42 protein-coding genes and 1 pseudogene are annotated in these 47,378 nt (G+C 69.2%); 13 read left to right on the top strand and 30 right to left on the bottom strand.

From position 1 onward, the window contains the following. From C5E07_RS19575 to C5E07_RS17145, 8 genes and pseudogenes are all read right to left on the bottom strand, one after another. A pseudogene (locus tag C5E07_RS19575) lies at nucleotides 1-408 on the bottom strand (hypothetical protein); the annotation flags it as partial. An 18-nt stretch (nucleotides 409-426) separates the two neighbouring features. Then, nucleotides 427-1,320, bottom strand: coding sequence for a dihydrodipicolinate synthase family protein (locus tag C5E07_RS17175; protein WP_258063565.1), 894 nt, complete (start codon nucleotides 1,318-1,320; stop codon nucleotides 427-429). Beyond that, nucleotides 1,313-2,032, bottom strand: coding sequence for an NUDIX domain-containing protein (locus C5E07_RS17170; protein ID WP_104301021.1), 720 nt, complete (start codon nucleotides 2,030-2,032; stop codon nucleotides 1,313-1,315). Before C5E07_RS17170 ends, C5E07_RS17175 begins: the two co-directional genes overlap by 8 nt. A 55-nt stretch (nucleotides 2,033-2,087) precedes the next feature. Next, nucleotides 2,088-2,732: an HAD-IA family hydrolase gene (locus tag C5E07_RS17165; RefSeq protein ID WP_104301019.1), complete on the bottom strand. Its 645-nt coding sequence runs from the start codon at nucleotides 2,730-2,732 to the stop codon at nucleotides 2,088-2,090. Between the two features lie 104 nt (nucleotides 2,733-2,836). Next, nucleotides 2,837-4,297, bottom strand: a complete 1,461-nt coding sequence (locus C5E07_RS17160) for a PTS ascorbate transporter subunit IIC (RefSeq protein ID WP_104301017.1) — start codon at nucleotides 4,295-4,297, stop codon at nucleotides 2,837-2,839. 73 nt (nucleotides 4,298-4,370) lie between these two features. Further along, nucleotides 4,371-4,661: a PTS sugar transporter subunit IIB gene (locus tag C5E07_RS17155; RefSeq protein WP_104244953.1), complete on the bottom strand. Its 291-nt coding sequence runs from the start codon at nucleotides 4,659-4,661 to the stop codon at nucleotides 4,371-4,373. Then, the gene (locus tag C5E07_RS17150) at nucleotides 4,658-5,107 is read right to left on the bottom strand and encodes a PTS sugar transporter subunit IIA (protein WP_104301015.1); all 450 of its coding nucleotides are present in this window, start codon (nucleotides 5,105-5,107) and stop codon (nucleotides 4,658-4,660) included. The genes C5E07_RS17155 and C5E07_RS17150 overlap by 4 nt, the downstream gene beginning before the upstream one ends. Before the next feature lie 6 nt (nucleotides 5,108-5,113). Continuing rightward, on the bottom strand, nucleotides 5,114-5,869 hold the full coding sequence (locus C5E07_RS17145) for a GntR family transcriptional regulator (RefSeq protein ID WP_160070625.1): 756 nt from the start codon (nucleotides 5,867-5,869) through the stop codon (nucleotides 5,114-5,116). 153 nt (nucleotides 5,870-6,022) lie between these two features. Between C5E07_RS17145 and tkt the strand changes: the two genes are divergently transcribed. From tkt to C5E07_RS17130, 3 genes are all read left to right on the top strand, one after another. Further along, nucleotides 6,023-8,089 (top strand): transketolase, encoded by a 2,067-nt coding sequence (tkt, locus tag C5E07_RS17140; protein WP_104301011.1) that lies wholly within the window; start codon nucleotides 6,023-6,025, stop codon nucleotides 8,087-8,089. A 165-nt stretch (nucleotides 8,090-8,254) separates the two neighbouring features. Beyond that, nucleotides 8,255-8,836, top strand: coding sequence for a nitroreductase family protein (locus tag C5E07_RS17135; protein ID WP_104301009.1), 582 nt, complete (start codon nucleotides 8,255-8,257; stop codon nucleotides 8,834-8,836). Between the two features lie 156 nt (nucleotides 8,837-8,992). Further along, nucleotides 8,993-9,772 (top strand): isocitrate lyase/phosphoenolpyruvate mutase family protein, encoded by a 780-nt coding sequence (locus tag C5E07_RS17130; protein WP_104301027.1) that lies wholly within the window; start codon nucleotides 8,993-8,995, stop codon nucleotides 9,770-9,772. Between the two features lie 113 nt (nucleotides 9,773-9,885). On the opposite strand, the gene C5E07_RS17125 is transcribed toward C5E07_RS17130, so the two are convergent. From C5E07_RS17125 to C5E07_RS17085, 9 genes are all read right to left on the bottom strand, one after another. Further along, nucleotides 9,886-10,590 (bottom strand): GntR family transcriptional regulator, encoded by a 705-nt coding sequence (locus C5E07_RS17125; protein ID WP_104239755.1) that lies wholly within the window; start codon nucleotides 10,588-10,590, stop codon nucleotides 9,886-9,888. 9 nt (nucleotides 10,591-10,599) lie between these two features. Then, nucleotides 10,600-11,973: an MmgE/PrpD family protein gene (locus tag C5E07_RS17120; RefSeq protein ID WP_104301007.1), complete on the bottom strand. Its 1,374-nt coding sequence runs from the start codon at nucleotides 11,971-11,973 to the stop codon at nucleotides 10,600-10,602. A 1-nt stretch (nucleotide 11,974) separates the two neighbouring features. Beyond that, nucleotides 11,975-13,126 carry a CaiB/BaiF CoA-transferase family protein gene (locus C5E07_RS17115; protein ID WP_104301005.1) on the bottom strand — a complete coding sequence of 384 codons (1,152 nt, stop codon included), beginning with the start codon at nucleotides 13,124-13,126 and terminating at the stop codon, nucleotides 11,975-11,977. Continuing rightward, on the bottom strand, nucleotides 13,123-13,962 hold the full coding sequence (locus C5E07_RS17110; RefSeq protein WP_104301003.1) for a CoA ester lyase: 840 nt from the start codon (nucleotides 13,960-13,962) through the stop codon (nucleotides 13,123-13,125). The genes C5E07_RS17115 and C5E07_RS17110 overlap by 4 nt, the downstream gene beginning before the upstream one ends. Further along, a complete protein-coding gene (locus C5E07_RS17105) occupies nucleotides 13,959-14,489 on the bottom strand; it encodes a MaoC family dehydratase (RefSeq protein ID WP_104301001.1) in 531 nt (176 codons plus the stop codon). The genes C5E07_RS17110 and C5E07_RS17105 overlap by 4 nt, the downstream gene beginning before the upstream one ends. Before the next feature lie 8 nt (nucleotides 14,490-14,497). Further along, nucleotides 14,498-15,943, bottom strand: a complete 1,446-nt coding sequence (locus C5E07_RS17100) for an aldehyde dehydrogenase family protein (RefSeq protein ID WP_104300999.1) — start codon at nucleotides 15,941-15,943, stop codon at nucleotides 14,498-14,500. Nucleotides 15,944-16,034: 91 nt separating this feature from the next. Further along, nucleotides 16,035-17,165 carry a zinc-binding dehydrogenase gene (locus tag C5E07_RS17095; RefSeq protein ID WP_104300997.1) on the bottom strand — a complete coding sequence of 377 codons (1,131 nt, stop codon included), beginning with the start codon at nucleotides 17,163-17,165 and terminating at the stop codon, nucleotides 16,035-16,037. Continuing rightward, a complete protein-coding gene (locus tag C5E07_RS17090; RefSeq protein WP_181058139.1) occupies nucleotides 17,162-17,611 on the bottom strand; it encodes a zinc ribbon domain-containing protein in 450 nt (149 codons plus the stop codon). The genes C5E07_RS17095 and C5E07_RS17090 overlap by 4 nt, the downstream gene beginning before the upstream one ends. Next, complete coding sequence (locus C5E07_RS17085) at nucleotides 17,608-18,426, bottom strand: N-acyl homoserine lactonase family protein (RefSeq protein WP_104300995.1); 819 nt, start codon at nucleotides 18,424-18,426, stop codon at nucleotides 17,608-17,610. The genes C5E07_RS17090 and C5E07_RS17085 overlap by 4 nt, the downstream gene beginning before the upstream one ends. Nucleotides 18,427-18,640: 214 nt before the next feature. Here C5E07_RS17085 and C5E07_RS17080 point away from each other — a divergent pair, with 214 nt between their 5' ends. Together C5E07_RS17080 and C5E07_RS17075 are read left to right on the top strand one after the other, a co-directional pair. Further along, the gene (locus C5E07_RS17080; protein ID WP_104239746.1) at nucleotides 18,641-19,807 is read left to right on the top strand and encodes an acyl-CoA dehydrogenase family protein; all 1,167 of its coding nucleotides are present in this window, start codon (nucleotides 18,641-18,643) and stop codon (nucleotides 19,805-19,807) included. Between the two features lie 55 nt (nucleotides 19,808-19,862). After that, nucleotides 19,863-20,972 (top strand): alcohol dehydrogenase catalytic domain-containing protein, encoded by a 1,110-nt coding sequence (locus tag C5E07_RS17075; protein ID WP_104300993.1) that lies wholly within the window; start codon nucleotides 19,863-19,865, stop codon nucleotides 20,970-20,972. Nucleotides 20,973-21,894: 922 nt separating this feature from the next. Here C5E07_RS17075 and C5E07_RS17070 read toward each other — a convergent pair. The 3 genes from C5E07_RS17070 to C5E07_RS17060 all read right to left on the bottom strand — a co-directional run bounded on the left by C5E07_RS17070 (nucleotide 21,895) and on the right by C5E07_RS17060 (nucleotide 26,123). Continuing rightward, nucleotides 21,895-23,085, bottom strand: coding sequence for a hypothetical protein (locus C5E07_RS17070; RefSeq protein WP_104300991.1), 1,191 nt, complete (start codon nucleotides 23,083-23,085; stop codon nucleotides 21,895-21,897). A gap of 103 nt (nucleotides 23,086-23,188) precedes the next feature. After that, nucleotides 23,189-23,716: a hypothetical protein gene (locus tag C5E07_RS17065; protein ID WP_104300989.1), complete on the bottom strand. Its 528-nt coding sequence runs from the start codon at nucleotides 23,714-23,716 to the stop codon at nucleotides 23,189-23,191. A gap of 235 nt (nucleotides 23,717-23,951) precedes the next feature. Further along, nucleotides 23,952-26,123, bottom strand: a complete 2,172-nt coding sequence (locus tag C5E07_RS17060) for an ATP-dependent Clp protease ATP-binding subunit (RefSeq protein WP_104239742.1) — start codon at nucleotides 26,121-26,123, stop codon at nucleotides 23,952-23,954. Nucleotides 26,124-26,311: 188 nt separating this feature from the next. Between C5E07_RS17060 and C5E07_RS17055 the strand changes: the two genes are divergently transcribed. Continuing rightward, nucleotides 26,312-26,863, top strand: a complete 552-nt coding sequence (locus C5E07_RS17055; protein ID WP_104300987.1) for a methylated-DNA--[protein]-cysteine S-methyltransferase — start codon at nucleotides 26,312-26,314, stop codon at nucleotides 26,861-26,863. Nucleotides 26,864-26,866: 3 nt separating this feature from the next. Here the strand turns inward: C5E07_RS17055 and C5E07_RS17050 are convergent, their stop codons facing one another. Next, entirely contained in the window at nucleotides 26,867-27,955 is a 1,089-nt protein-coding gene (locus C5E07_RS17050) for a substrate-binding domain-containing protein (protein ID WP_104301025.1), read from the bottom strand. Between the two features lie 240 nt (nucleotides 27,956-28,195). Here C5E07_RS17050 and C5E07_RS19260 point away from each other — a divergent pair, with 240 nt between their 5' ends. Next, the gene (locus C5E07_RS19260) at nucleotides 28,196-33,598 is read left to right on the top strand and encodes a fibronectin type III domain-containing protein (RefSeq protein ID WP_181058137.1); all 5,403 of its coding nucleotides are present in this window, start codon (nucleotides 28,196-28,198) and stop codon (nucleotides 33,596-33,598) included. A 198-nt stretch (nucleotides 33,599-33,796) separates the two neighbouring features. Next, entirely contained in the window at nucleotides 33,797-34,651 is an 855-nt protein-coding gene (locus tag C5E07_RS17035; RefSeq protein ID WP_104300985.1) for a hypothetical protein, read from the top strand. Nucleotides 34,652-34,661: 10 nt separating this feature from the next. Here C5E07_RS17035 and C5E07_RS17030 read toward each other — a convergent pair whose 3' ends face one another. Next, nucleotides 34,662-35,249, bottom strand: coding sequence for a TetR/AcrR family transcriptional regulator (locus C5E07_RS17030; RefSeq protein ID WP_104300983.1), 588 nt, complete (start codon nucleotides 35,247-35,249; stop codon nucleotides 34,662-34,664). A gap of 23 nt (nucleotides 35,250-35,272) precedes the next feature. Between C5E07_RS17030 and C5E07_RS17025 the strand changes: the two genes are divergently transcribed. Beyond that, nucleotides 35,273-36,547: a sugar MFS transporter gene (locus tag C5E07_RS17025; RefSeq protein WP_104300981.1), complete on the top strand. Its 1,275-nt coding sequence runs from the start codon at nucleotides 35,273-35,275 to the stop codon at nucleotides 36,545-36,547. Here C5E07_RS17025 and C5E07_RS17020 read toward each other — a convergent pair. Further along, a complete protein-coding gene (locus C5E07_RS17020) occupies nucleotides 36,483-37,433 on the bottom strand; it encodes a hypothetical protein (protein WP_104300979.1) in 951 nt (316 codons plus the stop codon). The two genes, C5E07_RS17025 and C5E07_RS17020, sit on opposite strands and share 65 nt — an antisense overlap. A gap of 145 nt (nucleotides 37,434-37,578) precedes the next feature. Between C5E07_RS17020 and C5E07_RS17015 the strand changes: the two genes are divergently transcribed. Continuing rightward, nucleotides 37,579-38,358 carry an L-threonylcarbamoyladenylate synthase gene (locus C5E07_RS17015; RefSeq protein ID WP_104239735.1) on the top strand — a complete coding sequence of 260 codons (780 nt, stop codon included), beginning with the start codon at nucleotides 37,579-37,581 and terminating at the stop codon, nucleotides 38,356-38,358. A gap of 88 nt (nucleotides 38,359-38,446) precedes the next feature. After that, complete coding sequence (locus tag C5E07_RS17010) at nucleotides 38,447-39,784, top strand: hypothetical protein (RefSeq protein ID WP_104300977.1); 1,338 nt, start codon at nucleotides 38,447-38,449, stop codon at nucleotides 39,782-39,784. A gap of 19 nt (nucleotides 39,785-39,803) precedes the next feature. Here C5E07_RS17010 and C5E07_RS17005 read toward each other — a convergent pair whose 3' ends face one another. The 6 genes from C5E07_RS17005 to C5E07_RS16980 form a co-directional block, all read right to left on the bottom strand. Beyond that, a complete protein-coding gene (locus C5E07_RS17005) occupies nucleotides 39,804-40,958 on the bottom strand; it encodes a zeta toxin family protein (protein WP_104300975.1) in 1,155 nt (384 codons plus the stop codon). Then, nucleotides 40,955-41,215 carry a hypothetical protein gene (locus C5E07_RS17000; RefSeq protein WP_104300974.1) on the bottom strand — a complete coding sequence of 87 codons (261 nt, stop codon included), beginning with the start codon at nucleotides 41,213-41,215 and terminating at the stop codon, nucleotides 40,955-40,957. The genes C5E07_RS17005 and C5E07_RS17000 overlap by 4 nt, the downstream gene beginning before the upstream one ends. 49 nt (nucleotides 41,216-41,264) lie before the next feature. Beyond that, nucleotides 41,265-41,603 carry a hypothetical protein gene (locus C5E07_RS16995; RefSeq protein ID WP_146080637.1) on the bottom strand — a complete coding sequence of 113 codons (339 nt, stop codon included), beginning with the start codon at nucleotides 41,601-41,603 and terminating at the stop codon, nucleotides 41,265-41,267. Nucleotides 41,604-41,733: 130 nt separating this feature from the next. Next, nucleotides 41,734-43,284, bottom strand: a complete 1,551-nt coding sequence (locus tag C5E07_RS16990) for an aminoglycoside phosphotransferase (RefSeq protein ID WP_104300971.1) — start codon at nucleotides 43,282-43,284, stop codon at nucleotides 41,734-41,736. A gap of 25 nt (nucleotides 43,285-43,309) precedes the next feature. Further along, nucleotides 43,310-44,473 (bottom strand): class I SAM-dependent methyltransferase, encoded by a 1,164-nt coding sequence (locus C5E07_RS16985; RefSeq protein ID WP_104300969.1) that lies wholly within the window; start codon nucleotides 44,471-44,473, stop codon nucleotides 43,310-43,312. A 2-nt stretch (nucleotides 44,474-44,475) separates the two neighbouring features. Beyond that, nucleotides 44,476-44,916, bottom strand: coding sequence for a pyridoxamine 5'-phosphate oxidase family protein (locus C5E07_RS16980; protein WP_104239728.1), 441 nt, complete (start codon nucleotides 44,914-44,916; stop codon nucleotides 44,476-44,478). Nucleotides 44,917-45,070: 154 nt separating this feature from the next. Between C5E07_RS16980 and C5E07_RS16975 the strand changes: the two genes are divergently transcribed. Then, nucleotides 45,071-45,319, top strand: a complete 249-nt coding sequence (locus tag C5E07_RS16975) for a DUF6458 family protein (protein ID WP_104239727.1) — start codon at nucleotides 45,071-45,073, stop codon at nucleotides 45,317-45,319. Nucleotides 45,320-45,356: 37 nt separating this feature from the next. Here the strand turns inward: C5E07_RS16975 and C5E07_RS16970 are convergent, their stop codons facing one another. Then, entirely contained in the window at nucleotides 45,357-46,733 is a 1,377-nt protein-coding gene (locus C5E07_RS16970; protein WP_104300967.1) for an NAD-dependent succinate-semialdehyde dehydrogenase, read from the bottom strand. 128 nt (nucleotides 46,734-46,861) lie between these two features. Here C5E07_RS16970 and C5E07_RS16965 point away from each other — a divergent pair. Then, nucleotides 46,862-47,378: aldehyde dehydrogenase family protein (locus C5E07_RS16965; RefSeq protein ID WP_146080636.1), on the top strand; the 517-nt coding region annotated here is incomplete at its 3' end.

Here is a 47,378-nt window from a genome sequence, read left to right as displayed (position 1 = left end):
CGCGTCGCCCGCACGCGCGTGCAGCTCGGCGTGGAACTCGAGCAGGCCGGCGGATGGCACGACGCTTCGGGCCAGGACGGCGCGCGTTCCGGACGTGAACAGCTGCGGCCCGCCGAGCGTGAGGGCGATCGGCAGCCTGGCTGCTACATCCCGGACGGCATCGACGTCGAGCAGGGGCGGCCCGCCAGGACCACCCTGACCGGAAGCCGCCTCGGTACCCTCCCCTTCGCCCCACGCCTCATCTGGCGACGGACTGCGCACGAGCAACGACAGGTGCGGACGGTTACTCGCCCCGGTGTGCGCGCCCATGCTGGACACGCCCAGCTCCTGCAGCACCCGCCATTCCTCCCGGATCTGCGTCTCGGTGGCGGTGTCGAAAAGCAGCTCGAGGCTGACGATGTCACTCACGGCCCACGCTCCAGCACCTCAGAGAGCGCGGAGTGCGCCGGCGACGGCTCGTTGCCCCGCGGCGTCGAGCTCGTGGACTGGCCGCGGGAGGTTCACGGTCGGCACGAGACCGAGCTGGGCGGCGATGGCGGATGCGACCCGGTAGCTGCCGTGCGCGCGGAACAGCTCCCACAGCGGGTCGAGCCGCGCGGAGAGGCTCATCGCGAGTTCCGCTTCCCCGCCGAGGGCGGCTCGCGTGATGGCGAGGCAGGGCTCGGGCAGGACTCCCGCGAGCACCGAGTACCAGACGTCGCAGCCGCCGAGCAGCCCGGCGGCCGCGTACGGGTCTCCGCTGATGCCGACGGAGATGGGCGAGCCGACCTCGTCGCGGAGGGCGGTGACGCGTGCGCTCACCTGGGCGACGTCGAGGGAGGCCGGCGGGATCTTGATGGATCGCACGAGGTCGAGGCCAGCGATGCGCGCGTGCAGGGCGTCGCTCACGACGATCCCGGTGGTGGTCGGGTTGTCGTAGACGATGATCGGGATGCCCGAGGTGGCCGCAACGTCCTCGTACAGCCCGTACACCTCGTCTTCGGTGAGGGGTTGGTAGGAGACGGGGGCGAGCAGGACCGCCGAGGCCCCTGCGTCCTCCGCGGAGCGCAGGTTCTCGAGCACGTCGCGGGTGCGGAGGGCGCCGATGCCGACGATGACGGGCACGGCGCCAGCGTGCTGGACGGTGAGCTTCGCGACGGCTGCCCGTTCGGCGAGGTCGAGGTAGGCGTAGCTGCCGGTCGAGCCGAGGGCGCTGATGGAGTCGACGCCGGCCGACTGGAGCCGTTCGACGAGCGCCGCATAGCTGCCTGCATCGATGCCCGTCGATGTGACGGGTGTGAGGGGGAAGGCGCTGACGCCCTCGAACAGCGAATCAGACATGAACTGCCCCTTGGGCGTCGGCGTTCGCGGCGGGCCAAGGCAGGTTCAAGGCGGCCCAGTGCAGGAGGAGCACGGTCTTGGCGTCCTGGATCTCACCGCTGGCGACCATGCGAAGCGCCTCATCGAAGTCGAGCGCGACGGATTCGATCTCCTCGCCCTCCTCCTCGACGCCGCCGCCGCCGGTGACCGGGGCACCCGCCGACCAGGGGGCCGCGAAGAAGTGGATGCTCTCGGTCACGGAACCCGGGCTCATGAACAGCTCGAAGACGGGCGTCACCTCGCCGACGACGACGCCGAGCTCCTCCTCGGCTTCACGGCGGATGGCGTCTTCCGGCGAGTCTCCGTCGAGGAGGCCGGCCGCGGTCTCGAGCAGCATGCCGTCGGGGTGCCCGTTGACGTAGACGGGGTAGCGGAACTGCCGGCCGAGCAGCACTTTCCGGCTCTCGAGGTCGTACAGGAGGATCGTGGCGCCGTTGCCGCGGTCGTAGGTCTCGCGCTGCTGCGTCGCCCACTCGCCGTCGCGTCCGCGGTAGCGGAACGTGGTGCGCCGCAGCACGTGCCACCCGTCGGAGGTGACCTCGACGTTCTCGATCTCGACGTTCGGGTTGCGGGTCAGCTCGCGACCGGCCCGGTCGAGGCCGGTGCGGCCACGACTGTCGGGCACGTCGACGCCGAGGTGACCGTGGGTGAGTGCGTGCTCGTGAGACGACATGGCCTAACGATGCTTCATGCGCCCAGCGAGAGCAAGACGGGCGGCGTGGGAACTTCTAGAGCGCGTCCACGATCGTCAGGCGGCCATCCTCGTAGCTCAGCGCGCGGAGGTCGAGAACGTGAGCGTCGACGACAGCATCTTCGAGGTGGTCGCCGACGCCGATGATGAACCCGACTCCCGCGGCTCGAGCCGCTTCCACGCCCGCTGGGGCATCCTCGAGCGCGACGCAGTCGGCCGGGTCGAGCCCGAGCAGCTCGGCTCCTCGCCGGTAGGGTTCGGCGTCCGGCTTGCCCTTCGTGACGCTCTCGGCGGTCACGAGCGCGGCCGGGACGCGGTGGCCGGCTGCGAGCAGTCTCGCCTCCGCGAGGGCTCGGGTACCGGAGGTGACGACGGCGAAGCTGGCGTCGGGGATGCTCGTCGTGAGGTCGATGGAGCCGGGGATGGCGAGCGTCGCATCCGCTCCCGCGATCTCCGCGGCTTCGAGGGCGGCGAGGGCCCCGGCGAAGGAGTCCGGCGACACCAGCTGCGCAACGGTGTCCGCGGCGCGCACGCCGTGCTCGACCTGCGTGCGGAAGTCGTAGCCGGGCGCGTGGGTCTCAGCCCACGCGTCCCAGGCGACCGCGGCGGCTTCGAGCGAGTCGACGAGGACGCCGTCGCAGTCGAACAGGAACCCGGCGACGGGGTGGACGGTGGAGGTCATCTGTGCCCTTTCGAGAGCTGGAGGAAGCATGGTGCGGTGCAGGCGGCGACGCGAACAGGGCGGGAACGTGTGTTCCCGCCCTGCTCGGCGTGTGTTCCGCTGCCTTAGCGGCGGGAGCCTGAACCCGTCGAGGTGGACGCTCCGGCCGAGGCTGTGCTCGAACCGAGCTGCGCCGACTCGTCGATGTCTGCGACCTCGGCGCGCAGCTTCGCGCGGTCGCGGCGACCGAGCACGAGGGTGAGCGTGTAGAGGATGGCGAGTGCGACGAAGAGACCCACGACGATGGCGATCTGGCCGCCGGCGATGGAGAGGCCGCCGAGCAGCAGACCGAAGACCCCGTAGTCGGCGTCCGAGAACGTCGAGTTCGCGAGGCCGACCTCGCCGAGCACCGGCAGCAGGAGCAGCGGCAGGAATGAGATCGCGATACCGTTCGCGAAAGCGCCGAGCACTGCGCCACGGCGTCCGCCAGCAGCGTTGCCGATGACACCGGATGCCGCGCCGGTCATGAAGTGCGCGACGACGCCCGGGACGATGATCGTCGTTCCCATGCCGACCATGGCGAGCATCGCGACGATGCCGCCGACGAAGCTCGAGAGGAAGCCGATGAGCACGGCGTTCGGTGCGAAGGTGAAGACGATCGGCACGTCGAGCGCCGGCTTCGCGTTCTTGACGAGCTTCTCGGAGATGCCCTTGAAGGCGGGGACGATCTCGGCCAGCACGACGCGGACACCGGCGAGGATGATGAACACGCCCGCCGAGAACGTCGCGGCCTGCAGGAGCAGGAAGACGATGAAGTTCTGGCCGTCGGACAGCTCGGTCTCGATGTAGTCGGCGCCCGCGAAGAGGCCGACGATGACGTAGATGATCGCCATCGAGATGGCGACGATGACCGTGGTGTCGCGGAGGAAGCCGAGGCCCTTCGGGAAGTTCAGGTCCTCCGTGGACTTGGAGGTTCCCTTGCCGCGGGTCGCGAGGGCCACGAGGCCGCTCAGCGCGATGCCGGTGCCTCCCGTGTGGCCGAGGGCGACGTCGTCGGTGCCGGTGACCTTGCGCATGAACGGCTGCACGAGCGCCGGCGACACGACCATGTAGATGCCCTGGGCGATCGAGCCCCAGAGGATGACGGCCCACGGCTCGAATCCGGCCGCGCCGAAGATGACGGCGAACATCGCCGCGATGTAGAACGCCACGTGACCCGAGAGGTAGACGTACTTGAAGCGTGTCGTCGCGGCGAGGAAGATGTTGACGACCATGCCGAAGAAGAAGATGAGCGCGGCCGCGGCACCGTAGTCGAGCAGCACCTGCGCGACGATGGCCTCGTTGTTGGGCACGACGCCCTGCACGTCGAAAGCGGCCTGGAACATCACGCCGAACGGGTCGAGGGACCCGACGACGACGCCGGCGCCGGCCGCGAGCACGAGGAAGCCGACGAGCGTGCGGACCGTGCCCTTCAGCACGTCGCTGAAGCCCTTGCCCTGGACCGCGAGCCCGATCAGGGCGATGAGCGCGACGATGACGGCCGGCTGGGTGAAGATGTCCAAGAAGACATCGAGTACTGCATCCATCGGATGCTGTCCTTTCGATGGAGCCGAAGACGCGGGACCGCGCTCCGGAAAGTGGGGAGAAGGAGGGGACCGGCTACGCGGTCGCGATGCCGTTGCGGCTGAGTGCTTCGCCGACCTTGGCGCGCAGCTCGTTCAGGTCGATGATGCTGTCGAGGGCGACGACGTCGCCGAGGTCCTGGGCTGCTTCCGCGATGTCGCGTCCGACGAAGATGGTGTCGGCGTCACCGCGGCTCACGGAGCCGAGGTCGGCGTGGTCGACGGTCACGTCGGTGACGCCGAGCTCCTTGAGGACCTTCTCGATGTTGAGGTGGACCATGAAGCTGCTGCCGAGGCCCGAGCTGCAGACTGCGAGGAATTTCGTCATTGATGTTCTCCTGCGTTCAGGACCGCCATGACTTCGGCGGTCGTTGTCGCAGCGAGCAGGGAGTTGCGGGCTGCGTCGTCGGTGAGGAGCTCTCCGAGCTTGGCCATGGTGGCGAGGTGACTCGATGAGTCGGTCGCCGCGAGGCAGAAGAAGAGCGTTATGGGATGCGCGGGTTCGTCGTTGAGCAGCACGGCGGGGCGAACCCAGAGGGCCGAGAGGCCCGTGTCGAGTACGCCGTGCTCGGGGCGCGAGTGCGCCAGGGCGATGCCGTAGCCGAGGTCGATGTAGGTGCCGCCTGCCGCGATGGACGCGAGCATCGCATCCACGTACTGCCGTGTGATCGCGCCCGACTCGAGGAGGGGTTCGCTGACGAGTTCGATCGCGTCGCGCCACCCTTCGACGTGGTCGGCGAAGCGGATGTTCTCGGGGCTCAGATGGTCGATCATGTTCGGTCAGTCCTCCTGTGAAGGTGCGCCGCTCGAGCGCAGGCTCAGTGAGATCTCGCTGTTCTCCGGCGTATGCCAGGCTGTGCCTTCTGCAACGGCCCTGCCGTCGGCGTCGAACACGGTCGAGGAGATCCCGAGGAGCCGCATCCCGACGGGGATGTCGAGGTTGAGGGCGATCTCGGGAGTCGCCTCCTCGACGGTGACGACGAGGTCGTTGCGGTGCAGGGTCACGCCGTAGCGCTCGTTCAGGTACGCGTAGAGGGACGCCTCGGAGAAGTCGGCGGTCTGCGCGTCGGGGAAGCGCTCGTAGGGCAGGTATGTGACGACGTACTGGTGCAGCTGGTCGTTCACGTAGCGCAGGCGGACGAGTTCGACGACGGTTGCGGCGAAGTCGATGCCGAGGAGCTTCGCGATGCTCTCGGAGGCCGGCGCGAGGCCTTGCCGGAGCACACGCGTCTTGACGGTGTGACCTGCGGAGGTCTGCTGACGGTGGAAGCCGGTGACCTCGTCGGCGAATCGCTCGGGATAGTGGACGCCGGCCTGCGGTTCGGAGACGAAGGTCCCTCGTCCGTGCTCTCGCGTGAGCCTGCCGTCCTGGACGAGCCCGTCGACGGCGTGCCGGAGCGTGATGCGGCTCACCTCGAACTCGGCGCACAGTGTCGGCTCGGCCGGGAGCCGTTCGCCGATCTCCATCGTCGATACCCGCTCGAGCAGGCTCTTGCGCACCGCCAGGTACTTGCTGGTGCCGGCGTTTGCCTCCATGATCGCCTCCTCGCGCTCATCCGTGCCAACTGCATTCGTTATGTCGTCATGATGACACGAAGCTCGACCGAGCGCAACGCCGAACAGCGACCCCTGATTTTCCGGGTATCTCATGGCTTGCTTCCCAAGTCATTATGACGACATAATCACTCCATGACACTCATCACGGAGCCCTCCCCCGACGCGACCCTCGACAACGACCTCGACGCCGATGTCGTCATCGCCGCGCGACTGCTCTCGCTCGACGCCGTCGAGCAGGCGAAATCCGGCCACCCGGGCGCAGCGATCGCGCTCGCACCGCTTGCGACGCTGCTCTTCCAGAAGCACATCCGCCACGATCCCCGCGACCCCGAGTGGGCCGGGCGCGACCGCTTCGTCCTCTCCTGCGGACACGCCAGCATCCTCCTCTACACGCAGCTGCACCTGACCGGCTACGACGTCACGCTCGACGACATCCGCGCGTTCCGCACCCTCGACTCCCGCACCCCGGGACACCCCGAATACGGGCACACGGCAGGCGTCGAGACGACCACGGGACCGCTCGGCCAGGGCCTCGGCACGGCCGTCGGCATGGCCATGGGGTTCGCGCACGAGCGCGCGCTCTTCGACGCCGATGCGGACGCTGGCGAGTCGATCTTCGACCGCCGCGTCTGGGTACTGGCCTCCGATGGCGACCTGCAGGAGGGCATCTCGTACGAGGCCGGCGCACTCGCCGGCCGCCTCGGCCTCGACAACCTCACCGTGGTCTACGACGACAACGACATCCAGATCGAGGGCGACACCCGCCTGACGAGCAGCGAACGAACCGCCGATCGCTTCCGCGCCCAGGGGTGGCACGTCGAGGAGGTCGAGCTCCGGGCCGACGGCGAGGTCGACACCGCCGCAGTGGATGCGCGCCTCAGCACCCCCGGCCCCACCGGGAAGCCGCGCCTCGTGATCGTGAAGTCGCAGATCGCGTTCCCCTCCCCCGGTGCCGTCGGCACCGCGGCCTCGCACGGCGCACCGCTGGGTGCCGTCGAGGCATCCGCTCTCCGGGAGGTGCTCGGTGTCACGACGGGGCCGTTCGAGATCGCCGACGATGTCCTGCGCACCGCGAGGAAGGCCGTCGACCGCGGCGCCGAGCTGCACGCGCGCTGGGATGACGACGCCGCAGCGTGGCGGGCAGGCAGGCCGGAGCTTGCCGCCGCGCACGCAGCCTTCGCCTCCCGCGACCTGCCCACCGAGCTGGACAGCCTGCTGCCCTCGTTCGAGGCCGGCACGAGCGTGTCCACTCGAGACGCGTCCGGAGCCGCCATCCAGGCCCTCGCCGCTGCGACTCCTTCGCTCTGGGGCGGCTCGGCGGACCTCGCGGAGCCGAACCGCACGGCCATCCACGACGGTGGCTCGTTCCTTCCGGCGTCCACCGAGCTCGGCTCCTACGCCGGCCGCAACATCCACTGGGGAGTCAGGGAGCACGCGATGGCCGCCGCCATGAACGGCATCGCCCTCTCCGGAGGCTGGCGCGTCTTCGCCGGCACGTTCCTCGTCTTCAGCGACTACCAGCGCCCCTCCATCCGCCTGGCCTCGCTCATGGGGGTGCCGGTGACCTACGTGTGGTCCCACGACTCGGTCGCACTCGGCCAGGACGGGCCGACGCATCAGCCCATCGAGCACCTCGCGAGCCTGCGCGCCATCCCCGGCTTCACGGTCGTGCGTCCCGCGGACGCGAACGAGACCGTGGCCGCCTGGAGCGCAATTGTTCACAGCGAACGGCCGAGCGGGCTCGTGCTCGGTCGCCAGGGGGTGCCGGTCCTCGACCTGCCGGCCGACGCGGTCCGCGCGGGTGTCCCCCGCGGCGGGTACGTCGTCTCGGATGTCGAGTCGCCCGCAGCAATCGTCATCGCGACGGGCAGCGAGGTGGCACTCGCGCTCGAGGCCGCGGAGCGTCTCGCCGCCGATGGCGTGCTCGTCAGGGTCGTCTCCATGCCGAGCCGCGAGTGGTTCGCGGCCCAGGACGCCGACTACTGCGAGGCCGTCATCCCGAGCGAGCTCACGGCCCGCGTGGTCGTCGAGGCTGCGACCTCGTTCGGCTGGCACGACCTCGCCGGCGTGCACGGCGAGATCGTCGGCATCGACGAGTTCGGCCTCTCGGCGCCCGCTGACCAGGCGCTTGCAGCCCGAGGCATGACCACCGAGCGAGTCGTCGAGGCGGTGCGGGCGACGATCAGCCGCTCTGCGTGAGGCTCCCCGCGTTGCACCGACGAGCCCCGTCGGTGCAACGCGGCGTCATGTAACCCGGCGGTCCCAGGTCGCAGGAATAGCTTGCAGGTACAAGCGGTTGTTGACCTTCGGGTGGCAACGACCACGCCCCAGAGACCCCGCGCATCGCGCATCGAACGGAGACCCATGACCGAGCAGCTGACCGTCCGCAACGAGACCTCCGTCCCCATCCTCGATGCCCTCTCCGACCGCTGGAGCCCCCGCGGCTTCGACGCGAACCACGCCATCGCGGACGAGGACCTCACGGCCATCTTCGAGGCGGGACGCTGGGCTCCGTCGGCGAGCAACACGCAGCCCACGACGCTCGTCGCCGGAGTCCGCGGCACGGCGACGTTCGACAAGATCTACGGCACGCTCATGGAGTTCAACCTCGCCTGGGCCGACCGGGCCTCCGTGCTCATCGCGGTCACCGTCGAGCACGAACGCGACGGCAAGCCCCTGCGCTGGGCCGAATACGACGCCGGCCAGGTCGCCGCACACCTCTCGATCGAGGCGCAGTCGCGCGGCCTCCACACGCACCAGCTGGGTGGCATCCACGTGGATGCCCTCGCCGAGGCCCTCGAGCTGCCTGCGGGCCGCACCCCGATCACGGTCATCGCCGTCGGCCAGCACGACGACTCCGACGCCGTGAGCGAGGAGATCCGTGCCCGCGACAGCTCGCCCCGCTCGCGCCGCGAGCTCAGCGACTTCGCCCAGATCGAGCGCTGAGCGCGACGGATCGCAGCGGGCGCCGCCGCATCCCGGCTCGCCCCAGCCGCGTGGCGTATACACGTTGACGGCGGAAGTCCCCACCGCCGGTTCCGGGCACCGAGCCCCGACACCGCAGGACCCCACTTCATGACAGCAGGAGCAGAGGACAGCACGATGACACATGTCAGCACCGCCGACCGCGCCAACCGTTTGGCCGAACTTCACCAGGCCCCGGAGATCCTCCGAGTCGTGAACGTGTGGGACGCGATCAGCGCCCAGACGGTCGCGGCCCTCCCAGAGACCCAGGCCATCGCGACCGCGGGCCACTCGATCGCGGCCTCCTACGGCTACCCGGACGGCGGCATGTCGCTCGACGTCGCCCTCGCTGGGGCGAAGGTCATCGTGGATGCGGTGGACCTGCCCGTCACGGCAGACCTCGACGACGGCTACGACGACCCGGCGGAGACCATCCGTCGCGCGATCGGCCTCGGCATCGTCGGCGCGAACGTCGAGGACCGCCTGCGGCCGTTCGACGAGTCCGTCGCCCGCGTCGCCGCGATCATCCGCGCCGCTGAAACCGAGGGCGTCAACTTCCAGCTCAACGCCCGCACCGACGCCATCGCGCGCGGCGGCGAGCGCCCCATCTCGGAGAGCATCGACGACGCCATCGCGCGCGGTCGCGCGTTCCTCGACGCGGGTGCGTCCCTCGTCTTCGTCCCCGGCGCGGTCACGCGCGAGACGGTGGAGCCGCTCGTGGAGGGCCTCGGCGCCGGCAAGCTGTCCGTCATCGGACTCCCCGGCGCGCTCACCGCCGCCGAGTTCCAGGAGCTGGGCGTCGCCCGCGTCTCCTACGGACCGCTCACGCAGCGGGTCGCCCTGCGCGCGCTGCGCGACCTCGCCATCGACCTGTACGGCAACGGGGTCATCCCGACCGACACCCCGGCACTCAACTAGGCACGAGCATCCACGCCCCCGAGCGGGGCGAGATGCAGAGCGGACTTGTGGTCGTCAACCCTCACGGTTGACGACCACAAGTCCGCTTTCGGCGTCTGGGGGCGGGGGGGGGATCAGGTTTCGGGGAGAGAAGCCGAGGCCGTCGCCGACCTGAAGTGCGCGGCCAGCAGCTCCCCGGAGTGGATGATGTGCTCGCTCGCGGCATGCCTCGCCGCCTCCGCGTCCCTGGCCTTGATGGCGTCGATGATCTGCGTGTGGTCCGCACGGGTCGCCTCGGGCCACCCCTCGATCTGCGCGTAGAAGTTGCGGGGCACGTACTTCGAGAAGAGGGCGACGAGCCAGCGGAGCCTCGGAGCATCCACGATGTGGTTGAGCAGGTGGTGGAACTCGTTGTTGCGGGCCTCGAGCGCTTCGACGTCCCCGCGCACGGCCGCGGCGAGCAGCTCGTAGTGCAGGGCCTCGAGCACGCGCAGCTGCTCATCGGAGATGCTGCGCGCGGCACGCGCGGCGAGCTCTCCGGCCACGTTGGCGTGCACGAGGAAGACGTCTTCGATGTCCGCAGCCGTGATCGGGTGCACGCGGAACCCCTGGCCGCGCACGCCGTCGACGAAGCCCTCCACGCGGAGCGACTGCAGCGCCTCGCGAACCGGAGTCGCCGACACCTTCAGCCGCTGCGCGATCTCGTCGATCTGCAGGGATTCCCCGGGCAGGAGCACCCCGGAGATGATGCGCTCTCGGAGGTACTCGGCCGCGAACGAGCGCATGCTGCCGTAGCGACGGGCTGCGTCTTCGAGGCGTTCGTCGGGTGGGAGCGGCACGGGGACATCTTACTGAGCGGGCAATTCGGGCCGCGGCATGGCTTCCATGAGCTCCGCGACGGATGCGGTGCGGTCGCGTTCCACGAGCGCCCAGAGCGCGTTCGCGCACGTCACGCCGACGAGCCCCCTCGCCTTGGCGTGCAGGTCCTGTCGGGATGCGCGTGCGCCGGGCGAGCCGCGGTAGGCGCTCGTCGAAGCCTCGTGCACGGTGCCGTCCGTGAAGGTGACCCGCACTTCGGCGGTCCAGTCTGCCGGGAACGCCGCTTCGACCGCAGGCGAGGTCACACATCTCACCTTCCTCATGAGCGGGAGCAGCTCGCCCGCGAGATCCGCCGCCCGGTCGAACTGGTCGACGGTCGCGGTGCCCGTGGTGAGCGCGAGCGCTGCGCCGAACGGCATGTTGAACTGCGCATCCACGGCCGACTCGACGCGCAGCTTCGCGTCTGCTGGCACGCTGACGAGGCGCGCGCCCGCTTCGATGACGGCCACCTCGACGTCGTCGACGTCGTCCGCGGACAGGCCTGGCCGCTGCGAGGCGACGTCGAGGAGCAGGTCGATATTGCCGTGCATGTAGCGGCAGCAGGGGTAGAGCTTGATGCTCGTCCGCCAGGCGTATTCGCCTGGCGTGATGGTGCGCACACGATCGGGGTGGAAGCCGTCGCCGTAGTTCGCGAGGAACCCGTCGCGCCCTTCGAGGGCCGCGGCCGGCGCGACGAAGCCGACGGCGGCGAGCCGGGTCGCGCGGATTCCGACGGCCGCGGCGTGACCCGCGTTGAGGCGCTTCGTCCAGGCGCCGTCGGAGAGGAACTCGAGCGAGCCCGCCGCGAGGTTCGAGGCGAGGCCGATGGCGTCGACCGTCTGCGACTCGTCGAAGCCCAGGAGGCGGGAGACGGCTGCGGCGGCTCCGATGGCGCCTGCGACTCCGGTCGGGTGGAAGCCGCGGCCGTAGCTCTCGGCGGCTCCGAGGACGACCCCGATGTCGCACATCACGTCGTACCCGACGACCGCGGCATCGAGGAGGGCACCGTAGCTCGCCCCGTGCTCTTCCGCCGCGGCGAAGAGGGCCGGGAACAGCACAACGGCGGGATGCAGTGACGCTTCCTCGAAGGTGTCGTCGAGCTCCAACCCGTGGGCGGTGATGCCGTTGACGAGCGCCGCATCCTCAGCGGACAGCCTGATCGCAGCCCCGAACACGGACGACGGCGCGACGTCCGTGGCGAGCCCTGCGTAGGCGTCGCGTGCAGCTCGGGCCGACTCGCGTCCGCTGCCTCCGAGCGTCACGGCGAGGGCGTCGAAGAGCAGCGCGCGCATCCACGCGGAGCGCTCCCCGCCGAGGTCAACGGGGCCGAGGGCATGCTGCGCGTAGCTGCGGGCGAGTGACATGTCAGTTCCGTTCTTCGGTGGCGGCGAATTCGTGCCGGATGCGTTCGGTGTGCTCGCCCGTGTCGGGCACTGGCTTCATCGCCGGCCGGTAGGAGCCTGCTGTCACGGGGGGAAGGAGCGAGCGGGCTGACCCCCCTGGGGTCTCGACCTCGACCCACCTGTCTCGCTCCGCGAGCTGCGGATGCGCGGAGAACTCCGCCATCGTCCGCATGCGCGCGTTGGCGATCGCCAGGGAGTCGAGGCGTCTGATCACCTCATCGCTCGGGGTCTCGGCGATCGCCGCTCCGATGAGCTCGCTGAGCACGTCCCGGTTCGCGACCCGATGCTCGTTGAGGCTGAACCTCGGGTCGTCGGCGAGCTCCGCCGCCCCCAGGACGTCGCGGCAGAAGCCCGCGAACTCCGTCTCGTTCTGGATGCCGATGAACACGGTCCCGTCGGAGGCTTCGAACGGGCCGTACGGGGCGATGGTGGCGTGGGATGCACCGTGCCGCTGGGGCGGGCGGCCGCCGTACTCGGCGAACAGGTAGGGCTGCTGCATCCATTCGCCGAGCGCCTCGAGCATGGAGACCTCGATGCGGTCGCCGACGCCGGTCCGTCCGCGCTGGATGAGCGCTGCGAGCACGCCCGAGTACACGTACATGCCCGCCGCGATGTCGGCGACGGAGGCCCCGACCTTCGACGGCTGCTCCGGGGTGCCGGTCACCGAGAGGAGGCCGGCTTCGCACTGCACGAGGAGGTCGTAGGCCTTCTTGCGCGTGTAGCTGCCACCCGTGCCGTATCCGGAGATCTCGGCGTAGATGAGTCGGGGGTTGCCTGCCGCGAGTGCGTCGTAGCCGAGGCCGAGGCGGTCGAGCGCGCCTGGTGCGAGGTTCTGCACGACGACGTCGGCGGTCGCGGCGATGCTGCGGAACAGCTCGGCGTCCGCCTCGTCCTTGAGGTCGAGCACAACCGATTCCTTGCCGCGGTTGAGCCAGGCGAAGAAGCTCGATGTGCCGTGCACGGTGGAGTCGTAGCGGCGCGCGAAGTCGCCACCTGCACGCTCGATCTTGATGACGCGGGCGCCGAGGTCGGCGAGCTGTCGCGTCGCGAAGGGGGCGGCGACCGCCTGCTCGACGCTGAGCACGGTGATGCCGTCGAGCGGCCTGCCGTTCATGATGCTTCCCCGAGCGCGGCGAGCAGGCGCCGCGCTCGCCGCAGCACGGGCGCGTCGACCATGGCCCCGTCGACCTGCGCGGCGCCGGAGCCCGCGCCCACCACGCGGCGGGCCCAGTCGATCTGGGCGTCGGTCGGCCGGAACGCCGAGGCGATGGCGGGCAGCTGGGCGGGGTGGATGGCGAGCATGCCGCCGAAGCCGAGAGCGACGGCGTGCGTGGCGGCGGACTCGACGGCCGCGAGGTCGCGGATGCTGGCGCTCGGGGATTCGACTGGGGCTGGTGCCCCGGTGAGGCGCGAGACGAGGACCAGCTCGACGCGTGCCGCATCGAGCAGCGAGTCCGCGTCGCCGCCCGCATCGACCGCGAAGTCGAGCGCCCCGAAGGCGAGGCGCACGTCGAGCTCGGGCTCACCCGGGCCCCGGGTGACGAGCGTCTCCGCCACGCGAAGGCCGCGCACGGTCTCGACGAGCGCGAGGAGCGGCGCGCCACCCGAGGCGTCGCTCACCTGCCGGAGGTAGGCCCGCGACTCGGCCTTCGGCACGGCGACGCCAGCGAGGGCGCCGGGCGACCTGGCGGACACGTCCTCCAGCAGCGCGAGGTCGGGCGCGCTGTCGCCCGTGTCCGCCGGGTTGACCCGCACGAGCACACGACCGGGTGCGGCCGTGGCAAGCAGATCGCGGATGGCGGTCCGCGCCCGTTCCCGGTTGTCGGCCGCGACCGCATCCTCGAGGTCGAGGATCACCAGGTTGGCCCCGGAATCCAGCGCCTTCGAGAAGCGGTCGGGCCGATCTCCCGGGACGAAGAGCAGCGTCTGCGCTGCCGCGAGGGCGCTCATCGCTCGACCGCGTCTGGCAGCGACGACTCGTCGGGGCGTGGCGTCGGGGAGACGGGCAGGAACCCGCGTCTCGAGACCATGAACGTGCGTCGGAAGCTGATGACGACGACGCCCTCCTGGTTGTACCCCTCGGTCGCGACCTCGACGATGCCGACCGAGGGGCGCGAGCGCGACTCCCGGAGCGAGAGCACCTTGGAACGCGACGAGATCGTGTCTCCCACGAAGACCGGATGCGGGAGCCGGACCTCGTCCCAGCCGAGGTTCGCGAAGACGTTCATGGACAGATCGATCGTCGACTGCCCGGTGACGAGGGAGAGCGTGAAGCAGGAGTTCACGAGGATGCGCCGGAACTCGGTGCTCGCCGTGAGGCGCGCGTCGACGTGCACCTTCGCGACGTTCTGCGTCATGAGGGTCGACGTCATGTTGTCGTCCTCGGTGACGGTCTTGGAGAACGGGTGGTAGTAGAGGTCTCCCGGGGTGAAGTCCTCGAAGACCCGCCCCGTCCACCCTTCGACGATCTGCGTCATGATGCTCCCTACAGTTTGACGATGACGGTCTTGGTCTCGGTGTACGCGTCGAGCGACTCGACGCCCTTCTCTCTGCCGTAGCCGGACTTCTTGAAGCCGCCGAACGGGTACTCGACGCCGCCGCCCGCCCCGTAGGCGTTGACGTATACCTGCCCGGCCTCGACGCGCGCGGCGAGGCGGTGTGCCCTGGAGATGTCGCGGGTCCAGATCGCCGCCATGAGCGCGTAGTCGGTTCCGTTGGCGATGCGGACCGCCTCGTCCTCGTCGGCGAAGGTCGTGGCGACCAGCACGGGGCCGAAGACCTCCTTCTGCGCGATCTCGGAGCTCGGGTCGACGTCGGCGATGAGCGTCGGGGCGAAGAAGGCGCCGGCCCCGTGCCCGTCTGGCACGTGCCCGCCGGTGATGACGCGGCCGTCGGCGCCGTCGACGAGGCCGCGTACCCGGTCCTGCTGCTTGACGGACACGAGCGGGCCGAGGTCGCGGTCGTCGGAGCCCGGGCCGATGGTCACCCGCTCGAAGGAGGTCTTCAGCTTCGCGAGAAGCTCGTCGGCGACATCCTCGTGGACGATGAGTCGTGAGCCCGCCGAGCAGGTCTGACCCGCGTTCTGCAGGATGCCCTTCGTGATGAACATCGTCGCCTCATCGAGGTCGGCGTCGGGGAACACGACGTGGGGGCTCTTTCCCCCGAGCTCGAGCACCGCCGGGATCACGTTCTGCGCGGCCGCGGTCGCGATCGACGTACCGACCGCAGTCGAGCCGACGAAGCCGATGTGGTCGATGCCCGGATGCTCGGCGAGCGCGGCACCGACCTCGACGCCGATGCCGGTGACGATGTTCAGCACCCCGGCGGGGATGCCGACCTCGACCGCGAGCTCCGCGATGCGCACCGCGGTGCGGGGCGTCTCGTCGGCCGGCTTCAGCACCACGGTGTTGCCCGTGGCCAGGGCGGGCGCGACGGCCCGGCCGAAGAGCTGCATGGGGTAGTTCCAGGCGATGACGCTGCCGCAGACGCCGAGCGCCTCCCGCCGCGTGTACACGTGGAACGCCGGATCGACGGGCAAGGACAGGCCGTAGTAGGAGTCGATGGCCCTGCCGTAGAAGGTGAAGTACCGAGCAGCGACCGTCGCATCCGTTCGCGCCTGGGTGAGCGGCTTGCCCGTGTCCTGCGATTCGAGCAGTGTGAGCTCCTCGCGGTTCGCGATGATGGCCGCCGCAAGCGCCTGCAGCAGATCGGCACGCACCTCCGGCTTGGTGGCGGCCCATCCGGGTTGCGCGGCCCGTGCGGCTGCGACCGCGGCATCCACGTGGGAGGCATCGCATCGCGCGGTGAGGCCGAGCACCTCCCCCGTCGCCGGGTCGATGTTCTCGTAGCTGCGCTCGGAAGCCACGCGCTCGCCGCCGATGTAGGCCGTCGTCGTGGCAGCTCCCGACGCGGTGTGCACTGATTGGGACATGTCTCTCCTGGAATCTCTGCTGGCCTGGAAGCTCTGCTGGCCAAAAATCTCTGCTGGTCGTCGGCGGATGTCGACGTGGTGTCGCCGGTGATCAGTCGTCGATGACGATGCCGGCGCGGGTCACCTGCCGCGCCTCTGCGGCGGCGAGGGCCTCTGGCACCTGATCGAGGGTGTAGTCGGCGTCCACGAGCGACTCCCACGGGAACTGCGGCGTCGCCTCGATGAAGCCCACGGCCTTGCCGAGCACCTCGAGCGGGTAGCGGATGGCGGCGCGGATCTGCACCCCGGTCCGGGTGAAGAGGCCAGGGTCGAAGTCCGTGAACTTGTTCGGAGAGATGTTGCCGATCTCGACGACGATGCCGCCGGATCTCGCCGACCGCACCGACTCCGAGAACGCGGACGGCACGCCCGTGAGGTCGATCACGACGTCACCGCCCCCGCCCGTCGCGTCGCGGACGAGCTGCACGCGTGCCGCGCCGTCAGCGGCCTGCGAGAGATCGATCGTGTGGTGGGCGCCGAAGTCCTTGACCTTCTCGAGGCGACTCGGCGTCATCTCCGCCACGTAGACCTCCGCCCCCAGCACCGAGGCGACGGCGGACGCGCAGACACCGAGCCCGCCGGCGCCGAAGATGACGACCTTGTCCCCGTAGGAGACCTCCCCGAGGAGGCAGCCGTAGTAGACCTGCGACAGGGCGCAGTTGGCGGAGGAGGCAGCCTTCGAGGTGACGCCGTCCGGCACCTTGTAGACGGCCTGGTTCGGGCCCACCGCATAGTGCGTGCCGAACGTGCCGAAGAAGTGCGGGGCCTCGTCGGCCTGCTTCGACCATCCCGTGTAGGCGTTGCGGCAGATGTTGCCGTGCCCGTTGTTGCACTCGGGACAGCGGCGGCATGCCTGGAAGTACGTGGCCACGACTCGGTCTCCCACGGCGAGCGGCTCCCCCGCGAAGTCGGTCGTGACGCCGTCTCCGAGGGCGGCGACTCGGCCGACGCCCTCGTGTCCCATGACGCAGCCGGGTCGAACCAGCGGGTGGCTGCCGTGCAGGATGTGCACATCGGAGCCGCACACGTTCGCGCGGATCATGGACAGCACGACCCCGCCCGGCACGGGGGAGGGCACCTCGTAGGACCGGGATGCGGTGCGGTCGATGTCGTCGAGGATCGTCGTCGTGCCGTGCGCCTGCTGCGCGTCGGTCTGGGCGTGCGTGGAAGCTGTCGCAGTCATGCTCCGGCCCCTCTCCTGGTGGTTGTGTTCGCCGTCGAGGCTTGCGATTCCGTTGCGCGAGCCGCGGAGGCCGTCGCGGAGGCGACCGATGCGCCGATGTCGTCGCCCGCACGCAGCGGGCGCCCCTGGAAGATCCCCTCGTGGGCGAGGATCGGGCGCCGATCACCGGCGAGCTCCGGGTACTTGGCCTCGAGCTTCTCGCGCTTCTCGATCTTGGAGCGCCAGTGGGCGACCGCTTCGGGGCGGCCGCGATCGATGCCCTGCCAGCTGTGCGGCATCTCGGCGCGGCTGGGTCCTGCGTCGGCGGCGCCCCCGATCCGCACCGCGGAGGGGACACGGCTGGTCGAGGTCCCGCATCCGGGGCAGGCGGGGTTGTCGGCAAGCATCGACTCGATGCCAGCCTCGAAGCGATGGCCTTCCTGGCAGCGGAAGTCGTAGAGGATCATGAGTAGAACCCGTTCGGCGCGAAGGTGAGCTCCTTCTTCTGCTCTTCGTCGTGGCCGAAAATCACCTGGGCGTCGGTCTCCTGGGCGATGCGGCGGAGCTTCTCGACCGACTCGAGCCACGCGAGGTTGTTCCACACGATGGCTGCGCCAACTGCGGGCGGCCCCCAGGAGTCGGCGAGGTAGACGGCGTCGGAGGTGAAGATCTTCGTGCCGTCGTTGGGCAGGTCGACCTTGAGCGACATGGTTCCCCACGTGTGGCCCGGCGTCTGGATGACGCTGACGCCCGGCAGGATCTCGTCGTCACCGGCGATGCCGCCGATGTTGAGGCCCTTGAAGTCGTCGGGGATGTGCGCGCCCTGGTTGTACCCGGTGATGGTGGCGACTCCGTCGAGCTCTGCCTGGCTCGTGACGATGCGGGTCTTGCCGTTGTCGAACATCCTGGCGTTGGCGGCGTGGTCGAAGTGCAGGTGCGAGAGCACGAGGATGTCGATGTCGTCCGGGGTGAGCTCGAGCTGCTTGAGGCTGGAGTCGAGGTAGCCGGCGTCTGCCTGCGGGTCGTCGATGACGGGGAAGAACTCGTCGAAGCCGGTCGGGGCCCAGTGCTCAGCCCAGTTGCGTGGGACGCCGGTGTCCCACAGGATGCGCCCGTCCGGGTGGTCGATGAGCACGGCGTGCGTCGGCACCTGACCCCATGCGCGTTCGTCGTGGCGGTGGTCGCGGGTCTTGATGACCCTGCCTGGCTTGAGCAGCAGCCAGGTGAGGTCGGCTTCCATGGTTCCTGACTCCAGGATGTGGAGCTTGATGTCGTTCGTCACTTGCCATCTCCTTTGATTGGCCCAGCGGGGGAAGGCGCTCGGGCTCTAGGTGGCGAGCGTGAGGAGCGCTTCACGATTACCGTAAGCGAATATATTCAAGGGGTCAATACCTTGTAGCCCGCTCTCAGCCTTGCTATGTTGGCGAACATCCTAAAAATATTTGACGGCCCGTCGCCCTGTCGCGAGTGCCGCCCCTGATCGAAGGAGAGCCGCTGTGACAAGCCGGACTGCCAGCGACGACAGAACAGCCTTACGTGCGCGCACTGAAGCGGTCTGCGACGAATTCGACGACACCTACTGGCGTGAGACCGACCGCGAGCGCCGCTATCCGCAGGAATTCGTGGACGCCATGGGAGCTGCCGGCCTCCTCTCGGTCATGATCCCCCGCGAGTACGGCGGTGGCGGCTACGGCATCGACGCCGCCACGGGAGTCATGGAGGCGATCAACCGCTCCGGAGGACACTCCGCCGCCTGCCACGCGCAGATGTACACGATGGCCGCACTGCTGCGGCACGGCACCGACGCGCAGAAGGACCGCTACCTCCCCGGCATCGCGGACGGCAGCATCCGCCTCCAGGCGTTCTCGATCACCGAGGACGCCGGCTCGGACACCCTCGCCATCACGACCACCGCGACGCCCGACGGCGACAGCTATGTGATCGACGGCCACAAGACCTGGACGAGCCGGTTCGAGGAGTCCGACCTCGCACTCGTGCTCACGCGCACCTCCGAGACCCCGAAGGGAACCACGGACGGCCTCACGCTGTTCCTGCTCGACCTTCGCGAGATCCGTGCACAGCAGCCGGACGCCCTGCTCGTCACCCCGGTGCGCACCATGTTCAACTACGCCACCAACCAGGTCACCTACCGAAGCGTCCGCGTGCCCGCCGACGCGGTCATCGGACGAGTCGGCAACGGCTTCCGGCACGTGCTCGACGGCTGGAACGCCGAACGCATCCTGCTCGCCTCCGAAGCCATCGGCGACGGCTACTGGTTCATCGAGCGCGCCGTCTCCTACGCCAAGTCCCGCCACGTGTTCGGACGCGCCATCGGCACCAACCAGGGCGTCCAGTTCCCCATCGCCGACGCCTACATGAAGGTTCGCGCGGCCGAGCTCATGCGGGACGAGGCGACCGCACGCTTCGATGCGGGTGAGCCCGCCGGCGCGGAGGCGAACATGGCGAAGCTGCTCAGCTCCGAAGCGTCCTGGGCGGCCGCCAACATGTGCCTCGACACGCACGGCGGCTACGGATTCGTCGACGAATACGACGTCGAACGCAAGTTCCGGGAGACTCGGATGTTCTCCGTCGCACCCATCAACAACAACCTGGTCCGCAGCTTCGTCGCCACGAAGGTGCTCGGGCTGCCGAAATCGTACTGAACCGAGCCCACCCCGGGCCGCAGCATCCACCGCATGTATCGACGAAGGAGTCAGCATGAACATCCAGGGAGCAGTCCTCGAGGAGATCGGCCTGCCGCGGCCGTACTCGGAGTCGAAGCCGTTGAAGGTCGTCGAGCTGGAACTCGACGATCCGGGACCCGACGAGGTCCTGATCCGCATCAGGGCGGCAGGGCTCTGCCACTCCGACCTGTCCGTCGTCGACGGGAACCGGGTACGGCCGACGCCCATGCTGCTCGGCCATGAGGCTTCGGGGATCGTGGAGAAGGTGGGTTCGAACGTCACCGACCTCGAGATCGGCGAGCAGGTGACGACGGTCTTCCTCCCCCGCTGCGGTGAGTGCGACAACTGCAAGACCGACGGGAAGCTGCCGTGCACCCCCGGCAGCGTCGCCAACAACGCCGGCTACCTGGTCGGCGAGCACTTCCGGCTGCACCGCGACGGGAAGGACATCTTCCACCACGTCGGCGTCTCCGGATTCGCGACGCACGCGGTGCTCAACCGCCAGTCGGTGGTGCCCATCGGGCACGACGTGCCGCCGGAGATCGCCGCCGTGCTCGGCTGCGCGGTGCTCACCGGTGGCGGCGCCGTCATCAACGCGGGCAAGCCGCAGGACGGCGACACCGTGATGATCGTCGGCCTGGGCGGCGTCGGGATGGCGGCCCTCCTCACGGCCGTCTCGCTGAAGAAGGGCAAGGTCATCGGCGTGGACGCGAACCCCGAGAAGCTCACCCGAGCCCTGGAGCTTGGCGCGAGCGAGGTCTACACGCCAGCGGAACTCGCCGAGAACGGCGTGAAGGCCCCCATCGTCATCGAAGCGGCTGGCCATCCGCGCGCCTTCGAGACCGCAGTCGCCGCTACCGGCGTCGGCGGCACCACGGTCACGGTCGGCCTGCCCTCACCGGACGCACGCTCGTCGATCGCTCCGCTCGGGCTCACCGGGGAGGCCCGGACCATCGTGGGCTCCTACCTGGGATCGGCAGTCCCGGCTCGCGACATTCCCGTCTACGCGCAACTCTGGCGCGACGGGAAGCTGCCCGTCGAGGAGCTCATCTCGGGACGCATCCGGCTGTCGGAGATCAACGATTCCCTCGACAAGCTCGCCGACGGGCAGGCCGTGCGACAGGTCATCATCTTCGACGAGTAGACCGATCGCCGCCTGGCTCCGACCGGGGCGAGCCCCAGAGCTGACTTGTGGTCGTCAACCCTCAAGGTTGACGACCACAACTCAGCCCTCGACTTCCGGGCCACCTCGCACCTCGCGCCCCGCGCCTCGCACTCCACGCCTCGCGCCTCGCGCCTCGGGCCGGACCTCGGACAGCACGCTGCCCTCCAGCACCCACGGAATCCGCGCGACCCCAACCCGGATGCCGCAGGCCCCCGCGAAACGCAGAGCTGACTTATGGTCGTCAACCCTCAAGGTTGACGACCACAACTCAGCCCTCGACTTCCGGGCCACCTCGCGCCTCGCACTCCGCGCCTCGCACTCCACGCCTCGGGCCTCGGGCCTCGGGCCTCGGGCCTCGGGCCTTGGACTTTGGACTTTGGACTTTGGACTTTGGACAGCACGCTGCGCTCCAGCACCTACGGCATCCGCGCGACCCCAACCCGGATGCCGCAGGCCCCCGCGAAACGCAGAGCTGACTTATGGTCGTCAACCCTCAAGGTTGACGACCACAACTCAGCTCTCGACTTCCGGGCCACCTCGCACCTCGCGCCCCGCGCCTCGCACTCCACACCTCGCACCTCGCGCCTAGGGCCTCGGACCTCGGGCCTCGGGCCTTGGGCCTTGGGCCTTGGACTTTGGACTTTGGACTTTGGACAGCACGCTGCGCTCCAGCACCTACGGCATCCGCGCGACCCCAACCCGGATGCCGCAGGCCCCCGCGAACCGCAGAGCTGACTTGTGGTCGTCAACCCTCAAGGTTGACCACCACAACTCAGCTCTCGGCGTTCAGGGGGACGCGAGCGCCGGGTGCCGGGCGGCGGGCGGCGGGCGGCGGGCGGTGGCCCGAGGAGTTACGCGTCACTCGGACGCGGGCCCGGACGGCGGACCGCGGGGTTACGCGTCACTCGGACCCGGGCGCAGGCGCGGGCTGGAGAGCCTCCGCGGCGGCCACGAGGTCGGGGTGCCCCGCGAGCCCACGGACCCCGTGCATCGAGTACGTCGCCATCATGATCGCGACCGGCACGTGATCGCCGACGAGCATCAAGGGCTCCGCCCCCTCGAACTGCAGCACCAGCGACCGCTCGCGCAACGACGGGTAGCTCGCGACGACCCCCGAGTACCAGAACGACAGCCACCGCCCGCCCGCGAAGCAGATCAGTCGCTGGTTCGAGACCAGGACCCTCGCCGTCTGCCACTCTCGCCACTGCTCCGCGGCTTCTCGCTCAGCGCTCGACCGGGCGGATGCGTTGCCGAGCGCATTCACGGCAAGCCCGGCCGCGACGAAGGCCGGGCTGCCGAAGAAGAAGCCGGAGGTGGTGGAGTAGCTGACGTCTCGCCCGTAGTAGCGGGCGTAGGTCGCTGGCGCATCCTGGAAGAACACCTCGTCAGGTGAAGCGCGGAAGTCCCACACTTCGACGGTCTGCGGGATGCGCTGCTCGAGCAGCTCATCCCGGAAGCGAAGCGCAGCCGTGAGCCGGTCGTGGGAGTAACGCTGCGCGTCGAGCCGCTCGCGCTCTCGGCTCGTGTACTTGCCGCGGCGGTGCCTGCTCTCGCGTCGATTCACGGCGGCCCCTCGGAGCGCCGCGCGGCCAAGGCCCAAGAGGAGGAGGACAGCGAAGAGCATGCATGCCCAGAAGAGCAGCGAGAGGCCGAGTCCTGTGAAGGAGCGGCCGACCTCGTCGCCCGATGACTGAGCACCCTCGAACCCGGAGAGCACCGGGGAGACGATGGCCGCGATGAGCACGAACACGGCCCCGAGGACGAGCAGCGGCACGAGCCAGCGCCCTCGCCGCTTCCATCGCTCGGCCTCACCACCCTCACCGTGCTTCCGCGCTGCCCAGCGTCGTTCGACGGCGCGCAGGAGGTCGACTCGGACGACGTACGTCGACAGGATCACCAGGGCGAGCAGCGCGGCGGGCAGGAGCAGGAAGTAGGCGAGCGTGGCGAAGCTGAACGCGAGCTCGTCCGCCGATTGCGCTGCGTGGAGCCGTTCGAGCGACTGGGGTGCAGCACCGAGCCCGAACGCGACCAGGGCGACGAGCAGCCCGAACCAGATGAAGCGGCCTACCTGTGAGCCCCGTTTCGTCGTCATGACGCCAACGTACGACGATCCACCGACGTTCGGCCAGGTCAGTCCTCCCCCGCCAGGCCGCAGAAGCGAACGCACCGGCCGAGTGCGGGATCGAGGACGAGGGTCAGGCGGTGACGCCCACCTCGCCGGTCGCGGTCGCATCGGCGACGGCGCGCCTGCTGGCGCGGGCACCGAGGGTACCGCGGAACCACAGCGCGCCCGCGACCGCGAGGCAGACGAGGAAGGCGCCGAGTGCACTCACGACGGGCACGAGCGCCTCGCTCGGTCCTGCCACGAACGGCATGAAGGCGACGACGAAGAACACGACGACGGCGATGGCCGGTGAGAAGAGCAGCGGCAGCGTCCAGGTCGCGAAGAGCGGTGTCTCGCGCAGTGCGATCCACCCGAACGTGGTGCCGACGGCGTACACGGCGTAGGCGATGAGACCGACGATGAACGCGAGGAGCACAAGCGGCACGAGCGTGCCGAGGAAGAACTGGTAGGCGTCGCGCCCGAACAGCACCATGACGTCGTCGCTCGCGACGGGCGTGGACGTGAGCCGTCGCAGCGAGAGGGCGATGACGCCGACGATGCCGAGCACGGCGACGACGGGCGCGGCGATGAGTGGCAGTATCCAGCGCAGGTGCTCCATGCCGCTCAAGATAAGCGCGGTTGCGGATGCGCGCGGCGAGCGACGCGCCCGAGTTACCCACCAGAGACCTGCAGACTCCGTCTCCCTGCTGCCTCACTCGGCGCTCACCCGGGCGCAAGAGTGAGCCAGATGCAGGCTCCAGCGAACTGGAACCTGCATCTGGCTCACACTTCTGTCATCGGCGCCGGCACCGGCACTGACGCTGACGTCGCTGCAGACGCCAGCGCCCGGCGCCCTACTCGATGGCCGCGGAGTGCGGCGTGGTGGACTGCACGTTGAGGGACTCGCCGTCGCTCGCCACGACGACGGAGATCGTGTCGCCGTCGCGGACCGTGCCCGCAAGGAGTGCCCTCGCGAGGCGGTCGTCGATCTCGCGCTGCATGAGCCGACGCAGCGGCCTGGCCCCGTAGATGGGGTCGTAACCTCGCTCGGCGAGCCAGGCCCTGGCGTCGTCGTCGACCTTGATCGTGAGGCGACGCTCGCCGAGCCTGCGCTGCAGCCGCTCGATGTAGAGCGCCACGATCTGCGCCAGCTCATCCTGCGAGAGGGCGCTGAACACGACGATGTCGTCGAGTCGGTTCACGAACTCCGGCTTGAACGAGTGCCGGACGGCCGCCATGACGCTCTCCTCCCGATCCTCGGGGGTGAGGAGCGGGTCGATGAGGTACTGCGAGCCGAGGTTCGAGGTGAGGATCAGGATGACGTTGCGGAAGTCGACCGTGCGTCCCTGGCCGTCGGTGAGGCGCCCGTCGTCGAGCACCTGCAGGAGGATGTCGAAGACCTCGGGATGCGCCTTCTCGACCTCGTCGAACAGCACGACCGAGTAGGGCCTGCGCCTGACGGCCTCGGTGAGCTGCCCGCCCTGCTCGTAGCCGACGTACCCGGGAGGGGCGCCGACGAGCCGGGCGACGGAGTGCTTCTCCCCGTACTCGGACATGTCGATGCGGATCATGGCCTTCTCGTCGTCGAAGAGCAGCTCGGCGAGCGCTCGCGCGAGCTCCGTCTTCCCGACTCCGGTGGGGCCCAGGAAGAGGAAGGAGCCCGTGGGGCGGTCGGGGTCTGCGATGCCCGCGCGCGTGCGGCGGATCGCATCCGCGACCGTCGCCACGGCCTTCTCCTGACCGACGAGTCGCTTGCCGAGTTCGGCCTCGAGGTGGAGGAGCTTCTCCATCTCGCCCTGCAGCAGCCTGCCGACGGGGATGCCGGTCCACGCGGCCACTACCCCCGCGATGTCCTCGGCGGTGACGTGGTCGTTGACGAGCTTTGGCCCGCCGCCTTCCGTGGCCTCAGCTTCGTGCAGCTGCTTCTGGATGCCGGGGAGCTCCCCGTAGAGCAGCCGGGAGGCGAGCTCGAGGTTGCCCTCGCGCTGCGCACGGTCGGCGCGCACGCGGATGTTGTCGAGCTCCTCGCGGAGCTCGCCGATGCGGTTGAGGGATGCCCGCTCGATGCTCCAGCGCTCCTTCAGCTCGCCGAGGCGCGCGTTCTTCGTGTCGAGGTCGGCACGGAGCGTGGCGAGGCGCTGCCGCGAGGCGTCGTCGTGCTCCTTCTTGAGCGCGAGCTCCTCGAGGCGGAGACGGTCGACCTGTCGCTGGAGGGTGTCGACCTCCACCGGCGAGGAGTCGATCTCCATCCGCAGGCGCGAGGCCGCCTCGTCGATGAGGTCGATCGCCTTGTCTGGCAGCTTCCGGCCCGTGATGTAGCGGTTCGAGAGCGCGGCTGCGGCGACGAGCGCCTGGTCGGCGATCGACACCTTGTGGTGCGCTTCGTACCGCTCCTTCAGGCCGCGGAGGATCGCGATCGAGTCCTCGACGCTCGGCTCGCCGACGAACACCTGCTGGAAGCGTCGCTCGAGCGCCGCATCCGATTCGATGAACTGGCGGTACTCGTCGAGTGTCGTCGCGCCGATGAGGCGCAGCTCGCCACGAGCGAGCATGGGCTTCAGCATGTTCGCTGCCGAGATGCTCGACTCTCCGCCGCCAGCACCCATGAGGGTGTGGAGCTCGTCGATGAACGTGATGATGCGCCCGTCGGATTCGGTGATCTCCTTGAGGACGGCCTTGAGCCGCTCCTCGAAGTCGCCGCGGTACTTGGCGCCCGCGATGAGCGCCGACATGTCGAGGCTGACGAGCTCCTTGTCCTTGAGGGATTCGGCGACGTCGCCGGCGACGATGCGCTGAGCGAGGCCCTCGACGACCGAGGTCTTCCCGACGCCGGGTTCGCCGATGAGCACTGGGTTGTTCTTGGTGCGCCGGGTCAGCACCTGGCTGACGCGTCGGATCTCGGAGTCGCGGCCGATGACCGGGTCGAGCTTGCCCGAGCGGGCGATGTCGGTGAGGTTGATTCCGTACTGTTCGAGTGCGCTCTTGGCCTCTTCGTCTGGTGCCTGAGCGCCTTGCATGTTTGCCATGGGGCTCCTTCGTCAAAGTTGCTTCCGACCCCGGTGGATCAAGAGTTGAGTCGGTATGGCTCAAGTTTAGATTCCGAGACGGAATAGCACCACCCAAAGCTGGGTGGCTCAGCCAACTCCCAGCGCAACCTCGACGCCTCCACACCGCCTCTGACCAGGACTTCTCTTAACGTGGCAGAGTTCCTGTCATGCCAGAAGCACCCGAAGAGTCGCCGCTCGACATCAACACACTCCGCGTCGGCAGCGTCGAGCTGCTCGGCGAGCGATTCTCGATCGTCAAGGCCGGGCCGTCGGAGGCCGTGCGCGCCTCAGGATTCGGGAGCCCGAACTCGCTCGCCTACGCGGTCTTCGGCCGCCGATCCGAGCTCCTCGAGGTGCAGGAGCTCGATGACGCCGACGCCGCACTCGCCGCCGTCCGAGCCTTCGATGACGGTGACCCGTCGCTCCTTCCCGCCATCGACGTCCACCAGGACGGCACCGAGCTGCGCCGCGCCATGTGGAGGGCCGCCAGGCTCGTCGAACCCGGCACCCTCGCGAGCTACGGCGACGTCGCGACCATCGCCGGGCATCCACGCGCCGCCCGCGCCGCCGCGAGCGCGTGCGGCGCCTGCCTCGTGGGCCTCTTCGTGCCCGTGCACCGCATCGTCCGCGCCAGCGGCAAGCTCGCGGGGCACGCCGACGACATCGCCGTCAGGCAGGCGCTCATCGACCACGAACGCGCGACGGGGATGCGCGGCTGACGATCAGGAGCGCGCCGCGGTCGAGCTCCGCGCGTGCAGCACGGGGAGGACACGCGTGCGCTGCACCGGTCGACGGGGACCCTCCTCGAGGCGCGACACCATCGTCTCGACGGCCAGCCGCCCGATGTGCTGCTTGGGAGGACGCAGCGCCGTGATGGGCGGCTCGGCGTTCTGCGCCACCTCGTCGTCGTAGGCGACGACGGCAAGGTCGTCGGGGATCGACCAGCCGTGATCGCGGGCGTACTGCTGAACGAGCACCGCTTGAGGGTCGGAGTGGATGAGCAGGGCCGTCGCCGATGCCCGGCGGCACTCCTCGAGCACTCGAGCGATGAACGCCTCCCTCGACTGCCCGTCCATGTCGTCGAGGTTCGCGTCGACGTCGACCACCGATTCGAGGCCGAGCTCCGTGACGGCACCGCTCCAGCCCTGCCTGAGCTGCGCGGAGGTCGGGGAACCGGTCGAGGTGAGGATGCCGACCCGGCGGTGCCCGAGCGCCGCGAGGTGGTCGGCAGCGAGTGAGCCGCCGAAGACGTGGTCCGTGGTGACCCATTCGAGGCTCGTGAGCGTGGCGACGGAGGAGGCGTGGCGCTCGGCGAGCACGACGGGCACCGGGAGGGACTCCAGCCAGTGCAGCAGCGCCCGTCCGTCTGCACCGCCCGTCTCCGGTGCGGCGATGATGCCGTGGAGGCCGCCCGATTCGACGAGGGAGGAGATCTGCCTGCGCTGATCGTCGACGGAGTAGCTGGCACCCCTGAGCACGAGCTGCACGCCGAGGTCAGTGGCCGCGGCCCGTGCGCCGACGATCACCTGGGGCCAGTAGTAGCTCAGCGACGGGGTGACCATGCCGACCCTGAAGCGAATCGCGGTCGCCTGTGCGGCGACCGATGGCACCGAGGTGTCGAGGCGACTCCGCAGCGTCGCGCCGCCGTGGACTCTGGTCAGGAGACCGCGATCGGAGAGGTGCGTGATGTCGCGGCGGATCGTGAGCTCGGACACCTCGAGCTGCCGCGCGAGCGCGGCGACGCGGACGGACCCCGCCCGCCGCAGCTCGTTGAGGATCCGCTCTCGACGCAGGAGACCGAACGGCGGCATGTCGTCCACGGATCCGAGCGTACAGACATGTTCGCATCGCGTCGAGCGTGAACGGTTCTGTTCGCTTTGCTGGCCTTTTCGCCGACCCCACTTCAAGATCAGCTCGGAAGCACACAGTCGTGCCCGCCGCGCACTCAACGAACGAGCCCGCGCGGACAGCGCACAGAACGGAGAGCGCACATGCCTCAGGACCATCGGCTCGGTCGAGTCACGAGCACGAGCAGGGTCCGCAGGCGGCGGATGAGTCTGGCATTCATCGCGGCCACGGCGGTGGCGATGATCGCGCCGGTTCTCGTCGCCCCGACGTCCGCCCAGGCCGCGGGATCGGATCCCGTCTCCGTGACCGTGGACGGCGCAGACGTCGCGGCAGCCGCAGAGAACGTCAACGGCCTCACGTTCAAGGGCTTCGGCGTGCTCACCGCCAACTCGACGAGCGCTCTGCTCCTCGACTACAAGGCGCAGCATCCGGAGAAGTACTGGGAGCTGATCGAGACGCTGTTCGGGGGCGACCGCCCGATCATGAACACCATCAAGATCGAGATGGGCAACGACCGCAACACCTCCACCGGGCCGAACGCAGCCACGATGCGCACTCGTGACGAGTACCCGAACGTGCAGCGCGAGCCCGGCTTCCAGCTCGCGGCCGACGCGCAGCTCGTCGCGCACGGCGACGTGCACGTCAGCATCCTGCGCTGGAATCGGCCGGCCTGGGCCACCACGCACGCCGCCCAGTACATCTGGTTCAAGAACACCGTGCTCGCCGCGTACCGCGAGTACGGCGTCATGGTCGACTCGATCAACCCGGACGCCAATGAGACGAGCAACCCCGAGGTCCAGCTCTACAAGGACTTCTCCGGGTGGCTCCGCGGCGACGACAAGGGCTACGAGAGCGCGAGTGCGGGCGACCCGAACAGCGGCTTCGCCTCGGATCAGGAACGGGACCTCTACCGATCCATCGAGACGGTCGCCGCCGACACGGTCGGGACTCCGCCGGTGTCCTTCGGCAACCAGATGACGTCCCCGAGCGACTCCTCGCTGCGTGACGCCGTCGACATCGTGGGCTTCCACTACTCGAGCGCCGACGACAACGCGGGCAACCTCAAGAAGGTTGCAGAGGAGCTGGACAAGGAGGTCTGGAACTCGGAGGGCCAGTCCACGTTCTCCAACTCGGCCGACCGGCCGAACAACACCAACAGCGACGAACGGGGCGGAACGGGCACCGAATTCGGCGGCCCGAACAGCGCCCTCGAGATGGGCAACTGGGTCACGACCGGATTCGACGAGTCCCGACGCACCCTCAACATCTTCCAGCCCGCGATCGGCTCGTTCTACGACGGGTTCCAGTACTCCTCCAAGGAGCTCGTGAGCGCGCGCGACCCGTGGTCCGGCTGGCTGTACTACGACGGCGGCCTCGCGATGATCGAGCAGTTCACGAAGTTCGCGAAGCTCGGCTGGGAGAACGACGACAACACGGCGGGAATCTGGCGGGCGATCCCCCAGGCGTCCGACAGCGAGCTGGGGAAGGGCAATCCGCCGAGCGGTGCCCGCCTCGGTGGCGCATCCTTCACGACCCTGGCGGCACCTGATGCCAGCGACTTCTCGACCGTCATCATCAACGACAGCAGCTTCACGAAGACCTACCGCATCACGGCCAAGGACATGGAGCTCGGGGCCGACCGCACGGCCGAGCTCTGGGAGACGCGCGCCGCGGATGACGGCCAGGCCTACAACGACAACTACCTCGCCCCGATCGGCGAGATCTCGCCGGATGGGAACGGGCTCTACACCGTCGAGGTCAAGCCCTGGTCGTCGTTGACCCTCACGACGCTCGACCAGGCGACAGCAGCAGCCGACGGCAGCCTCGCGCCCAGGGAGGGCTACGCCAGCTCGCTGCCGACATCCCCCGAATACACCGACCAGGACGGGGGCCGCGACGTTCTCGACACCGACCCGACCGGCGCCCAGAACGGTGTCACCGATGACGAGGTCCTGTACGCCGACGACTTCGAGTACGCCGGCGCAGGCAACATCAGCGGCTACGACCCTGCCACCGGAGCGCTGGTCGATTCCGGAGCGCCGTTCCTGGACAGCCGCGGCGCCAAGCAGAAGCCGAGCGGAACCCCAGCGCTGCAGCCGGAGGACCAGGGCGTGACCCCGCGCTACACCAACGACACCAACGGCGCATTCGAGTCGGTTGCCACATCCGATGCGACGCACGGCCGGGTGCTCAGGCAGCAGGTCGGCCCCGGCATGGCCGGCGGCGCGTGGAACAGCGGCGACCCCAAGACGACGATCGGCGACGCCCGGTGGGCGAACTACACCGTCTCGACCGACGTGCTCTTCGAGGCGGCGGGAGCGCAGTACGCGACCATCGGCGCCAGGGAGCAGGGTGGCACGGCGAACGGGCAGAACGTCTCGGCGGCCGAGCTCAAGGTCGAGCCCACCGGCGCGTGGACCTTCAGCCGCTACGGCGCGACGCTCGCGAGCGGCACCGTGGCAGGCAACGCGGAGGTCGCGTTCAATGCTGGTGCCGGCGTCTGGAACAGCATCGCCGTGACCGTCGCAGGCGACACCTCCACTGCCTCGATCAACGGCGTGCAGATCGCGTCGCACACGGATACCGCGCCGCAGGCCGCGGGACGCATCCAACTCGGGTCCAGCTTCAACTTCGTGCAGTTCGACAACCTGCGGATCCAGACACTGCCCGGGTACACGCCCTACTACACGCAGATCATCGACGGGATGCACCAGAGCAGCTGGTCGAACACGTCGACCCCGGTGCTCGAGTTCGACGCCAACTGGAGCCACGTCAACGGACAGGGCATGTTCGAGTGGCAGCGAACCGCATCCAAGAGCACGGCCAAGGGAGCCGCACTGAGCTACTCCTTCACCGGAACGGGCTTGGACATCATCGGCGCCAACCCCGGCACCGCGACGCTCGATGTCGAGGTGGACGGGATCCCCGTCGCGCTCGCAGCTCCAACGTGGAGCGCAGGCAGCGCCCGAACGACCTTCACGCTCCGCGGGCTCGCGAACGGCGCCCACACGGTGGTCATCAGGACCGCCAACGACAGCGCACTCAACGTCGACTCGGTCGCCACGATCAGTGCGGTCGCCGACTCCGCGCGCGTCGACACGGGAGCACTCACCGAAGCCGTCTCCGCCGTCGCGCAGCTCGTCGAGGCAGAGTACGGACCCCAGTCGTGGGCCCCGTTCGCTGCCGCGCGGACGGCAGCGCAGGCCGCGATCGCCGACCCGGTCGGCTACGGACTCGACGTCGAAGGCGCGACAGCGCTCGAACGGCGCCTCGCCTCCGCGGCGGACGCGCTCACCCCCAAGGATGTGAGCGCCGACGTGACGGACCTCGGCTCCGTGGCCATCACGACCGCCGAACGTGCCCTGCCCGGCACACTCCTCCTCTCGGGCACCGAGGAAGAGGTCATCTGGACTGCCGCGTCGAACGCCGGCGCCGCGTCAACCGGCGAGCTCGCGAGCTTCGCGGCCAGCGGTCGAACCTCGGAGAAGACCGAGGCCGGCATCTACCAGCGCTTCTCGGCGACGGTGCTCGTCGTCCCCGCCGATCTCGACTACTTCATCGACTCCGGCTCGAGCGGTTCGGAGGCAGGATCGGCCCACGCGGCCGCGGCAGGCGTCTCGCCTGAGCTCCGCAACGAGACCGCCGACCAGAAGTGGGACGGCACCGCCCCGGGCAGCACGTGGGGGTACTCGACCGCGGCGACCACGCTCGCGAGCGGAACACCGCAGGATTGGGGTTCCTCCTATATCGGCGCCGATTTCAACAAGCCGGTCACCTACCACCTGACCCTCCCCGCCGGTTCCTACAACGTCGTCGGAGTTCAGGCGCCCCGTGCGGGACTCACGACGAACCTCTCCGCGAAGCTCACGGCGAACGGCGAGACCGTCTCGAAGACGGCGACCTCGACAGGATCGGCGACGCCGATCGCGCAGACGCTCACGCTCGACGAGGAAGCCGTCGTCCAGCTGGAGTTCGGCACCAATGGAACGAGCGGCTACAACGCACGACTCGCACTCGTCTACGTGCAGACGCTGCCCCGCGACCTCGGCGTGCAGGGCGTGCTCGACACCGACGATCCGCTCCCGAACACGGTGAAGGTCGCCGACACCGAACGTGCCGTCACGTGGGAGCCCGCCGCCCACGAGCAGCCTCGCACCGAATACGAGACGATCACGGCCAACGGCCGCCTCGACGAGAGCGACGCACCGGTCGTCGCGCAGTTCGAGATCGTGCCACCAGGGCTCGTGTACTTCATCGACGCCGGGACGGACGGCGCCGACTCGCCCCAGTACGCGGCAGTATCGGCCGCCGTCGGCGGGCTGCGCAACGACAAGGTCGACCAGGTCTCCACATCCGCCACGCAATGGGGACACATCTCTGACGGCATGAAGCTCAAGACCGGGACCGATATCAAGGACAAGTACTCGACGGGGCTCTACCAGGACACCACCAAGCTGAGCTACCGGCTTCCACTCGAGGCTGGCACCTACACGCTGACCGGCGGCTTCACCGAGTGGTGGAACCTCAGCAGGACCATGTACCAGACCGTGTCGGTCGACGGCACGGAACTCGCGAAGGGAAGCATCCCCCTCTCCGGCTCCACACCCAAGCTCTCCGCCGGCCTGACCTTCACGCTCTCGGAGGCGGCGACGGTCGACTACCTCGTGACCAACGAGGGCGCGGGCGGCGAGAAGCCGGTCATCTCCTGGCTGGCCGTCGCCGACGAGACGCTGCCCGGGACTCCGCAGAACGCCGTCGCGACGCAGGAGAGCGACACCTCCATCGCCGTCTCCTGGGACGAACTCGCCGACACCGGTGCGGGCTTCGCGGGCTACCGCGTCTACGAGGCAGGGGAATCGGAACCGGTCTGTGCAGCGACCGAGACGAGCTGCACCGTCACCGGACTCGCTCCAGGTTCGACCCACTCCTACGAGGTGACCGGCGTCAATGCCTCCGGCGAGGGCCCCCGCTCGGCGGCGACCGCACCCGTGACGCTGCCGGAGGCGCCGACGGACGACGGCGCGACGAAGGCGCCGGGAAAGGGAGTGCTCTCCTCCAACGACGGCTGGAACACCGGCCTCCGTGACGGCGAGTTCCAGCTGACGATGAACCTGTGGTGGGGCGAGAACGGCTCCACCTTCCGGCTCTACCAGGACGGCCAGCTGGTCAGCACGACACCGCTCAGCACGAACTCGCCAGCGGCGCAGTCAGCCGTCGTCGACATCGCCGGCCTGGCGAACGGAACCTACGTCTTCACCGGCGAGCTGGTGAACTCGAAGGGAACGACCGCAACGGAGTCGCTCACGGTGACGGTGACGAACGCCTCCCCCGGCGCCCCGTCCCTCTCCTCGGACAACTGGGACGGCGACGGCACCTACACCGTGACGGCGAACCTCTGGTGGGGTACGAACGCCACCGCCTACCGCTTCCTCGAGAACGGCGTCGAGGTCGGCACCGGCGAGCTCACCGCGGCGAGCCCCGCCGCCCAGAAGGCGACGCTGCAGGTCGAGGGCAAGACGCCGGGGCAGTACGCCTACACGGTCGAGTTCATCAACGCCGCAGGCACCACCGTGAGCACAACCCACGAGGTGTCGGTCACGAAGTAGCTGCACGCCCGAGTGGGCTCCGCGTCGGACACGAACGCGGCGCCCGCTCGGCGGCGTTCGCCGGGCCCGCGGCCGAAGCGCTCACCGAGGGCACCACCCAGTTCCCGGCCGCGCCCGTTCGATAGCGTCGTCGTCGACCCAGAAGCCGGCAGCGCCTGCCGAAACGCGACGCGACGCGACGCGACAACGGGGGCCTCGATGCCAAAGAACCGCAACCGCAAGGGAGCGCTCGCAGTCCTCGCGAGCGCTCTCCTGCTCATCGGCCTCGTGACCGCCGCTGCGCTGCTCGGCCTCCCGACCGGCTGGGTAATCTTCATCGCCATCGCTGGTCTCCCGCTCGTCCTCGTGCTTGCCGCATTTCTCGGGCTTCGCTGGGGCGACGCCCGGATGGCCAAGGCTGGGCCCGGCGTCCTGACTGCCCTCGGCCCGGGGGAGATCCACGAAGTGGACATCGCTGAGACGTCCGTCGCGAAGCTCGGCTGGCGGGCCGCCGTGCAGCATCTCCCCGCTCAGCTGCCGCCGGCACGCATCCGCACCCTGGTGGTCGCTGGAGTCGTCGGCGCGGTCGCGGGCGTGTGGTTGACCGTGACGATCACCGAGGCCCCCGAACCGTGGCAGACGACCCTCGGGGCAGCGCTCCTCGGCGTGACCGGGTCAGCGGCCCTCTGCCTCGCACTGCTCCTCGCCTGGCTGGTCATGGCTCACCGAGACACGCCCCTTGATCGGAGCTCGCGCAGGCTCCTGGAGCAATCGATCAACCCCGCGAATGATCGCATCCGCATCAACATCGCGAGGATCGATGAGCTGCAGGAGGCGATCGATCAACGACGCACGGTCACCCCACTGCTCCTGCCCATCGCAGCCGGCACGACGATAGCCTTCTTCACCGCTGCCGCCGCCGAGCTCGTCCTCTCGGGCGGCGAGCAGTTCCCCCGCCTGGCGTCATTCGCATCACTGCCGATCCTGCTCTGGATCGGGCCCACGGTTCTCGGCAGAGTCGAGCAGATCGCCCTGGCTCTGGAGGAGCTCCGCGCTTCCGACCAGGCCGGCTGAGTCGCAGCCGCTACGCCGAGTCGCGCCTCGAGTCGGGTTCGGTCGTGGCGGCACGGATGAGGCCCGACGCCATCCGCCGTGCCGTGGCCGTCGAGTACCGCTCATCGCGGAGACGCATCGCGAGGTAGCCCGTGACGAGCAGCAGCAGCTCCTCAGCGAGGGACGCTGACTCGTCGAACTGGCTCGCGAGGTGCGTGAGCCGCGACCGCAGCGACTCGGTGTCGGTCTGCACCGCGGCACGGACCTCGGCGGGAGCGTCGGCGTACTCGGCGGAAGCCCCGAGGAAGGCGCACCAGCGAGAGCCGAGAGGCTGCTGCCGAAACGCGTCCAGGGCATCGAAAACGGCGAGCAGCTGCTGCTCGTCATCGCGATGCTTGGCGATCTCCGCATCCCACAGCTCGATCCAGGCACGGTGTCGGCGCTCGAGGGCCGCCGCGACGAGGGCCTCCTTGCTGGCGTAACCGCGATAGAGCGTGGCGGCAGAGACTCCCGCGCGGTCGATCACGGCGTCAATCGGCGTCGCGTGGATGCCTGCCGTGAAGAACAGCTCATCCGCGGCGTCGAGCAGCTTGGTCTCGGTGCTGGAGCGGATTGCCATGCCAACACTCTAGAGTCGTAAATATGAAACGATCGTTTTTGTTACGGGGTCGCCGCGCACTCCTGCTGGTCGCCTCGGGGACCGCCCTGATCGCAGCCACCTACGGGCTCGTCCGCCTCGCCTACGGACTCTTCCTCCCCGACGTCCAGGCGGAGCTCTCACTGAGCGCATCCGCCGCCGGACTCATCTCGAGCGGCGCCTCCGCCGCCTACTGCGCAGCCGCACTCGCCAGCTTCCTGCTGGCGGCCCGCGCCCCGCACCTCTTCGCGGCCCTCGCGACCGTGACCGCTGCCGGCGGCGCGCTCGGCATGGCCCTCGCCCCTGACGGCGGCGTCTTCGCGGCCTCGGCGATCCTCGCGTCGAGCGGAGCCGGCTTCGCGTCACCCGCCCTGGTGGAGCTGCTGCACAGGACAGTCAAGAAGGAGCACGTGGGACGGATGCAGGGCGTCGTCAACGCGGGCACCGGCCCCGGCCTCGTCGCAGCAGGCCTCCTGGCGCTCGCCCTGCTGCCCGACTGGCGACTCGCCTGGACGCTCGCCGCGGGGGCCAGCATCGTGGCCGGCGGCTTGGTCCTCGCCTCGACGTGGCGAGGAACCACCGCCGCCACCACGCGACCGGATGCTGCGCCCCGCCTCGCGCCCGTTCCGCCGCGATCGTGGTTTCGCCAGCACCTGCCCGTCATCGCCGCGGCGCTCTTCCTCGGCGCAGGCTCAGCCGCCGTCTGGACGTTCGGGCGCACCGCGCTCGTCGACGCAGGCGCAAGCCAGGAACTCTCCGCCGGGGCCTGGATCGCGCTCGGCCTGGGAGGAGCGGCGGTTATCGCCTCAGCCGGCAGACTCCAGAAGCTGACCTCTCGGCGGGCCTGGCTCATGACCAGCCTGCCCGTCGCCGCGGCGACGGTCCTGCTCGGCACCTCCGCGGGGGTGTGGCCACTCGCCTTCGCCGCCTGCATCGCCTTCGGCTGGGGGTACACGGCCGGCACCGGCGTGCTCATCTGGTGGACGACGCGACTCGATCCCACCCGCGCGCCGGCAGGGACGGCGCTGCTGTTCGTTGTCCTCGTCCTCGGCCAGGCGCTCGGCTCGGCACTTGTCGGGCAGGCCATCGAGCTCGTGGGCATCCCGGGCAGCTTCATCGCATCCGCCCTGCTCGTGGTGATCGGCATCCTCGCCGCCTCGAAGCAACCGGCAGCGAACTCACCGGCGCGCGCCTCGGACGCGCCTCCCGCGCAGGTCAGTCGTACTGCAGGCGCAGACGCAGCCGCTCACCGACCTCGAACTGCGCATCCGCCAGTTTGAGCGGATCGAGCCGCAGGTCACGGAGATCGATCGGGTCCTTGAGCTCCTCGCGGATCTGACTGCGGACCGCCAGCAGCAGCAGGCCGATGAGCGGGTTGCGGCTCGTGAGGCGCGGGTTGATGAGCTGCAGCTTCAGGTCGTCGCCGAGCTGCGCCTCCGTCGTGAACAGCAGACTCGCGCGCAGGAAACCCCGCCGGACCTTGCCGGACGCATGCAGGTGCGCGCCTCGGGGGCCGGCCTGCGTGAGCTCGAGATCGACATCGGACACGTGGATGCCCTGGCTCTCCCCCGACTCCGTGACGATGGACACGAGCGCATCCACCACCTCCCGCTGCCTCGCGGAGACGTCGATCAGCAGCGTGTCGACGGGGAAGACCGTCGCGGCCCCACCACCCGCCATGCCCTGCCTCAACGCCAGCGCGAGCTGCCCGCGATCATCCTCCGCCCAGTCGACGTGCACACCGGCGGCAGTGATCGACGCCTCGACTTCGGCGCCCTGGATGCGAACCGGGAGGCCCCGCACCCGCACCTCGGCGACGCGGGCGTCGGTCCTCGCGACCTCGGTGCCGAACTCGGGGAACTCCGGGAGCGGCGGCGCCTCCTCGACCGTGGCGTCGAAGGTGACCTCGATGCCCGTGAGATCGATGTCGATGCCGAGGAGGTCGCCCGCGAGCGGATGCGCGGTGACACGCGCCAGGTCAAGGCCGCGCACGTCCATGGTGTTGTCCGCGTCGAAGATCGGCGGCACCACCTCGCGCACGAAGCGCTCCAGCACTCGGGAGACCGCCTCAGGCGTCGTCGGCCGCGGGGCCGTTGCGATGACCAGCGCCTCGGGTTCGACCTCGGAGGATGCGTCGCCTTCTGGGCCCTGCTGAGGAGTCTCCATGCCCTCAACCCTACGGGCGAGCGGGTGCACGACCCTGGCTGCGGGCCAACACCAAGTAGGATCGATCCTCGACGCGACCCAAGCGGACGCGACAGTTCACTCCGGCTCGACGAGCCCGAGCACCAATTTCGAGAGAAACGCAGCTATGGACAGCAAATTGATCGCGTGGAACGGCGACGTGCAGCCAGAAGCCGTCGAGATCCTCACGGGAGACGGCGGACTCGTCGTCGTCCCGACGAAGGTCGGCTACATCATCATGACCTCCGACAAGGAGGGACTCGAGCGGAAGTTCGAGGCGAAGGAGCGCAACCGCAACAAGCCTGGCGTCGTGCTGTGCGGTTCCCTCGAGCAGCTGCGCGAGCTCGCGCAGCTCACGCCGGAGATCGACGCGTTCTACGAGCGCCACTGGAACGACGACATCCTCCTCGGCTGCATCCTCCCGTGGAAGGAAGAGGCCGTCGCGGCCCTTCCCGACGACGGCACGAAGGAGCTCATGATGGACGGGCGCGGCACGAGCTGCTTCGTCATCAAGTTCGGCGTCCCCGGCGAGAAGCTCGCGAAGGAGCTGTACGAGAAGCACGGACGCTTCGCGTTCGCGAGTTCCGCGAACCCGTCCGGCAAGGGCAACCGTGGACTCGTCGAGGGCATCGGCGAGCGCATCCACGACCGCGCCGACCTCATCATCGAGGCGAACGACTACGTCGCATCCATCCAGCCTGAGGCCACCACGGAGACGCGCCACGAGCAGGGCGTCATGATCTCGATGGTCGACGCCGACGGCACGCTCATCCCCGAGCAGGGCGGACAGCGTTCCATCTCGCCGGCTCCCGTCGTGATCCGCAAGGGCCTCGACATCAACCGCATCATGGCGATCCTCGCTGAGTCGTTCAACAGCTGGGACTTCCGCCAGGGCGAGTACTACTGATTCTGGCTCGCACCGGGGGCTGAGCGCCTCTTGTGCGTACGGCAGATTCACGACGTGATTTGTCGGACGGGCTCGCTACGCTTTCCGCGTGCGAGCCCGTTCTTCGTCTGCTGACCTCACCCGCCTCATCGCGTCGCGGCCCATCTCGCGTGGGCGCCTGCGTCGTGTGCTGAACGCGCCTCCCACGGCCGCGACGACGCGGGAGTGGTGGGGCGCCTTGTCGGAGGCCGAGCGCGCGCGTCTCCTGAAGCAGGTTCCGCTGCTTGTCGGCAACCTCGATGGCATCCCGTGGTCGGTTCGCGTGCGGGCCAACCGGGAGTCGCTCGGGCGGGCCATCGGCGCTTTGGAGTCGGGCGCCTCCATCGAGCGTGCGCTCGGCAGTGCGAGTGCGTTCGCGGGTGGTGAGATCAAGAGCATCCTGGCGGATGCGAGCCGCGGGGAGCTGCGCGACCGCGAGCGGCTCGTGCACCAGCTGCGGGAGCTGCACGGGGGCCGTGGCTTCGTCGACCGCGGCGGGAAGCCGCGCTTCGTGCTCGCGTTCGATCCCGAGCGGGACTCGATCGTCGAGTACGTGGGCGCGGCGATCTCGGAGTCGGAGGACCCGTTCGCGTCTCCGTTCGCGGAGGGGGTCACATCCGTGGGGGTGTTCGTGCCCGGCAATGAGTCGCGGCTGCTCGACTTCGAGGGCAAGGCGCACACCATGTCGGAGCTCATCACGCTCGCGCCCGCTGGCACGGCCGGGCTCGTCGTGTGGCAGGGCGGGCGGTTCCCGCGTGGCCCGTTGGCGTTGTCGGCGGCGATGGCGGATGGGCTGGCGCGCAAGCTGGGTGGGTTCGTGAACTCGATCCCCCGTGACGGGCGCGTGGAGCTGACGGCGTTCGGGTTCAGTTTCGGCGGCGGCGTGACGGGTCGGGCGATGGCACTCGGGATGCGGGTCGACCGGGTCGTGCACGTGTCGAGTGCCGGGCTGGGGCACGGTGTAGCGTCGCTCGAGGATCTGCCCGTGTCGGCTCGCGTGCCGCATTACTCGCTGCTCGCTCCCGTCGATCCCTCCGTCGGTCCGATCCTGGGCATCAACGTGCACCTGCCGTTCCTGGGGCGGGTCGGCCATTTCGGGCATGGTGTGGATCCGGCGCATGCGCCCGGGGTGGTTCGCTTGGAGACGGGGGTGCTCGGTGCGGCGCAGGGGAAGCGCGCTGCGGGTGCGGCGCTGTCGCTCGGTGACGTGCTGACGGGGCACTCGGCGGTTCTGGAGCAGTGGGGGACGACGGCGAAGCGCAACATGGTGGCGGTTCTCATGGGTGGTGGCGCTGAGGTCGAGTTGGCGGCCGACGGCGGCGTGCTCGGCCGCATCGCGCAGCGTCTCGTCGTGCCGTACGTGCCGTTCCTGCGGGTGCGCGAACCGGAGCTGCGCAGCGTCGCCTGAACGGGTGCGGTGCCGGAGGTCAGCGTTCGTGGCGTTCGTGCTGCGGGGACGCCTGCTGCGTGCGCGCACGGGTGGACGTGTGCGAGCGGTTTGGGTCGGCGAGTGGGCTGGTGGTGTGGCCGAGCGCCGTGGCGAGCTCGGTGGTGAGGCGCGGGCCCTGCGCGCGCTCCTCGACCGCGCCCGCTCGAGTGGGCCGCTCGCCGTGGCTGAGGGCTTCGCGTGCGGCACTGGTGCGGGCGCCGAGGGCCGCGAGCGCTGCCGACGTCTCCGCGTGGGCGGGGCTCTGCGTGGTGTGGGCGCGGGCCGCGATGTGGGGTGCGTCGGCTCGGAGGTCGTCGATGGTGGCGAGCACGTCGCCGCCGAGATCGGCTTGTCTGAGCACGAAGTTCGCGTCTCGGTCGAGTGCTGCGAGCCAGGTGTTCGCGTCGCTCGGGGTGAGGTTGTCGAGGCCCCTTCCTGCAATGACGGCCGCCCGGGCGTCGGCGCCGTCGCGCGCGCCGGTTGTGCTCGCAGCGTGCGTGTCGATGTCGGCGGCGTGGAGGGCACGACCGCCGCGGTCGACGACGAGCACCCGGTCGACGTGCCCCTCGGCGATGACCCGTTCGAGCGACTTCGGCATCTGCTCGGCGGCGACGTCGTGGAATGCCTGTGGGGTCCACCTGCCGGCCCCTTGGTCGCGGACCTGTTCCGCGTACCGCGAGAGCACGCCGAGCCGCGAGACCGCTTCGGGCACGGCAAGCGCGCGCACTTCGACGCGGTAGCCGGCATCGCGGAATTCCTTGGCCGTCGCGACGACGGCGTCCGGCTGTCGGAACGTCGTCTCGAACACCACGGATGCCTGACGTTCCCGCAGGTAGTCGCTCGACATGCGCGCCCACGCGCCAGCAGCCTGCGCCGTCACCTCAGGCATGCGAAGCGGGTCCTCCCGCATCACGCCCAGGTAGTCGGGATGAAAGACTCGCAGGTCGTCCCCGATAACCGGGATAGCCCCTCGGAAGTCCTTCTGCGCGCGACCCACCGTTCGCGTTTTCCCGGCACCGGGTTGTGCTCCAACAAGCACGAGCGTCGGCTCCGAGGCTCGTTGGGAAGATCGGAGAGCATCGAGTTCCGGCCGAATGGACTTCTCAAAGATCTCCCGCAGTTGCTCGCGGGTGACCTCTGACTCCGAGCTCAATGGTCCTCCGCCTTGAGCCGTGCGACGAACGACGCCCGGAGAGCTTGCACCGCATCGAGCGAGTACGTGTCGACTTCATCCGCCTCGATCCTGACGGCGATCTGCTTCTCCAGCCAGTGCTGTCGCTGTTGTTCAGAGCCGGCTTCATTCTGTCGAGCAACGTAAAGACCCCTGAGCCGATTCGCGGCTTCGCGCATGGCGTCGTAGATCATCGGGTCGTAGTCGTCGATGGGCTCGTCGCTGGGCATGTCGGTCATGTTCGTCCTCTCGTGGTGCGTGTCTTCCGTGGCGCAATCACCGTCGCGCTCATCCGGCGCCCCGGACTGCCCTGCCGCTGCCGCGCCCGCTGGCGACCATGCTCGCCTCTGCCCGGTGCCGCTCCAGCAGCTCGTTGCGCTTCCGGACGACGCTCACGTTCGACTGGGCGTCGACGCCCGCGACCTCCTCGCGGAGTTCGGCGAGCTTTCCCAGCCACCGCCTGGACTCGAGGTCGCTGCGGGCACGCGCTGCTCGCGCGGCATAGAAGGCGGCCAGCCTGCCGCCAGCATCCAGCAGGAGGTCGTACACCTCAGGCGAGTAGCCTCCCGTGCTCGGCACCCCTCGCGGGTCGCCGGGTGAACTGTCGAACGTCGTGGTGCGCGGCACGTGCATCCTCCCGATTGCGTACTCGCGAACCTACTCGCGGCGCGGCGCCCGAAACGGTGGAGGGGCGAATCTGTGGACAACGGCAGCCGACCACGCATCGCGGTCGGCTCCGTCGAGACCGGCAGCGCCCCTAGGCGAGGATGCGCTGCACCGCGCGCACGGGAATCCTGAGCCAGGCCGGCCGCTGAGATGCCTCGTAGATCACTTCGTACAGTGCCTTGTCGAGCTCGAAGACCCTGATGAGCGCGGCTGACTCCGCAGCGCTCAGCGGCAGCGAGCTCGACTGACCCCCTTGCGAGAAGGGACCAGACCCACCTCTCGCGTCGCGCGTGCCCCTGGCATCGTCGAAGTCACGCGCCTGCCTGCGCGCGGCCCGGCTGTCGAGCGTGATCGCGCCCGTGTGACGCCCGATTCGCTCCTGGCCGCTCACGGCCGCGGCGTAGCCGTTCAGGAACGACTGCCGAGCACGGGCGGCCCAGTCACCGGCGACATCCCGCCCAGTCGTCATCTCCAACGACCCGGCGACGTAGTCGAACGATCGCAGGATGCCGGCGATGTCGCGTTGCGGGGCATCCGCCGTATTGCGCTGCTCGATGCTGCGCAGCGGCTCTCCCTCGAAGTCGAGGAACACCCAGCCGCTGCCCTCCACGGCAAGCACCTGACCCAAGTGCAGGTCGCCATGCACCCGCTGCAGCGTCGGCCAGTGCATCTCGGCGGCGTGCGCGTAGACCTCCTCCGCTGCACCCCGCAGGCGCTCGAGGGCCGGGGCGACGGCGATGGCCGCATCCAGGCGCTGCCGCATCGCGTCGACCTCAGCCTGCACCTTCAGGGCGCTCGCCTCGACGCTCGGCAGCACCTCGCGGAGCGTGCGATGCACCTCAGCGGTCGCCTCCCCGAGCGTGTACGCGGCGTCACCGAAGTCGTCCCCAGTCTCGGCGGCGCGCAGCGCCACCCGCCACGCATCCTCGACCCCGGGGAGGAACTCCTGCGCGAACACGAAGTTGCCAGAGGCGCGCCCGCTGCTGACGCGCGGGTCGGGCCAGTAGCCCGACAGGTGGCCGATGGCGGGCGGCACACGCACGGAACCGGCCGCGGCGAGCGCCGACTGCAGCGTCACCTCCGGGTTCTCGCCATCGTGCAGCATGCGGAAGACCTTGAGGATGAGCGGGGCAGCGGCGCTCCCATCTGGCATGCGCATCTCGCAGATGATCGACGAGTTCGACTGCTCCCCAGAGAGCACCCGACTCGTCACGAAGCTGCCGAGCACGACCCCGGGCATCGGCAGTCCGTACGCAGCGATGTCCGTCCGCCCACCGGCCCCCGCCGCGTGCCCCTCGCGCTCGAGCAGCGCCAGGAGCGCCCGAGCGAACGCGATGTCGTGCGGACCATCGACGACGGCGCTCACACGCCCGGCCGCGTTGCTGATCGACCCGATGTACCCGAGCGCGGGAACGCGCGCATCCACCTCGCGGAGCACGATCGGCACCTGGTACACGACCGGGACTTCGCCGGAGGAATCGAGGATGCACGGCACCGTGACGAGATGCACCCCGGCCTCCCCGTTCGGGTTGGCGAGCACGTAGCTGCCGAGGTGCGTGAGCTGCGGCGTCCGACCCTCACCGCCCGAGTACCAGCGCTGCTTCGGCATCCAGTCGCGAAGCATGTGGATGAGATCGGTCATTGCGCCTCCGGTTCAGTTCCCCAGCCTACCGACCGGATGCCCGCCCGGAGGCGCGAATCCGCCACTTCTCGTCGCGCCTGCGACTGAGCACCACCGTGAACTTGGCACCGCGCGAGATCTGCGTGCTGGGGCCGACAATCCGCTCGAGCGCCGCACGGTGGGCCAGACCCGAGTTGAACACCGTGAGCATGCTGGCACCGGGCCTCAGCATGCGCGCGGCCTGCTCGAAGAGCGGATGCGCCATGTCCTCGACCACCTCGTGCCGGTCGTGGAACGGCGGGTTGAGGAGCACCACATCCACGGAACCGGTCTCGATGCTCGACCCCGCGTCCTCGCGGCGCACCTCGACCCTGTCTTCGACCCCCGCGATGCGCACCGTCTCGCGAGCAGAGGACACGGCAGCCCAGGATCGATCGCTCGCGATCACCTCGAGCTCCGGTCGGAGCCTCGCGAGCGCGACGGCGAGCACGCCCGTGCCGCAGCCGAGGTCGACGGCGAGGCCCGCCTCCGGGAGCTCGTCTGCGGGGAGGTCACGCAGAGCCGAGAGCAGCTCGCGCGTGCCCAGATCGAGGCGCGGGCCCGCGAACGCACCACCGTGGCTCGCGATCGAGAAGCCGAGCTCGTCGGAGCTCTGCACGATCGGGTACGCCGACGCCGCGCCTCGCAGCTCCGCCTTCGGGGCGCTCGCGTGCAGCACCCTCGACTTCTGCCTGCCGAGGCTCGCCGTCACACTCTCGAACGAGCGCTCGAGGGTCTCGTTCATTCCGCGGCTCATGTGCTTGATGCGTCCGCCAGCGACGATCCGCACCTCTGGATGCGCGTGCGCCGCGACGAGGCGCGCGATCTCATCGAGTTCCGCGAGCGACTTCGGCAGGCGCAGCAGCACGAGGCGAGCGCCGTCGAACAGCGCCGGCTCCAAGCCGAAGCGGACGGCTTTGAGCGAACGGAAGCTCGCCCGCACTGCATCGTCGCTCGCCCGCTCCTCCGAGACGGCGTCGTGGAAGGTGCGGACCGTGTCCAGGTCGAAGCGCTCCGCGGCCGCGACGGCCAGCGCACCCGTGGCGTCGCCGACGACCGCGAGCGGCACATCCACCACACCCAGCTCGGCGGCTTCATCGAGGATGAGCCGGTCGACGGGGTCGGGCTCCGTGACGCCGGAAGCTGCGGCACTCAACAGGGGATCCGGCATGCCTAGGCGATGGTGTCGATGAGGGGCTCGGCCTCTTCACCGGTGATGTAGCGGCGGCCAGAGACCTCGACGACCGTGATCGCCACGTACTCGTTCTTGGGTGCCGCGATGAGCGGGCGCACGCCGAGCGCTTCCGCCTTCTCGAGCTCAGCCTCCGTGCTGAGCACCCGGGCTCCCCCGCGTGCCACGAGGCTCGTCGCGAACCCGTCGCCGAGGGCGTCGGATTGGAACACGACCTCCTTGGCAATGGAGGCCCCCGCGAGCTTGAAGCCGGGCGCCGACTTGAAGACGATCTCACCATCGCGCTCGCTGAACACGACGTTGATCGGATAGATCTCCACACGGCCGTTCACGGCGAACGCGATGCGACCGAACGTCGTCGCGCGCAGCAGAGCGCGGCTTTCCTCGTCGCTCAGGACGGTGATCAGTTGCTCGTCTTCCATGCGTCCATCATGGCCTGATCGACGCCCCCTCGCCTGACCGATTCTCGTCGCCGAGCACGAATCGACATCTGGGAGTCGAGTTACGACGCGAGCGGTGCGAAACTTGAGGCATCCCCCGAGCGACGTCCGCTCGATCCGACACGGAGGTCATCCAATGGGCTACGGCAGCGGCATCGCACTCATCGTCATCGGCGCCATCCTGGCGTTTGCCATCAACATCGACCTCGACGGCTTCGTCGACCTCAAGACCATCGGCTACATCCTCATGGGTGCTGGCGTCGTCGTCTTCATCCTGAGCCTCGTCACGGCGCTGCGCCGCAAGCAGTCGACGTCGACGACCCGGAAGGTCATCGACCCCAACACGGGCCAGGAAGTCATCGAGCGCACGAACCGCAGCAACTGACCTGAACGGTCAGCGCTGAGCTCGGCACCCGCTGCGCTCAGGCGGAGACGAAGAACAGGCGCTTGTTGGCGAACTCGCCGATCCCGATGGGTCCCATCTCGCGTCCGAAGCCCGAGTTCTTGACCCCGCCGAACGGCAGCTCTGCCGCCTCCGCCGCGATCGTGTTGACGTGTGCCATGCCCACCTCGAGGCGCTGCGCGATACGGGTCGCGCGCGCTTCGTCGGTCGAGAACACCGAGCCGCCGAGGCCAAGTGCGCAGTCGTTCGCGAGGTCGAGCGCCTCCTCGTCACTCGACACTCGGTAGACGGTCGCGACGGGACCGAAGAGCTCGACGCCGTACGACTCGGAGTCGCGTGGGACGCCGGTGAGCACGGCCGGCGAGTAGTGGGCTCCCGGGCCGTCGGACAGCACTCCGCCGATCTCGAGCGTCGCGCCCTCCGCGACCGCCTTCTGCACCTGAGCATCGACGGTCTCGGCCGCCGTTCGGCTGGACATCGGCGCGAACTGGCCCTCGGCCAGGTCGAGCTGGTCTCCGGGGACGAGTCCCGTCGCGAGCTTCTTCAGCTCCTCGACGAACTCGTCGTAGATGTCGTCCATGACGATGAGACGCTTGTTCGAGTTGCAGACCTGGCCCACGTTGTAGACGCGGAAGTCCCACGCCTGCTTCGCAACAGCCGCGACGTCATCCGAGTCGAGCACGATCATGGGGTCGATGCCGCCGAGCTCGAGCACGCACTTCTTCAGGTTCCGGCCCGCCTGCGCCCCGATGATCGCCCCAGCACGTTCGGAGCCCGTGAGCGAGATCCCCTGCACGCGCGAGTCGGCGATGAGCGTCGCGATCTGATCGTGCGACGCGAAGACGTTCTGGTAGCCCCCGACCGGGACGCCGGCCTGCTCCATGATCTCCTGAATGGTCAGGGCCGACCGCGCGCAGATGTCCGCGTGCTTGAGCAGGATGGTGTTGCCCAGCACGAGGTTCGGTGCCGCGAAGCGCGCCACCTGGTAGTAGGGGAAGTTCCACGGCATGACGCCGAGCAGGGTGCCGACGGGACGATGCTCGATGAACGCCTTGCCGGGAATGGTGCTGGGGATCTCGGCGTCGGTGATGAGGCTCGGGCCGTGCACGCCGTAGTAGTCGATGATCGACGCAGCGAACTCGACCTCGTCGATCGACTCCTGCACGGACTTGCCCATCTCGACGGCGATGAGGTGGGCGAGCTCGTCCTTGCGCTCGAGGAAGACCGCGGCGACGCGTCGCACGACAGCGGCCCGCTCCTGCACGCTGCGCTCACGCCATTCCCGGTACACGGTGTCGGCGCTCGCGACGGCCTGCTCGATCTGCGCATCCGTCGCGTCGTCGAACGTCTCGATGATCTCGCCGGTCGCGGGATTCTGCACTCGGTACTCGGACATTTCGCTCCTCGGTCGCACGGTTCGTCGGTGCCAGTCTGTCGCAAAACCCGCTGCCAGTTTGGTCGAATACCGGGACGCGGCTCTACAAAGCCGCCATTCGAACGTCGGTGCCCGTCCGTAGGCTGACCATGTTTTCAGCCAGATCAAGCCCGCACCCCGAGGAGCATCACGTGGACTCTGCCCTTCCCACGATCCAGCACTGGATCGACGGCGCCTGCTCGACCTCGACGCCCGCGCGCACCTCGCCGGTCTTCAACCCCGCACTTGGCGTCGCCACCAAGCAGGTCGCGCTCGCCGAGCAGGCGGAGATCGACGCGGCGGTAGCGGCGGCGAAGGCGGCGTTCCCTGCGTGGTCGAACGCCTCCGTCGCGAAGCGCCAAGGGGTGCTGTTCCGCTTCCGTGAGCTCTTGAACGAGCGGAAGCTCGAGCTCGCGCGCATCATCACCTCCGAGCACGGCAAGGTCGTGTCCGACGCCGCTGGCGAGATCCAGCGGGGCCTCGAGGTCGTGGAGCTCGCGACCGGGTTCCCCCACATCATGAAGGGCGACTTCACCGAGAACGCCTCGACCGGCGTCGACGTGTTCTCCATCAAGCAGGCCCTCGGCGTGGTCGGCATCATCAGCCCGTTCAACTTCCCCGCGATGG

It is taken from the genome of Pseudoclavibacter sp. RFBJ3, from assembly GCF_002931375.1.
Lineage (GTDB): Bacteria > Actinomycetota > Actinomycetes > Actinomycetales > Microbacteriaceae > Pseudoclavibacter.
This window is presented reverse-complemented; position numbering and strand designations above follow the sequence as displayed.

Bases quoted from the DNA above. Each gene is read 5' to 3' on its own strand.
- C5E07_RS17175 (WP_258063565.1), bottom strand. From the start codon at position 1,320: ATGTCTGATTCGCTGTTCGAGGGCGTCAGCGCCTTCCCCCTCACACCC.
- C5E07_RS17170 (WP_104301021.1), bottom strand. From the start codon at position 2,032: ATGTCGTCTCACGAGCACGCACTCACCCACGGTCACCTCGGCGTCGAC.
- C5E07_RS17165 (WP_104301019.1), bottom strand. From the start codon at position 2,732: ATGACCTCCACCGTCCACCCCGTCGCCGGGTTCCTGTTCGACTGCGAC.
- C5E07_RS17160 (WP_104301017.1), bottom strand. From the start codon at position 4,297: ATGGATGCAGTACTCGATGTCTTCTTGGACATCTTCACCCAGCCGGCC.
- C5E07_RS17155 (WP_104244953.1), bottom strand. From the start codon at position 4,661: ATGACGAAATTCCTCGCAGTCTGCAGCTCGGGCCTCGGCAGCAGCTTC.
- C5E07_RS17150 (WP_104301015.1), bottom strand. From the start codon at position 5,107: ATGATCGACCATCTGAGCCCCGAGAACATCCGCTTCGCCGACCACGTC.
- C5E07_RS17145 (WP_160070625.1), bottom strand. From the start codon at position 5,869: ATGGAGGCAAACGCCGGCACCAGCAAGTACCTGGCGGTGCGCAAGAGC.
- tkt (WP_104301011.1), top strand. From the start codon at position 6,023: ATGACACTCATCACGGAGCCCTCCCCCGACGCGACCCTCGACAACGAC.
- C5E07_RS17135 (WP_104301009.1), top strand. From the start codon at position 8,255: ATGACCGAGCAGCTGACCGTCCGCAACGAGACCTCCGTCCCCATCCTC.
- C5E07_RS17130 (WP_104301027.1), top strand. From the start codon at position 8,993: ATGACACATGTCAGCACCGCCGACCGCGCCAACCGTTTGGCCGAACTT.
- C5E07_RS17120 (WP_104301007.1), bottom strand. From the start codon at position 11,973: ATGTCACTCGCCCGCAGCTACGCGCAGCATGCCCTCGGCCCCGTTGAC.
- C5E07_RS17115 (WP_104301005.1), bottom strand. From the start codon at position 13,126: ATGAACGGCAGGCCGCTCGACGGCATCACCGTGCTCAGCGTCGAGCAG.
- C5E07_RS17110 (WP_104301003.1), bottom strand. From the start codon at position 13,962: ATGAGCGCCCTCGCGGCAGCGCAGACGCTGCTCTTCGTCCCGGGAGAT.
- C5E07_RS17105 (WP_104301001.1), bottom strand. From the start codon at position 14,489: ATGACGCAGATCGTCGAAGGGTGGACGGGGCGGGTCTTCGAGGACTTC.
- C5E07_RS17100 (WP_104300999.1), bottom strand. From the start codon at position 15,943: ATGTCCCAATCAGTGCACACCGCGTCGGGAGCTGCCACGACGACGGCC.
- C5E07_RS17095 (WP_104300997.1), bottom strand. From the start codon at position 17,165: ATGACTGCGACAGCTTCCACGCACGCCCAGACCGACGCGCAGCAGGCG.
- C5E07_RS17090 (WP_181058139.1), bottom strand. From the start codon at position 17,611: ATGATCCTCTACGACTTCCGCTGCCAGGAAGGCCATCGCTTCGAGGCT.
- C5E07_RS17075 (WP_104300993.1), top strand. From the start codon at position 19,863: ATGAACATCCAGGGAGCAGTCCTCGAGGAGATCGGCCTGCCGCGGCCG.
- C5E07_RS17070 (WP_104300991.1), bottom strand. From the start codon at position 23,085: ATGACGACGAAACGGGGCTCACAGGTAGGCCGCTTCATCTGGTTCGGG.
- C5E07_RS17065 (WP_104300989.1), bottom strand. From the start codon at position 23,716: ATGGAGCACCTGCGCTGGATACTGCCACTCATCGCCGCGCCCGTCGTC.
- C5E07_RS17060 (WP_104239742.1), bottom strand. From the start codon at position 26,123: ATGGCAAACATGCAAGGCGCTCAGGCACCAGACGAAGAGGCCAAGAGC.
- C5E07_RS17055 (WP_104300987.1), top strand. From the start codon at position 26,312: ATGCCAGAAGCACCCGAAGAGTCGCCGCTCGACATCAACACACTCCGC.
- C5E07_RS17050 (WP_104301025.1), bottom strand. From the start codon at position 27,955: ATGCCGCCGTTCGGTCTCCTGCGTCGAGAGCGGATCCTCAACGAGCTG.
- C5E07_RS19260 (WP_181058137.1), top strand. From the start codon at position 28,196: ATGAGTCTGGCATTCATCGCGGCCACGGCGGTGGCGATGATCGCGCCG.
- C5E07_RS17035 (WP_104300985.1), top strand. From the start codon at position 33,797: ATGCCAAAGAACCGCAACCGCAAGGGAGCGCTCGCAGTCCTCGCGAGC.
- C5E07_RS17030 (WP_104300983.1), bottom strand. From the start codon at position 35,249: ATGGCAATCCGCTCCAGCACCGAGACCAAGCTGCTCGACGCCGCGGAT.
- C5E07_RS17025 (WP_104300981.1), top strand. From the start codon at position 35,273: ATGAAACGATCGTTTTTGTTACGGGGTCGCCGCGCACTCCTGCTGGTC.
- C5E07_RS17020 (WP_104300979.1), bottom strand. From the start codon at position 37,433: ATGGAGACTCCTCAGCAGGGCCCAGAAGGCGACGCATCCTCCGAGGTC.
- C5E07_RS17015 (WP_104239735.1), top strand. From the start codon at position 37,579: ATGGACAGCAAATTGATCGCGTGGAACGGCGACGTGCAGCCAGAAGCC.
- C5E07_RS17000 (WP_104300974.1), bottom strand. From the start codon at position 41,215: ATGACCGACATGCCCAGCGACGAGCCCATCGACGACTACGACCCGATG.
- C5E07_RS16990 (WP_104300971.1), bottom strand. From the start codon at position 43,284: ATGACCGATCTCATCCACATGCTTCGCGACTGGATGCCGAAGCAGCGC.
- C5E07_RS16985 (WP_104300969.1), bottom strand. From the start codon at position 44,473: ATGCCGGATCCCCTGTTGAGTGCCGCAGCTTCCGGCGTCACGGAGCCC.
- C5E07_RS16980 (WP_104239728.1), bottom strand. From the start codon at position 44,916: ATGGAAGACGAGCAACTGATCACCGTCCTGAGCGACGAGGAAAGCCGC.
- C5E07_RS16975 (WP_104239727.1), top strand. From the start codon at position 45,071: ATGGGCTACGGCAGCGGCATCGCACTCATCGTCATCGGCGCCATCCTG.
- C5E07_RS16970 (WP_104300967.1), bottom strand. From the start codon at position 46,733: ATGTCCGAGTACCGAGTGCAGAATCCCGCGACCGGCGAGATCATCGAG.